62 protein-coding genes and 1 tRNA gene (2 of these 63 cut by a window edge) are annotated in these 53,798 nt (G+C 59.5%); 50 read left to right on the top strand and 13 right to left on the bottom strand.

Features of this window, described 5'->3' with window-relative positions; genetic code table 11:
• The 25 genes from RAK1035_RS15195 to nuoN form a co-directional block, all read left to right on the top strand.
• A protein-coding gene (locus RAK1035_RS15195; RefSeq protein WP_037297637.1) for a crotonase/enoyl-CoA hydratase family protein crosses the window boundary here: on the top strand, positions 1-227 show its 3' portion. It extends 556 nt beyond the left edge of the window; 227 of the gene's 783 nt are visible here — the last part of the coding sequence; the start codon falls outside the window, past its left edge; its stop codon occupies positions 225-227.
• Between the two features lie 220 nt (positions 228-447).
• Entirely contained in the window at positions 448-813 is a 366-nt protein-coding gene (locus RAK1035_RS15190; protein ID WP_037297635.1) for an NADH-quinone oxidoreductase subunit A, read from the top strand.
• The gene (locus RAK1035_RS15185; RefSeq protein ID WP_008281002.1) at positions 804-1,337 is read left to right on the top strand and encodes a NuoB/complex I 20 kDa subunit family protein; all 534 of its coding nucleotides are present in this window, start codon (positions 804-806) and stop codon (positions 1,335-1,337) included. Before RAK1035_RS15190 ends, RAK1035_RS15185 begins: the two co-directional genes overlap by 10 nt.
• Positions 1,334-1,936, top strand: a complete 603-nt coding sequence (locus RAK1035_RS15180; RefSeq protein WP_008281001.1) for an NADH-quinone oxidoreductase subunit C — start codon at positions 1,334-1,336, stop codon at positions 1,934-1,936. Before RAK1035_RS15185 ends, RAK1035_RS15180 begins: the two co-directional genes overlap by 4 nt.
• Positions 1,936-3,156, top strand: a complete 1,221-nt coding sequence (locus tag RAK1035_RS15175) for an NADH-quinone oxidoreductase subunit D (protein ID WP_008281000.1) — start codon at positions 1,936-1,938, stop codon at positions 3,154-3,156. The genes RAK1035_RS15180 and RAK1035_RS15175 overlap by 1 nt, the downstream gene beginning before the upstream one ends.
• On the top strand, positions 3,156-3,518 hold the full coding sequence (locus RAK1035_RS15170; protein WP_008280999.1) for a hypothetical protein: 363 nt from the start codon (positions 3,156-3,158) through the stop codon (positions 3,516-3,518). Before RAK1035_RS15175 ends, RAK1035_RS15170 begins: the two co-directional genes overlap by 1 nt.
• On the top strand, positions 3,515-3,748 hold the full coding sequence (locus RAK1035_RS15165; protein ID WP_008280998.1) for a hypothetical protein: 234 nt from the start codon (positions 3,515-3,517) through the stop codon (positions 3,746-3,748). The genes RAK1035_RS15170 and RAK1035_RS15165 overlap by 4 nt, the downstream gene beginning before the upstream one ends.
• On the top strand, positions 3,745-4,026 hold the full coding sequence (locus RAK1035_RS15160) for a hypothetical protein (protein WP_008280997.1): 282 nt from the start codon (positions 3,745-3,747) through the stop codon (positions 4,024-4,026). Before RAK1035_RS15165 ends, RAK1035_RS15160 begins: the two co-directional genes overlap by 4 nt.
• A 2-nt stretch (positions 4,027-4,028) precedes the next feature.
• A complete protein-coding gene (locus tag RAK1035_RS15155; protein WP_008280996.1) occupies positions 4,029-5,219 on the top strand; it encodes an NADH-quinone oxidoreductase subunit E in 1,191 nt (396 codons plus the stop codon).
• A 35-nt stretch (positions 5,220-5,254) separates the two neighbouring features.
• The gene (locus tag RAK1035_RS20705; protein ID WP_008280995.1) at positions 5,255-5,932 is read left to right on the top strand and encodes an NADH:ubiquinone oxidoreductase; all 678 of its coding nucleotides are present in this window, start codon (positions 5,255-5,257) and stop codon (positions 5,930-5,932) included.
• Positions 5,929-6,168, top strand: coding sequence for a DUF5337 domain-containing protein (locus RAK1035_RS15145; protein ID WP_008280994.1), 240 nt, complete (start codon positions 5,929-5,931; stop codon positions 6,166-6,168). The genes RAK1035_RS20705 and RAK1035_RS15145 overlap by 4 nt, the downstream gene beginning before the upstream one ends.
• 4 nt (positions 6,169-6,172) lie before the next feature.
• A complete protein-coding gene (nuoF, locus tag RAK1035_RS15140) occupies positions 6,173-7,468 on the top strand; it encodes an NADH-quinone oxidoreductase subunit NuoF (RefSeq protein WP_008280993.1) in 1,296 nt (431 codons plus the stop codon).
• Positions 7,465-7,818 (top strand): hypothetical protein, encoded by a 354-nt coding sequence (locus tag RAK1035_RS15135; RefSeq protein WP_008280992.1) that lies wholly within the window; start codon positions 7,465-7,467, stop codon positions 7,816-7,818. The genes nuoF and RAK1035_RS15135 overlap by 4 nt, the downstream gene beginning before the upstream one ends.
• 124 nt (positions 7,819-7,942) lie before the next feature.
• Positions 7,943-8,353, top strand: a complete 411-nt coding sequence (locus RAK1035_RS15130; RefSeq protein WP_037297631.1) for a DUF5333 domain-containing protein — start codon at positions 7,943-7,945, stop codon at positions 8,351-8,353.
• 6 nt (positions 8,354-8,359) lie between these two features.
• Positions 8,360-10,348, top strand: a complete 1,989-nt coding sequence (gene nuoG / locus RAK1035_RS15125) for an NADH-quinone oxidoreductase subunit NuoG (RefSeq protein ID WP_008280990.1) — start codon at positions 8,360-8,362, stop codon at positions 10,346-10,348.
• Between the two features lie 2 nt (positions 10,349-10,350).
• Positions 10,351-10,734, top strand: coding sequence for a hypothetical protein (locus RAK1035_RS15120; protein WP_008280989.1), 384 nt, complete (start codon positions 10,351-10,353; stop codon positions 10,732-10,734).
• A 7-nt stretch (positions 10,735-10,741) separates the two neighbouring features.
• Positions 10,742-11,779: an NADH-quinone oxidoreductase subunit NuoH gene (nuoH, locus tag RAK1035_RS15115; protein ID WP_008280988.1), complete on the top strand. Its 1,038-nt coding sequence runs from the start codon at positions 10,742-10,744 to the stop codon at positions 11,777-11,779.
• Positions 11,780-11,782: 3 nt separating this feature from the next.
• Positions 11,783-12,277 (top strand): NADH-quinone oxidoreductase subunit NuoI, encoded by a 495-nt coding sequence (nuoI, locus tag RAK1035_RS15110; RefSeq protein ID WP_008280987.1) that lies wholly within the window; start codon positions 11,783-11,785, stop codon positions 12,275-12,277.
• Positions 12,274-12,687: a carboxymuconolactone decarboxylase family protein gene (locus RAK1035_RS15105; protein ID WP_008280986.1), complete on the top strand. Its 414-nt coding sequence runs from the start codon at positions 12,274-12,276 to the stop codon at positions 12,685-12,687. Before nuoI ends, RAK1035_RS15105 begins: the two co-directional genes overlap by 4 nt.
• Positions 12,684-13,292 carry an NADH-quinone oxidoreductase subunit J gene (locus tag RAK1035_RS15100; protein WP_008280985.1) on the top strand — a complete coding sequence of 203 codons (609 nt, stop codon included), beginning with the start codon at positions 12,684-12,686 and terminating at the stop codon, positions 13,290-13,292. Before RAK1035_RS15105 ends, RAK1035_RS15100 begins: the two co-directional genes overlap by 4 nt.
• Complete coding sequence (locus RAK1035_RS20670; protein ID WP_008280984.1) at positions 13,292-13,426, top strand: hypothetical protein; 135 nt, start codon at positions 13,292-13,294, stop codon at positions 13,424-13,426. The genes RAK1035_RS15100 and RAK1035_RS20670 overlap by 1 nt, the downstream gene beginning before the upstream one ends.
• Before the next feature lie 4 nt (positions 13,427-13,430).
• Entirely contained in the window at positions 13,431-13,736 is a 306-nt protein-coding gene (nuoK, locus tag RAK1035_RS15095) for an NADH-quinone oxidoreductase subunit NuoK (protein WP_008280983.1), read from the top strand.
• A gap of 4 nt (positions 13,737-13,740) precedes the next feature.
• Positions 13,741-15,825, top strand: coding sequence for an NADH-quinone oxidoreductase subunit L (gene nuoL / locus RAK1035_RS15090; protein ID WP_008280982.1), 2,085 nt, complete (start codon positions 13,741-13,743; stop codon positions 15,823-15,825).
• The gene (locus RAK1035_RS15085) at positions 15,825-17,372 is read left to right on the top strand and encodes an NADH-quinone oxidoreductase subunit M (protein ID WP_037297629.1); all 1,548 of its coding nucleotides are present in this window, start codon (positions 15,825-15,827) and stop codon (positions 17,370-17,372) included. The genes nuoL and RAK1035_RS15085 overlap by 1 nt, the downstream gene beginning before the upstream one ends.
• A 17-nt stretch (positions 17,373-17,389) precedes the next feature.
• A complete protein-coding gene (gene nuoN, locus RAK1035_RS15080) occupies positions 17,390-18,823 on the top strand; it encodes an NADH-quinone oxidoreductase subunit NuoN (RefSeq protein WP_008280980.1) in 1,434 nt (477 codons plus the stop codon).
• A 56-nt stretch (positions 18,824-18,879) separates the two neighbouring features.
• On the opposite strand, the gene RAK1035_RS15075 is transcribed toward nuoN, so the two are convergent.
• Genes RAK1035_RS15075 through RAK1035_RS15065 form a run of 3 tightly spaced genes read right to left on the bottom strand, consistent with a single transcriptional unit; the run spans position 18,880 to position 21,478 of the window.
• Positions 18,880-19,392 (bottom strand): hypothetical protein, encoded by a 513-nt coding sequence (locus RAK1035_RS15075; RefSeq protein ID WP_008280979.1) that lies wholly within the window; start codon positions 19,390-19,392, stop codon positions 18,880-18,882.
• Positions 19,393-19,394: 2 nt separating this feature from the next.
• Positions 19,395-20,159, bottom strand: coding sequence for a DsbA family protein (locus RAK1035_RS15070; protein WP_008280978.1), 765 nt, complete (start codon positions 20,157-20,159; stop codon positions 19,395-19,397).
• Positions 20,156-21,478: a M48 family metalloprotease gene (locus RAK1035_RS15065; protein WP_008280977.1), complete on the bottom strand. Its 1,323-nt coding sequence runs from the start codon at positions 21,476-21,478 to the stop codon at positions 20,156-20,158. The genes RAK1035_RS15070 and RAK1035_RS15065 overlap by 4 nt, the downstream gene beginning before the upstream one ends.
• A gap of 62 nt (positions 21,479-21,540) precedes the next feature.
• Between RAK1035_RS15065 and RAK1035_RS15060 the strand changes: the two genes are divergently transcribed.
• From RAK1035_RS15060 to fabZ, 5 genes are all read left to right on the top strand, one after another.
• Positions 21,541-22,707: a pyridoxal phosphate-dependent aminotransferase gene (locus RAK1035_RS15060; RefSeq protein ID WP_008280976.1), complete on the top strand. Its 1,167-nt coding sequence runs from the start codon at positions 21,541-21,543 to the stop codon at positions 22,705-22,707.
• Between the two features lie 115 nt (positions 22,708-22,822).
• Positions 22,823-22,948, top strand: a complete 126-nt coding sequence (locus RAK1035_RS20665; RefSeq protein WP_257788536.1) for a hypothetical protein — start codon at positions 22,823-22,825, stop codon at positions 22,946-22,948.
• Positions 22,949-23,042: 94 nt separating this feature from the next.
• Entirely contained in the window at positions 23,043-25,379 is a 2,337-nt protein-coding gene (bamA, locus tag RAK1035_RS15055; protein WP_008280974.1) for an outer membrane protein assembly factor BamA, read from the top strand.
• A 2-nt stretch (positions 25,380-25,381) separates the two neighbouring features.
• Positions 25,382-25,987 carry an OmpH family outer membrane protein gene (locus RAK1035_RS15050; RefSeq protein WP_008280973.1) on the top strand — a complete coding sequence of 202 codons (606 nt, stop codon included), beginning with the start codon at positions 25,382-25,384 and terminating at the stop codon, positions 25,985-25,987.
• A gap of 74 nt (positions 25,988-26,061) precedes the next feature.
• Positions 26,062-26,526, top strand: coding sequence for a 3-hydroxyacyl-ACP dehydratase FabZ (fabZ, locus tag RAK1035_RS15045; protein ID WP_008280972.1), 465 nt, complete (start codon positions 26,062-26,064; stop codon positions 26,524-26,526).
• Positions 26,527-26,535: 9 nt separating this feature from the next.
• Here fabZ and RAK1035_RS15040 read toward each other — a convergent pair whose 3' ends face one another.
• Positions 26,536-27,009, bottom strand: coding sequence for a DUF2059 domain-containing protein (locus RAK1035_RS15040; RefSeq protein WP_008280971.1), 474 nt, complete (start codon positions 27,007-27,009; stop codon positions 26,536-26,538).
• Positions 27,010-27,167: 158 nt separating this feature from the next.
• Here RAK1035_RS15040 and RAK1035_RS15035 point away from each other — a divergent pair, with 158 nt between their 5' ends.
• A complete protein-coding gene (locus RAK1035_RS15035; RefSeq protein ID WP_008280969.1) occupies positions 27,168-28,253 on the top strand; it encodes an ABC transporter ATP-binding protein in 1,086 nt (361 codons plus the stop codon).
• A gap of 10 nt (positions 28,254-28,263) precedes the next feature.
• On the opposite strand, the gene RAK1035_RS15030 is transcribed toward RAK1035_RS15035, so the two are convergent.
• Both RAK1035_RS15030 and secG read right to left on the bottom strand, forming a co-directional pair.
• The gene (locus RAK1035_RS15030; protein ID WP_008280968.1) at positions 28,264-29,907 is read right to left on the bottom strand and encodes a CTP synthase; all 1,644 of its coding nucleotides are present in this window, start codon (positions 29,905-29,907) and stop codon (positions 28,264-28,266) included.
• Positions 29,908-30,076: 169 nt separating this feature from the next.
• Entirely contained in the window at positions 30,077-30,439 is a 363-nt protein-coding gene (gene secG / locus RAK1035_RS15025) for a preprotein translocase subunit SecG (protein ID WP_008280967.1), read from the bottom strand.
• Positions 30,440-30,642: 203 nt separating this feature from the next.
• Here secG and RAK1035_RS15020 point away from each other — a divergent pair, with 203 nt between their 5' ends.
• Positions 30,643-31,938 (top strand): adenylosuccinate synthase, encoded by a 1,296-nt coding sequence (locus tag RAK1035_RS15020; RefSeq protein WP_008280966.1) that lies wholly within the window; start codon positions 30,643-30,645, stop codon positions 31,936-31,938.
• Between the two features lie 9 nt (positions 31,939-31,947).
• Positions 31,948-32,172, top strand: a complete 225-nt coding sequence (locus RAK1035_RS15015) for a DUF2842 domain-containing protein (RefSeq protein WP_008280965.1) — start codon at positions 31,948-31,950, stop codon at positions 32,170-32,172.
• A gap of 72 nt (positions 32,173-32,244) precedes the next feature.
• Here RAK1035_RS15015 and RAK1035_RS15010 read toward each other — a convergent pair whose 3' ends face one another.
• Positions 32,245-34,653 (bottom strand): GcvT family protein, encoded by a 2,409-nt coding sequence (locus tag RAK1035_RS15010; protein WP_008280964.1) that lies wholly within the window; start codon positions 34,651-34,653, stop codon positions 32,245-32,247.
• Between the two features lie 253 nt (positions 34,654-34,906).
• Between RAK1035_RS15010 and RAK1035_RS15005 the strand changes: the two genes are divergently transcribed.
• The gene (locus tag RAK1035_RS15005; RefSeq protein WP_008280963.1) at positions 34,907-35,275 is read left to right on the top strand and encodes a hypothetical protein; all 369 of its coding nucleotides are present in this window, start codon (positions 34,907-34,909) and stop codon (positions 35,273-35,275) included.
• A 184-nt stretch (positions 35,276-35,459) separates the two neighbouring features.
• The gene (locus tag RAK1035_RS15000; protein WP_008280962.1) at positions 35,460-37,886 is read left to right on the top strand and encodes a GcvT family protein; all 2,427 of its coding nucleotides are present in this window, start codon (positions 35,460-35,462) and stop codon (positions 37,884-37,886) included.
• A 4-nt stretch (positions 37,887-37,890) separates the two neighbouring features.
• Here RAK1035_RS15000 and RAK1035_RS14995 read toward each other — a convergent pair whose 3' ends face one another.
• Positions 37,891-38,154, bottom strand: coding sequence for a hypothetical protein (locus tag RAK1035_RS14995; protein WP_008280961.1), 264 nt, complete (start codon positions 38,152-38,154; stop codon positions 37,891-37,893).
• 10 nt (positions 38,155-38,164) lie between these two features.
• The gene (locus RAK1035_RS14990; protein ID WP_008280960.1) at positions 38,165-38,818 is read right to left on the bottom strand and encodes an alpha/beta hydrolase; all 654 of its coding nucleotides are present in this window, start codon (positions 38,816-38,818) and stop codon (positions 38,165-38,167) included.
• Positions 38,819-38,976: 158 nt separating this feature from the next.
• On the opposite strand from RAK1035_RS14990, the gene RAK1035_RS14985 reads away from it, so the two are divergent.
• The 11 genes from RAK1035_RS14985 (at position 38,977) to RAK1035_RS14935 (ending at position 47,535) form a co-directional block, all read left to right on the top strand.
• Entirely contained in the window at positions 38,977-39,438 is a 462-nt protein-coding gene (locus RAK1035_RS14985; protein WP_008280959.1) for an Rrf2 family transcriptional regulator, read from the top strand.
• Positions 39,439-39,503: 65 nt separating this feature from the next.
• Positions 39,504-40,547 (top strand): cysteine desulfurase family protein, encoded by a 1,044-nt coding sequence (locus RAK1035_RS14980; RefSeq protein ID WP_008280958.1) that lies wholly within the window; start codon positions 39,504-39,506, stop codon positions 40,545-40,547.
• A gap of 17 nt (positions 40,548-40,564) precedes the next feature.
• Positions 40,565-42,088: a Fe-S cluster assembly protein SufB gene (gene sufB, locus RAK1035_RS14975; RefSeq protein WP_008280957.1), complete on the top strand. Its 1,524-nt coding sequence runs from the start codon at positions 40,565-40,567 to the stop codon at positions 42,086-42,088.
• Between the two features lie 23 nt (positions 42,089-42,111).
• Positions 42,112-42,426, top strand: a complete 315-nt coding sequence (locus tag RAK1035_RS14970; protein ID WP_037297626.1) for a heavy metal-binding domain-containing protein — start codon at positions 42,112-42,114, stop codon at positions 42,424-42,426.
• Between the two features lies 1 nt (position 42,427).
• A complete protein-coding gene (locus tag RAK1035_RS14965) occupies positions 42,428-43,033 on the top strand; it encodes a hypothetical protein (protein ID WP_008280955.1) in 606 nt (201 codons plus the stop codon).
• Positions 43,034-43,065: 32 nt separating this feature from the next.
• Entirely contained in the window at positions 43,066-43,821 is a 756-nt protein-coding gene (gene sufC, locus RAK1035_RS14960; RefSeq protein ID WP_008280954.1) for a Fe-S cluster assembly ATPase SufC, read from the top strand.
• Entirely contained in the window at positions 43,821-45,110 is a 1,290-nt protein-coding gene (gene sufD, locus RAK1035_RS14955; RefSeq protein ID WP_008280953.1) for a Fe-S cluster assembly protein SufD, read from the top strand. Before sufC ends, sufD begins: the two co-directional genes overlap by 1 nt.
• Positions 45,110-45,595, top strand: coding sequence for a hypothetical protein (locus tag RAK1035_RS14950; protein ID WP_008280952.1), 486 nt, complete (start codon positions 45,110-45,112; stop codon positions 45,593-45,595). Before sufD ends, RAK1035_RS14950 begins: the two co-directional genes overlap by 1 nt.
• The gene (locus tag RAK1035_RS14945) at positions 45,592-46,188 is read left to right on the top strand and encodes a Yip1 family protein (protein ID WP_232279195.1); all 597 of its coding nucleotides are present in this window, start codon (positions 45,592-45,594) and stop codon (positions 46,186-46,188) included. The genes RAK1035_RS14950 and RAK1035_RS14945 overlap by 4 nt, the downstream gene beginning before the upstream one ends.
• 1 nt (position 46,189) lies before the next feature.
• Positions 46,190-47,410, top strand: coding sequence for a cysteine desulfurase (locus tag RAK1035_RS14940; RefSeq protein ID WP_008280950.1), 1,221 nt, complete (start codon positions 46,190-46,192; stop codon positions 47,408-47,410).
• Between the two features lie 48 nt (positions 47,411-47,458).
• A tRNA-Arg gene (locus tag RAK1035_RS14935) sits at positions 47,459-47,535 on the top strand.
• Here the strand turns inward: RAK1035_RS14935 and hpt are convergent.
• Positions 47,536-48,084: a hypoxanthine phosphoribosyltransferase gene (gene hpt, locus RAK1035_RS14930; protein WP_008280949.1), complete on the bottom strand. Its 549-nt coding sequence runs from the start codon at positions 48,082-48,084 to the stop codon at positions 47,536-47,538.
• Between the two features lie 71 nt (positions 48,085-48,155).
• Here hpt and RAK1035_RS14925 point away from each other — a divergent pair, with 71 nt between their 5' ends.
• Entirely contained in the window at positions 48,156-48,608 is a 453-nt protein-coding gene (locus RAK1035_RS14925) for a type II toxin-antitoxin system RatA family toxin (RefSeq protein WP_083803319.1), read from the top strand.
• 15 nt (positions 48,609-48,623) lie between these two features.
• Here the strand turns inward: RAK1035_RS14925 and RAK1035_RS14920 are convergent, their stop codons facing one another.
• The 3 genes from RAK1035_RS14920 to RAK1035_RS14910 are packed head-to-tail and all read right to left on the bottom strand — an operon-like array spanning position 48,624 to position 50,721.
• Positions 48,624-49,094 (bottom strand): CinA family protein, encoded by a 471-nt coding sequence (locus RAK1035_RS14920; protein ID WP_008280947.1) that lies wholly within the window; start codon positions 49,092-49,094, stop codon positions 48,624-48,626.
• The gene (locus RAK1035_RS14915) at positions 49,091-49,588 is read right to left on the bottom strand and encodes a phosphatidylglycerophosphatase A family protein (RefSeq protein ID WP_008280946.1); all 498 of its coding nucleotides are present in this window, start codon (positions 49,586-49,588) and stop codon (positions 49,091-49,093) included. The genes RAK1035_RS14920 and RAK1035_RS14915 overlap by 4 nt, the downstream gene beginning before the upstream one ends.
• Positions 49,579-50,721 carry a bifunctional 2-C-methyl-D-erythritol 4-phosphate cytidylyltransferase/2-C-methyl-D-erythritol 2,4-cyclodiphosphate synthase gene (locus RAK1035_RS14910; protein ID WP_008280945.1) on the bottom strand — a complete coding sequence of 381 codons (1,143 nt, stop codon included), beginning with the start codon at positions 50,719-50,721 and terminating at the stop codon, positions 49,579-49,581. The genes RAK1035_RS14915 and RAK1035_RS14910 overlap by 10 nt, the downstream gene beginning before the upstream one ends.
• Positions 50,722-50,882: 161 nt before the next feature.
• On the opposite strand from RAK1035_RS14910, the gene dusB reads away from it, so the two are divergent.
• The 3 genes in view from dusB to RAK1035_RS14895 are tightly spaced (at most 2 nt apart) and all read left to right on the top strand, a layout consistent with a single transcriptional unit that may run on beyond the window.
• Positions 50,883-51,884 (top strand): tRNA dihydrouridine synthase DusB, encoded by a 1,002-nt coding sequence (gene dusB, locus RAK1035_RS14905; RefSeq protein ID WP_008280944.1) that lies wholly within the window; start codon positions 50,883-50,885, stop codon positions 51,882-51,884.
• A complete protein-coding gene (locus RAK1035_RS14900; RefSeq protein ID WP_008280943.1) occupies positions 51,881-52,954 on the top strand; it encodes a two-component system sensor histidine kinase NtrB in 1,074 nt (357 codons plus the stop codon). Before dusB ends, RAK1035_RS14900 begins: the two co-directional genes overlap by 4 nt.
• A gap of 2 nt (positions 52,955-52,956) precedes the next feature.
• Positions 52,957-53,798 carry the 5' portion of a response regulator gene (locus RAK1035_RS14895; protein WP_008280942.1) on the top strand. 520 nt of this gene lie beyond the right edge of the window, so only the first 842 of its 1,362 coding nucleotides appear in the window; it begins with the start codon at positions 52,957-52,959; the stop codon falls past the right edge of the window.

Here is a 53,798-nt window from a genome sequence, read left to right as displayed (position 1 = left end):
AAGCGGACCTAGAGGCCGCTGTTGAGGCGGAAGTGGCGCCCTATCTTGACTGCGCGCCGGGTGCTGTTGGGCAGGCCAAGGCGTTGGTGCGCGCGCTTGGTCCGCGCATAGACGAGGATACGATTGCCATGACGATCAGCGCGCTGACGGACTGCTGGGAAGGGGCGGAGGCACGCGAAGGCATCGGGGCTTTTTTCGAGCGACGCAAACCGCACTGGCAGGGCTGAGTCGCGCGGATTTGCCGCGTTCCGGCATGTGAAAACGCTGTTCTGCGGGGTTTTCTGGGCTTATTCGGCATACCGTCGCATGCAAAACGCGAAATTCCGGCGTTTGGGGGGGGCAAACCTGCGCGCGCTCGGTTGACCCCTGACCGGGGCGGGTTTAAACCCGGCGTAGTCATGCAGCCATCTTGATGCGCCGATCCATGCGCATGAAAGGAGCCACCTCGTGGAAGAGATGCTGAGGGAATACCTTCCCATCCTCGTTTTCCTGGCCGTTGCCATTGGATTGGGCCTTGTTCTGATCCTCGCCGCCGTTGTTCTGGCCGTGCGCAACCCCGATCCCGAAAAGGTCAGCGCGTATGAATGCGGCTTTAACGCCTTTGACGATGCGCGGATGAAGTTCGACGTGCGATTCTACCTCGTGTCGATCCTGTTCATCATTTTTGACCTCGAAATTGCGCTGCTGTTTCCATGGGCTGTCGCGTTTCAGGATCTGAGCATGACGGCGTTCTGGTCGATGATGGTATTTCTGGCCGTGCTGACAGCCGGGTTTGCCTATGAATGGCGCAAAGGAGCGATGGAATGGCAGTGATGACGGGTGCCCATACCGCAGGGCCGGATCGCGAGGTTGCAACGCAAGCGCTTAATGCCGAGTTGCAGGACAAAGGTTTTCTGCTGACCTCGACCGAGGATATCATCAATTGGGCGCGCACAGGGTCGTTGCACTGGATGACCTTTGGTCTGGCCTGCTGCGCGGTCGAGATGATGCACACTGCCATGCCGCGCTATGATGTGGAGCGCTTTGGCTTTGCGCCGCGCGCCAGCCCACGTCAATCGGATGTAATGATCGTGGCGGGAACGCTGACCAACAAGATGGCCCCGGCGCTGCGCAAGGTCTATGACCAGATGCCCGAGCCGCGGTATGTGATCTCGATGGGTTCCTGTGCCAATGGCGGCGGCTATTACCACTACAGCTATAGCGTTGTGCGCGGCTGCGACCGCATCGTGCCGGTTGATATCTATGTGCCGGGTTGCCCGCCGACCGCCGAGGCGCTGGTTTACGGTATCCTGCAATTGCAACGCAAGATTCGCCGCACGGGGACAATTGTCAGATGAGCGCAACACTCAAGGAACTTGGCGGCTATATCGAGCATAAGCGCGGCGATTGTGTGCTGGGCTGGGATGTCGCCTTTGGCGAATTGACGGTGGATGTGGCGCTGAACCATATTGATGGGTTGGCGGAGTTTCTGAAAACCGACCAGAACTGTGCCTTTTCCACGCTGGTGGATATTACGGCGGTGGATTACCCCGACCGGGCCAAGCGGTTCGATGTCGTCTATCATTTCCTCAGCATGTATCAGAACCACCGCATCCGTTTGCGCGTGGCTGTGCGTGATGAAGATATGGTGCCCTCGATCACCGAGGCCTATCCGGCGGCCAATTGGTTCGAGCGCGAAGTGTTTGATATGTTTGGGATCCTCTTTTCTGGCCACCCGGATTTGCGGCGTATCCTGACCGATTACGGGTTTCGCGGGCATCCGCTGCGCAAGGATTTCCCGACTACGGGCTATACCGAAGTGCGCTATGACGAGGTGCAAAAGCGCGTGGTTTATGAGCCTGTGAGCCTGGTGCAGGAATACCGGCAGTTCGATTTCATGAGCCCGTGGGAGGGTGCCGAATACATCCTGCCCGGTGATGAGAAGGGGGCGAAGTGATGGACGGCAGCAAAGGTTTCGATGACGCCCTGACCGGCGAGCAGAAGATCCGCAATTTCAACATCAACTTTGGCCCGCAACACCCTGCAGCACATGGCGTTTTGCGTCTGGTGCTGGAGCTGGACGGCGAGTTGGTGGAGCGCTGTGATCCGCATATCGGCCTGCTGCATCGCGGCACCGAAAAGCTGATGGAGAGCCGCACCTATCTGCAAAACCTGCCTTATTTTGACCGGCTGGATTATGTGGCGCCGATGAATCAGGAACATGCCTGGTGTCTGGCCATCGAAAAGCTGACAGGGGTCGAGGTGCCGCGCCGGGCAAGCCTTATTCGGGTGCTGTATTGCGAGATTGGGCGCGTTCTTAATCACCTGTTGAACGTCACCACGCAGGCGATGGATGTGGGCGCGCTGACGCCGCCGCTCTGGGGCTTTGAAGAGCGCGAAAAGCTGATGGTGTTCTATGAGCGGGCCTGCGGCGCGCGTTTGCACGCGGCCTATTTTCGCCCCGGTGGCGTGCATCAGGATCTGCCGCCGGCGTTGATCGACGATATCGAGACCTGGGCCAATGAATTCCCCCGCGTGCTGGATGATATCGACGGGCTTTTGACCGAAAACCGCATCTTCAAGCAGCGCAATGCTGATATTGGCATTATCAGCCAGCAAGAGGCGCTTGATTGGGGCTTTAGCGGTGTGATGGTGCGCGGGTCTGGCATGGCGTGGGATTTGCGCCGCGCGCAGCCCTATGAGTGCTATGACGAGTTCGATTTCCTCATTCCGGTGGGCAAGAATGGCGACTGCTATGATCGCTATCTGTGCCGGATGGAAGAAATGCGCCAATCCCTGCGGATCATCCATCAGGCGATTGCCAAATTGCGCGCGCCCGAGGGGCAGGGCGATATTCTGGCGCGGGGCAAGATCACCCCGCCTGCGCGCGCTGAGATGAAGCGCTCGATGGAAGCGCTTATTCACCACTTCAAGCTCTATACCGAAGGCTTCCGTGTGCCTGAGGGCGAGGTTTATGCCGCTGTCGAGGCCCCCAAGGGTGAGTTTGGCGTGTATCTGGTCGCGGATGGCACCAACCGCCCCTACCGCGCCAAGCTGCGCGCGCCGGGCTTCTTGCATTTGCAGGCGATGGATCATGTCGCCAAAGGGCATCAACTGGCCGATGTGGCGGCGATCATCGGGACGATGGACGTCGTCTTTGGGGAGATCGACCGGTAATGAGCTGGGCGAGCCTTGCCATAGCGCTTTCGGGCGCGGGAGTGCTGGTGACGGGGGCGTTGGCAGCCCTGTTCCTGCGCGACCCGGTGGCAGGCATGGTGGCAACAAGCCATCGCGCCGAGCAACTGCCGCAGGTGATGGCCAATCGCTATGTGGCAATGCTGGTGCTGGCGGTCGGGGCGACTGTGTACGGGGATTTAAAGGTGATCGCGCTTCTTTTCGCGGCGTTCGCCTATATGGCGTTTCATGATTCCTGGATCTACGCCCGTGCGGGGCAGGCGGTGAGCAAACACATCGGCGCGGGAATCGCAGCTTTGATCGTGTTCGGTGTAACGGTTTTGGCGATTGGGCAGGGATCATGAGCGGTTTTGATACGCTGACGGTTTGCGCGCCGGTCGCTGATTTCGCGGGTGCGCGTGGCGCGCGTGCCGGTCAGCTATCGCCCTCTCAGCCCAGCAAGAGGGTACCAGAGGCCGGGTTGGTCGACACGGGGCTGCATCTGGTCATCGGCAGGATTTTCCAAGAGGGGGAGGTGGTGACGAACACCAACGATACCTTCGTCTCGATTTCACAAGAGGTGTGTGCCCTATGATCATGGTGCGTCTTGCGGCACTGGCCGCGTTTGGAGTTCTGGCCGGATGTGCCCTGCCGCCAGAGGGTGTGGGCGCAGAGGGTATTGCCCGTTATGATGCGGCCGCAAAATCCTTGGGCTGCCGCCTTGTGACCGAGCCAGACTATCTGGCTGCTGAAATCCAGACCGGGTTGGAGCGGCAGCAACTGCTTGACATCACCGCCTATAAACTGTCCTCGGGCGGAGCCGTTCGGCTGCCTGATGGGGGCGTGAAACTGACTACAGGAGCCTGTGCCTGAGAATGCTACGTCGTCTCTATCATCAACAGCCCGAGAGTTTTGCCTTTAGCCCCGCCAATCAGGCCTGGGCCGAGGGGCAGATCAGCAAATATCCCGAGGGTCGTCAGGCCAGCGCGATCATCCCGCTTTTGTGGCGCGCGCAGGAGCAGGAGGGCTGGCTGAGCCGTCCGGCAATCGAGCATGTGGCTGACATGCTGGCGATGGATTACATCCGCGCCCTTGAGGTGGCGACGTTCTATTTCATGTTCCAGTTGCAGCCCGTGGGCAGCGTGGCACATTTCCAGATTTGCGGCACCACCACCTGTATGATCTGCGGTGCCGAGGATCTGATTGCCGTATGCAAAGACAAAATAGCGCCCAAGGCGTTTGATCTGTCGGCGGATGGCAAGTTTTCCTGGGAAGAGGTGGAATGCCTTGGGGCCTGTGCCAATGCGCCCATGGCCCAGATCGGCAAGGATTATTACGAGGATCTGACCGCCGCCCGCTTTGCCGAGATTATCGACGAATTGGCGGCAGGCAAGGTGCCTGTGCCGGGGCCGCAGAATGGCCGCTATGCCGCCGAGCCGAAATCGGGGCTGACCAGCCTCAAGGATTTTGACAGTGGCCGCGCACAGTATAATGCCAGCGTGCAAGCGGCGGTTGATATTGGCGATACGGTCAAGCGGATTGATGGGACTGAGGTGCCGCTGTTGACACCCTGGCGTGACAAGGGCGCGATGCACAAGCCCGCGCCATCAGCCGTCAAGCAGAACGCAGAGCCTGTTGCCATTGTGACCAAGGTTTCCCCTGCCACGCCTGCGGATGCCACCGGAGCCACGAAGGCCGAGGCACAGGCCACACCGACGGCGAAGCCAGCGGTTGAACCGGCGGCCAAGCCCGTGAAGGCCGGGGCCGAGCCCACGCCGGGCAAAAAGCCCAAAGTGCTGAGCGCACCGCGCAAGAGTGGCGCGGATGATCTGAAGATGATCAAAGGTGTCGGCCCCAAGCTGGAGCAGCTTTTGCACAGCATGGGTTTTTACCACTTTGACCAGATCGCAAAATGGACGGAGGAAGAGATCAGTTGGGTCGATCAGAACCTTGAGGGTTTCAAGGGGCGGGTCAGCCGGGACAACTGGGTTGAGCAGGCAAGATTGTTGGCTGACGGCAAGGAGACGGAGTTCTCTGCCCGGGCCAAGAAAGGTGGCGTCTACTGAATACGCCTGGCTGAACACAACAGGGGGTAACTGTCATGTCTGATACGTCGAAACTGAGCACTTGCCAGATCATAAGCTGGGGCCTCGCGCTCTTGTCTGGGGTTCTGGTGATCTGGTCCACATCCGGTGCGGTTGGGTTCTTTGCTGCGCTTTTGTTGGGGCTGGCCTTTGCGGTGTTCTTTGGTCTGGTCATCACCGGTCTGGTCTGCACCGGCTATAACGCTGGGGATCGCGGGATCGAGGTGCGGGATGTCGAGGCGACGTTGCGGGATATGACGGGGATTACCGGCTACAAGGCGCCGGATGTCGAGGAGGAGGCCCCAGCACCTGCCGCCTCTCCGGTGGCCTCACCGGCGCAATCGGCGTCTGTGAGTGTGGCGGCGGCACCGGTTGAGGTGGAAGCAGAGGCAGATGCAGAGGGCACGAAGCCTGCGGCGCTTGCGGCCCCGCGTGATGGTGCGGCGGATGATCTCAAGCAGATCAAGGGCGTAGGGCCCAAACTTGAAGTGCTGTGTCACGAACTGGGCTTTTATCACTTTGACCAGATCGCGGGCTGGTCTGCAGCAGAGGTTGCGTGGGTCGATCAGAACCTTAAAGGGTTCAAGGGCCGGGTTAGCCGGGACAATTGGGTCGAACAGGCCAAGATCCTCGCCGCAGGAGGCGAGACAGAGTTTTCCAATCGCGTCGCACATGGCGGCGTTTACGAGGAATGATGCAAGCGATGCGCGGGCAAGACAGAGACAGGCAAATGGCACGCAAGGGCCGCACCGTGGGTGTGGTGATTGCGGCGACCATGCTGATCTGGATGGCGGCGCAATGGCTGGGCGCGCAGATGGGATGGCCGATCCGGTTCGTCTTTCTGTTCGATCTGGCCGCCATCGCCGCCTTTATCTGGGCGTTGGTGGTGACTTATCAAATCTGGCGCTTGCGCCGGGATAATCAGGGGTAGCGGAATGCTCAAGGACCAGGACCGTATCTTTACCAATCTCTACGGGATGCACGATCGCAGCCTCAAGGGGGCCTTGGCGCGTGGGCATTGGGATGGCACGGCCAAGATATTGCAGAACGGGCGTGACTGGATCGTGAACCAGATGAAGGCCAGCGGGTTGCGCGGGCGCGGCGGCGCGGGCTTTCCCACGGGCCTTAAATGGTCGTTCATGCCCAAGGAAAGCGACGGGCGGCCATCCTATCTGGTGGTGAATGCGGATGAATCCGAGCCGGGCACCTGCAAAGACCGCGAGATCATGCGCCATGATCCCCATACGCTGATCGAAGGCTGTCTGATCGCGTCCTTCGCGATGAATGCGCATGCCTGCTATATCTATATTCGCGGCGAATATATCCGCGAGAAAGAGGCGCTCCAGACCGCGATTGATGAGGCCTATGCCGCCGGTCTGGTGGGCAAGAACGCCTGCAAATCCGGCTGGGATTTCGACATCTACCTGCATCATGGCGCGGGTGCCTATATCTGTGGCGAGGAAACGGCCCTGCTCGAAAGCCTTGAGGGCAAGAAGGGGATGCCCCGGATGAAGCCGCCGTTCCCGGCGGGGGCTGGTCTTTATGGTTGCCCGACGACGGTGAACAATGTGGAATCGATTGCGGTGGTGCCCACCATCCTGCGGCGCGGGCCAGAGTGGTTTTCAGGCTTTGGCCGACCCAACAATTCGGGCACCAAGCTTTTTGCGATTTCGGGACATGTGAATAACCCCTGCGTGGTTGAAGAGGCCATGTCGATCACGTTCGAGGAATTGATCGAGAAACATTGCGGCGGCATTCGCGGCGGTTGGGACAACCTCAAGGCGGTTATTCCCGGCGGGTCGTCTGTGCCCTGCATTCGCGGCGAATTCATGCGCGAGGCGATCATGGATTTTGATTACCTGCGCGAGCAGCGGTCGGGCCTTGGCACCGCAGCGGTGATCGTGATGGATAAATCAACCGACATGATCAAGGCGATCTGGCGGCTCTCGAAATTCTACAAGCATGAAAGCTGTGGACAGTGCACGCCCTGCCGGGAGGGCACCGGCTGGATGATGCGGGTGATGGATCGTCTGGTTCGGGGCGAGGCGGAGGTCGAGGAAATCGACATGCTGCTTGACGTGACCAAGCAGGTTGAGGGCCACACAATCTGCGCGCTAGGCGATGCGGCGGCGTGGCCCATTCAGGGCCTTATCCGCAACTTCCGCGACGAGATCGAGGACCGGATCAAGGCCAAACGCACCGGTCGCGTCAGCGCAGTGGCGGCGGAATGAGCGTGCTGCAGAAATACCGCCGGGGCGGGCTGTTTGTGATCGCGTTGGCTATGCTTGTCGGCTGTGCCCAGCGCGAAGAGCGTGTGCTGTTCAACGGCAACTATTACCCCGGCAAGGCGCGGGCCGAAAAGGAAGACCGACGCAATTTCACCGCCTTTGTGCGGCGGGCCGGTCGCGGGGTCGAAGGCGCACAGCAAGCGGCGCTTTATGAGGCGACGCGCTATTGTCTGGATAATTTCGGCACGTCCGAGATTGAATGGGTTGGCGTTCCTGCGGGTGCAGAAGGGCCTGTCTATGCGCGTTCCGGGGATACGGTATCGGTGAGGGGACGCTGTATCATATGGTCATAAACCGTTTCATATCAGGGGTTTGCCACGCTTGCTATTGCATAGCAGGCGGCATCGGACCCATCTGCGATGCAGATGGGCGTGCCGTGATGGCCTGCGCCTGCACTGATATGAAAGGAATGATCTGATGCGTATGATCCTGTCTTTTGTCCTGAGCCTTGGTCTGGGTGTTTCGAGCGGCGTGGCCGCTGTGCGTGCCGAATCGCTGGCGCAAGAGGCCGATATCAATCAGGGCCTGTTTTACATGGCGGTCGCCGATGAAATCCGCAAACGCTGTGGTGATATCTCGCCACGGGTTATGACCGCGATTTCTTATATGCGCGCGCTCAAAGCCGAGGCGCAGTCGCGCGGTTACACCGAGGCCGAGATTGACGCCTATATCTCGGACAAAGCCGAGAAGAGAAAGATACGCGGGCGCAGTGACGACTATATCCGGTCGATGGGGGCGATGCCCAATGACGGCCCGAGTCTGTGCGACCTTGGCCGAGCAGAAATCGCGAAACAGAGCCCGATCGGCAAGTTTCTGAAAGCAAAGTGAGATACCATGGCTGACCTACGCAAGATCATCATCGACGATCAAGAGATCGAGGTCGAGGGCGCAATGACCCTCATTCAGGCTTGTGAACAGGCCGGGGTCGAAGTGCCGCGTTTTTGCTATCACGAGCGTCTGTCGATTGCTGGGAATTGCCGGATGTGTCTGGTCGAGGTCGTGGGTGGGCCGCCGAAACCGGCCGCAAGCTGTGCCATGCAGGTCAAGGATCTGCGGCCCGGCCCGGATGGCACGCCGCCGGTGGTCAAGACCAACAGCCCCATGGTCAAGAAGGCCCGCGAGGGGGTGATGGAGTTTCTGCTGATCAACCACCCGCTGGATTGCCCGATCTGCGATCAGGGCGGCGAGTGCGACTTGCAGGATCAGGCCATGGCCTATGGCGTTGATTTCAGCCGCTACCGCGAGCCCAAGCGGGCGAGCGAGGATCTTGATCTTGGCCCGCTGGTCGAGACCCATATGACGCGCTGCATCTCTTGCACGCGCTGTGTGCGCTTCACCTCTGAGGTGGCCGGCATTATGCAGATGGGCCAGACCGGACGCGGTGAAGATGCCGAGATCACCAGCTATCTGGGTCAAACGCTCGATAGCAATTTGCAGGGCAATATCATCGACCTTTGTCCGGTGGGGGCGCTTGTAAGCAAGCCTTATGCCTTTACCGCGCGCCCGTGGGAATTGACCAAGACCGAGACCATCGACGTGATGGACGCGCTTGGCAGCAATATCCGCGTTGATTGCAAGGGGCGCGAGGTGATGCGCATCCTGCCGCGCAATCATGACGGCGTGAACGAGGAATGGATTTCCGACAAGACACGGTTTGTCTGGGACGGGTTGCGGCGTCAGCGCCTGGACCGGCCCTATATCCGGGAGAATGGCAAGCTGCGGGTGGCCACATGGGCTGAGGCCTTGGCCAAGGTGGCAGGCGCCATCAAGGGGGCCAAGAAACTGGCCGGTCTGGTCGGCGATCTTGTGCCGGTCGAGGCCGCCTTTGCGCTCAAGGCGTTGATCGAGGGGCAGGGTGGCCATGTGGAATGCCGCACTGACAGTGCCCGTCTGCCTGCAGGCAATCGCAGCGGCTATGTTGGGAATGTCCGTATCGAGGATCTTGATACGGCCAAGAATGTGGTGCTGATTGGCACCGATCCTCGGGTTGAAGCGCCGGTGCTGAATGCGCGTCTGCGCAAGGCGTGGATCAAGGGGGCCAATATCACGCTGGTTGGCCCCAAGGTTGATCTTACCTATGACTACACCCATGCGGGCACGGATCGTGCCGCGCTTGGCGGGCTGAGCGTGCCTGAGGATACGATTGTCATCGTCGGCATGGGCGCACTGCGCGAGGCCGATGGCGCGGCGGTGCTGGCTGCGGCTATGGCGCTGTCTGGCCGGATGCTGGTGCTGCATACTGCGGCCGGGCGTGTGGGTGCGATGGATGTGGGCGCTGTGACCGAGGGTGGGCTAGAGGCCGCAATCGACGGGGCCGATGTGATCTATAACCTTGGGGCGGATGAGGTTGATATCGCGGCGGGGCCGTTCGTGATCTATCAGGGCAGCCATGGTGATCGCGGCGCGCATCGCGCCGATGTGATCCTGCCTGGCGCTGCCTATACCGAGGAGCAGGGGCTGTTCGTCAATACCGAAGGCCGCCCGCAATTGGCGTTGCGCGCCGGTTTTGCCCCCGGTGACGCCAAGGAAAACTGGGCCATTCTTCGGGCGCTGAGTGGCGAATTGGGCGCGGTTCTGCCCTATGACAGCATCGCGCAGTTGCGTCAGGCGCTGGTCAAGGCGGTGCCGCATCTCAAGAAGGTGGATCAGGTGCCCGCGAATGACTGGCAACCGCTGGAAACAGCCGCGCTTGGCAAGGCTGATTTCCGGTTGGCGATTGCGGATTTCTATCTGACCAACCCGATTGCCCGCGCGAGCGAGCTGATGGCGGAATTGAGTGCCAATGCCAAGGCGCGTGGCACGCAACCGATGGCGGCAGAGTGAGGATGGTCATGGCCCTCATATCGCCTGTGGCGCTTGGGCTGGCGGGCTGCGCAGAGAGTGCATCCCCTGTGCCCTTTGCGCCTGACTATCAGGGGATCGAGACGCGGCTCTTGGATGGGGATCTGGTGAATTTCCACGTGTCCATGCGTGGCGCGCGCGATCCACTGGACGTGGAACGCTATGCCGAATGCGCCGCTGCGCAATATGCGCTGATCCGGGGCTACGGCTTTGCGCGCCACCTGCGCACAAGCGTCTCGGAAGAGGCTGGCATCTGGCAGGGCGATGCGGTTTATACGATCTCGGCGGCGCTGCCCCGAGGACTACTGACAATCGACGCCGAAGTCGTCGCCGCCAATTGTGCGGAAAACGGAATACCGATGGTGTGAGGACCTGATGGCTGAATTCTTTACAACCCCGCTGGGAACCTTCGTGATCATCCTGGCACAATGCCTTGCGGTGGTGGGCTTTGTCATGGTCTCGCTCTTGTTCCTTGTCTATGGCGACCGCAAGATCTGGGCCGCCGTGCAGATGCGCCGGGGTCCGAACGTCGTGGGCACCTGGGGCCTGTTGCAGACGGTGGCGGATGCGCTGAAATACGTGGTCAAAGAGGTCGTGGTTCCGGCGGGGGCCGACAAGGCCGTGTTCATGCTGGCCCCGATGACGAGTTTCGTTCTGGCGGTGCTGGCTTGGGCCGTTATTCCGATGAACGAAGGCTGGGTGCTGTCGGATATCAACGTGGCGGTGCTCTTTGTTTTCGCGGTGTCCTCGCTTGAGGTTTATGGCGTGATCATGGGGGGCTGGGCGTCAAACTCCAAATACCCATTCCTCGGCTCTTTGCGCTCTGCTGCGCAGATGATTTCCTATGAGGTGTCGCTGGGCTTGATCATCATTGGTGTGATCATTTCGACCGGATCGCTCAACTTCAGTGCCATCGTGGGCGCACAGGATACGGCCTATGGGTTCTTTGGCTGGTATTGGCTGCCGCATTTGCCGATGGTGTTCCTGTTCTTTATCAGCGCATTGGCCGAGACCAACCGCCCGCCGTTCGACCTGCCTGAGGCGGAATCCGAGCTGGTGGCTGGCTATCAGGTGGAATATTCCTCGACGCCGTTCCTTTTGTTCATGGCGGGGGAATATATCGCGATTTTCCTGATGTGCGCATTGATGAGCCTGCTGTTTTTCGGCGGCTGGCTGTCGCCCATTCCGGGCCTGCCGGATGGCGTGCTGTGGATGATTGGCAAGATGGCGTTTTTCTTCTTCCTCTTCGCCATGGTCAAGGCGATCACGCCGCGCTACCGCTACGATCAGCTTATGCGGATCGGTTGGAAAGTGTTCCTGCCCATGTCCTTGGGCTGGGTGGTGATCGTGGCGTTTCTTGCGAAATTCGAAGTGCTGGGCGGTTTTTGGGCCCGCTGGGCGATTGGAGGCTGATCCATGACCAAGATAGATTACGGCCGTGCGGCGGGGTATTTCCTGCTCTCCGACTTCTTCAAAGGGTTCAAACTGGGGCTGAAATACTTTTTCGCGCCCAAGGCCACGCTCAACTATCCGCATGAAAAGGGGCCTCTGTCGCCGCGCTTTCGCGGAGAGCATGCGTTGCGCCGTTATCCCAATGGGGAAGAGCGCTGTATCGCGTGCAAGCTGTGCGAGGCCATTTGCCCCGCACAGGCCATCACCATTGATGCAGAGCCGCGCGACGACGGCAGCCGCCGGACCACGCGCTATGACATCGACATGACGAAATGCATCTATTGCGGTTTCTGCCAAGAGGCCTGCCCGGTTGATGCTATCGTCGAAGGGCCGAATTTCGAGTTTGCCACCGAGACCCGCGAAGAGTTGTTCTATGACAAGGCGCGGCTCTTGGCGAACGGCGACCGTTGGGAGGCCGAGATTGCCCGCAACCTAGAGATGGATGCACCCTACCGATGAGCGATCCCAGCAACCCCTTCGAGATGATGATGCGTCAGGCTCAGGAAATGGCCAAGGCGCTCAATCCGGCGCTTGAATCCTTTTCGCCCAAAGGGTTCGAAACGCTGTGGCCAACCATGCCCAAGGATTTCATGGAAATGAGCTTTGGCAAGGGGTTGAACAAGGAGGGGCTGGATGCCAAGACGCGCCTGCTCTTGACCCTTGCCGGGCTGACGATGCTGGGGGCGCAGAGTGACACGCAAATCCGCATGACCGTGCGCCATGCGCTGGAGGCCGGGGCAACCCGTGACGAGATTGCCGAGACCATTGCGCAGATGGCGATGTTCGCCGGCATCCCCTCGATGACGCGCGCCATGGATTTCGCCCGCGAGGTCATGGACCAGGGCGATAAAGAAGGAAAAGACAAATGACGTTTGCGGCCATGGCCTTTTATCTCTTTGCGGTGTCGCTGCTGACCGGCGGGTTGATGACCGTGATCAGCCGCAACCCGGTGCATTCGGTGCTCTGGCTGATCCTGTCGTTCATCAGCGCTGCGGGGCTTTTCGTGCTTTTGGGGGCAGAGTTCGTGGCGATGCTGCTCATTATCGTCTACGTGGGCGCGGTCGCGGTGCTGTTCTTGTTCGTGGTGATGATGCTTGACGTCGATTTCGCCGAGTTGAAGGCGGAAATGGCGAAATACATGCCCTTGGCACTGCTGATCGGGGTGATCCTGCTCATGCAATTCGGGCTGGCGTTCGGCAATTGGGAAATGGCGGATGGGGCCGAGGCGGCGCGCCGCGCGGTGACACCCGAAGGGGTTGAGAACACCGCCGCTTTGGGCCTCTTGCTCTATGATACCTATTTCATCCTGTTCCAGCTTTCGGGTCTGATCCTGTTGGTGGCGATGATCGGGGCGATTGTGCTTACGCTGCGGCATCGCACGGATGTCAAACGGCAGGATGTGCTGGCGCAGATGTACCGTGATCCGGCCAAAGCCATGGAACTGCGGGATGTGAAACCGGGGCAGGGGCTGTAATGGCGGATCTGCTGCATCATGCGGTGTCAGCCCTCGGGCTGGCGGGGTTGGCCGCGATCTGGAGTGTAAAGATGGTGCTGGGATTTTTCATCCTGCGCATCATGAAAAGAAGAAGATTGAGGGTCAGAGGGTGAAACGATGATCGGACTTGAACATTATCTGACGGTGGCGGCAGCGCTGTTCGTCATCGGTATCTTTGGCCTTTTCCTGAACCGCAAGAATGTCATCATCCTGTTGATGTCTATCGAACTTATGCTGCTTTCGGTGAATATCAACCTTGTGGCGTTTTCGTCGCATCTGGGCGATATGGTGGGGCAGGTGTTCACGCTTTTCGTGTTGACCGTTGCCGCCGCAGAGGCCGCGATTGGCCTTGCGATCCTCGTTTGTTTCTTCCGCAATCGCGGCACGATTGCTGTCGAAGACGCCAATGTGATGAAAGGCTGAAGCCATGGAAACCATTCTCCTCTTCGCGCCTCTCGTGGGCGCGCTCCTTGCGGGTTTTGGCTGGCGCATCCTGGGTGACAAGGGCGCACAATGGCTGACGACGGGCCTGCTGTTTCTGTCCTGTATCCTGAGCTGGATCGTGTTTCTGGGGCATGACGGGGTCATGCATCAGGTGCATCTGCTTGATTGGGTGCAATCGGGCACGCTGGATACGGCTTGGGCCATTCGGATGGACCGGCTGACCGCGATCATGTTGATCGTGATCACCACCGTCTCGGCGCTCGTGCATCTGTATTCCATGGGCTACATGGCGCATGACGAGAATTTCCGCGAAAACGAGAGCTATCGGCCCCGTTTTTTTGCGTATCTGTCGTTCTTTACATTCGCGATGCTGATGCTGGTCACGTCGGACAACCTGCTTCAGATGTTCTTTGGCTGGGAGGGTGTGGGCGTTGCCTCTTACCTGCTCATCGGCTTTTACTTTCGCAAGCCGAGCGCCAATGCCGCGGCGATCAAGGCGTTTGTGGTCAACCGGGTAGGTGATTTCGGCTTTGCCCTTGGGATCATGGCGATTTACTTCCTGACGGACTCGATCAAGTTCGATGATATCTTTGCCGCAGCGCCCATGCTGGCAGAGACGCAATTGACGTTCCTGTGGACAGAGTGGAATGCGGCCAATCTGATTGCCGTTTTGCTGTTCATCGGCGCGATGGGTAAATCTGCGCAGCTGTTCCTGCACACCTGGTTGCCGGACGCGATGGAAGGCCCGACTCCGGTGTCGGCCCTTATTCACGCGGCGACGATGGTGACGGCGGGGGTGTTCCTTGTGTGCCGCATGTCGCCGCTGATGGAATACGCGCCGGAAGCTATGACCTTTGTCGTCTTCCTTGGGGCCACCACCGCGTTTTTCGCGGCAACCGTGGGTCTGGTGCAGAATGACATCAAGCGCGTGATCGCATATTCGACCTGCTCTCAGCTTGGCTATATGTTTGTGGCGGCTGGTCTGGGCGTCTATTCGGTGGCGATGTTCCACCTTTTCACGCATGCGTTCTTCAAGGCGATGCTGTTCCTTGGGGCGGGGTCCGTGATCCACGGGATGCATCACGAACAGGACATGCGCAACTATGGCGGTCTGCGCAAGAAGTTGCCCTATACGTTCTGGGCGATGATGATCGGCACGCTGGCCATTACCGGTGTGGGTATTCCCCTGACACATATCGGCTTTGCCGGGTTCCTCAGCAAGGATGCGGTGATCGAGAGCGCGTGGGCGGGCACGGACGGCGGCTATGCGTTCTGGATGCTGGTGATCGCGGCGCTGTTCACGTCATTCTATAGCTGGCGTCTGATGTTCCTGACGTTCTTTGGCGAGGCGCGGGGCGACAAGCACACACATGAGCACGCCCATGAAAGCCCGATGGTCATGCTGGTGCCCCTGGGGGTGCTGGCGCTTGGCGCGGTCTTTGCCGGGATGATCTGGTTCAACAGTTTCTTTGGCAGCCATGAGAGTGTGAACAAGTTCTTTGGCATCCCGGCGCATCATGCTGAGGCGTCTGAGGGGCATGGCACAGAGGGTGCTGCGGATCACGCGGAGGAAACGGCAGAGGCGCATGCCCCGGCCATAGGTCAGGGTGAGGCACCACAGGGGGCCATCTTCATGCATCCCGACAATACCGTGATGGATGACGCGCACCATGCCCCGAAATGGGTCAAGGTCAGCCCCTTTGTTGCGATGCTGACCGGGTTCCTGATGGCAGTCTGGTTCTATATCTGGGATCCGGCGATGCCACGCCGTGTCGCCGAGACAAATCGCCCGCTCTACCTCTTTCTGCTCAACAAGTGGTATTTCGACGAGATCTTTGATTTTCTCTTCGTGCGGCCCTCTAAGGCGCTTGGCCATCTGTTGTGGAAGCGCGGCGATGGCGATGTGATCGACGGGTCGATCAATGGCGTGGCAATGGGGATCATCCCATGGTTCACCCGCCTCGCCGGTCGGGCGCAATCCGGCTACATCTTTACCTATGCCTTTGCCATGGTGATCGGGATCGCGGTTCTGGTGACGTGGATGACGATCTTCGGGGGAGCCAACTGATGGACAACCTGCTTTCCATTGTGACCTTCATCCCGGCGGTCGCGGCGGCCATTCTTGCGGTGTTCCTGCGTGGTTCGGATGAGGCGGCACAGCGCAATGCCAAATGGGTGGCGTTGATTGCCACCACGCTGACATTTGTCGTGTCGCTGTTTATCCTGTTTGATTTCGACGCCTCCAATACCGGGTTTCAGTTCGTTGAAGAGCGCGAGTGGCTTTTGGGCCTGAAATACAAGATGGGCGTGGACGGGATCAGTGTTCTGTTCGTGATGCTGACAACCTTCATGATGCCTCTGACTATCGCGGCGTCCTGGGGTGTGACCACGCGCGTCAAAGAATACATGATCGCCTTCTTGCTTTTGGAAACGCTCATGCTGGGCGTGTTCATGGCGCTGGATCTGGTGCTCTTTTACCTCTTCTTTGAGGCGGGGCTGATCCCGATGTTCCTGATCATCGGGATCTGGGGCGGCAAGGAACGGATTTACGCCTCGTTCAAGTTCTTCCTCTACACCTTCCTTGGCTCTGTGCTGATGTTGGTGGCGATGGTGGCGATGTTCTCGGATGCGGGCACCACGGATATCGCGGCCTTGCTCAAGCATGAATTCGAGAGCGAGACATTCTCGATCCTCGGGGTTCAGGTGATCGGCGGGATGCAGACGCTGATGTTCCTGGCGTTCTTTGCCAGCTTTGCGGTCAAGATGCCGATGTGGCCGGTGCATACCTGGTTGCCGGATGCCCACGTGCAGGCGCCGACAGCCGGGTCGGTTGTGCTGGCGGCCATCCTCTTGAAGATGGGCGGCTATGGGTTCTTGCGCTTTAGCCTACCGATGTTCCCGATCGGGTCGGAGGTTCTGACGCCACTGGTGCTGTGGATGAGTGCCATTGCCATTGTCTATACCTCGCTGGTGGCGCTGGCGCAGTCCGACATGAAAAAGCTGATCGCCTATTCGTCAGTGGCGCATATGGGTTACGTGACTATGGGGATTTTCGCGGCCAATCAGCAGGGCGTGGATGGGGCGATTTTCCAGATGCTGAGCCACGGCTTTATCTCGGGCGCGCTCTTTCTTTGCGTCGGCGTGATTTATGACCGGATGCACACGCGCGAGATTGACGCCTATGGCGGTCTGGTGAACCGGATGCCCGCGTATGCGCTGATCTTCATGTTCTTCACCATGGCGAATGTGGGCCTTCCGGGCACCTCTGGCTTTGTGGGTGAATTCTTGACGCTTGTGGGTGTGTTTCAGGTCAATACTTGGGTTGCGGCGGTGGCCACATCGGGTGTGATCCTGTCGGCGGCCTATGCGCTCTGGCTGTATCGCCGGGTGGTGATGGGCGACCTGATCAAGGAGAGCCTGCGCACGATCACCGATATGACCAAACGCGAGCGGGCAATTTTTGCGCCGCTGGTGGTGATGACGTTGTTGCTTGGGGTCTATCCCCGGCTTGTGACCGATATCACCGGCCCCTCGGTTGAGGCGCTGATTTCCAACGTTGAGACGGCACAGGCGATGGCGCAGACCACGACGCAACTTGCCGAAACCTCGCATTGAACCGGAGGCCCTGAGACATGCAGGCTGATCTAACCATAATCCTGCCCGAGATCGTGCTCTCGGTCTATGCGATCTTGGCGCTGTTGGGCGTGGCCTATACCGGGCAAGACCGCATGGCGGGCATGTTGGTCTGGGTGACGGCGGGGCTGTTTGCCTTGTTGGCGATCTGGATCGGTGCGTCGGGCGAGGGCACTCGTACGGCCTTTGGCGGAATGTTCAACGACGATGGCTTTGCGCGCTTTGCCAAGGTTACGATCCTGTTGTCGGCAGCGGCGGTGCTGGTGCTGGGGCAGGATTACATGCAGCGGCGCGGTATCCTGCGGTTTGAGTATCCGCTCTTGGTGGCGCTTGCTGTGGTTGGCATGATGGTCATGGTCAGCGCGGGCGATCTTATGGCGCTTTATATGGGCCTCGAATTGCAATCCCTGTCGCTTTATGTCGTGGCGTCGCTGCGTCGGGACAGCGCCAAATCAACCGAAGCGGGCCTTAAGTATTTCGTTTTGGGCGCGTTGTCGTCGGGTCTCTTGCTCTATGGCGCGTCGCTGACCTATGGCTATGCGGGCACGACGCTGTTTTCCGGGATCATTGCGGCGGCTGAAGGTCAGGCGCCCGTGGGCCTTTTGATCGGTCTGGTGTTCGTTATTTCGGGTCTTGCGTTCAAGATTTCGGCGGTTCCGTTCCATATGTGGACCCCGGATGTCTATGAGGGCGCGCCGACACCTATTACCGCATTCTTCGCCACCGCCCCCAAGATGGCGGCAATGGGGCTATTTGCCCGTGTGGTCCATGATGCATTCGGAGGTGTGGTCGCGGATTGGCAGCAGGTGCTGGCGCTTCTGGCACTGCTGTCGATGTTCCTTGGGGCCTTTGCGGCGATTGGCCAGACCGATATCAAGCGTCTGATGGCCTATTCGTCGATTGCACATATGGGCTATGCGCTGATGGGTCTGGCGGCAGGCACGGTCTTTGGCGTGCAGGCGATGCTGATCTATATGGCGATCTATGTCACGATGAACGTCGGCACCTTTGCATTTATCCTTTCGATGGAGCGGGATGGCCAACCGGTGACGGATATTCGCAGCCTTGCGATGTATTCGCGTGCAGAGCCGGGCCGGGCACTTGCCATGCTGATCCTTTTGTTCAGCCTTGCCGGTGTGCCACCGCTTTTGGGCTTTTTCGGCAAGCTCTACGTGCTGCGCGCCGCCTATGAGGGCGGGTTGGCGTGGTTGGCGATTGCCGGCGTTATCGCCTCGGTGATTGGTGCCTTTTACTATCTGCGGATCGTGTTCTACATGTATTTTGGCGAAGAGGGCGCGGGGCTGCAAACCGGCCGTTCGGCGGTGCAATGGCTGTTCCTGATGGGATCAGCGGCGGTGATGCTGCTTGGTATCGTCAATATGTTCGGGATTGAGGCCATGGCACAGGCCGCGGCAGCGACGCTGGTCAACTAAGCTGTATCTGCCTTGCAAGAGACCAAAGGCGCGCCCCGGTGGCGCGCCTTTCCTGTTTATGGGGTGAGGTATTTTTCTAGCACGATAGCGGGCATGGCCCCGCGCAGCAGCATATCCGGCAGGACATAAGAGGGTGCCATATCAAGACCGAGTTCGGTGGCAAAGGCCATGTCGTTGGCCATATCGAACGTGTTGATGCGCAGGCCAAGCCGGTCTGAAAGCGCTCGCAACTCGGCCTCGGCGCTGGCGCAATCGGCGCAATCCGCCTGCGTAAAGAACGCAAGTGCGGCGGTGGCACCCTTGGGGCCGAAACCGGGCAGATCAGGTGCAAAGAGGCGCGGCGCAGCGCGTTTGAGCAGGTTCAGATCGCGCGCGGACTCGTCGCCATAAAGATCGGCGGCCGTCAGCGGAATAGGCTCTCGTAAAGGGGCAAGCAGCGAGTGTGTTTCGATCAAGACGTCACGGATCGCTGCGCCCAAGAGGGGGCGTGACTGATCCGGAAGGTCCTGCGCCCATGCAGGTCCAGCGGCCCCAAGAACAAGGGCCGCCCAAAGGGAACGTCGCAGCATGGTTATTGCGCGCGAATCTCGTCGGCAATGCGCTGCATGGCGTCCTGTGGCAGATACCCACGCAGCATCTGATCGCCCATCACGAAAGAGGGCGTGCCGCTGATCTGCATCCGTTGGCCAAGGGCGTGATTGGCGGCGATCACTTGGGTCACCGCGTCACTGTTCATTTCGGCGATGATCGCCGGAGCATCAAGACCGAGTGAATCGGCCAGACGGGTAAAGCCCGTTTCGCTCATGCTGCCCGAATATGCCATCAGGGCGTCATGCACAGATGCATAGGCCTCATCGCCTGCGACCTGACGCGTGGCAATGGCAAAGCGCGAGGCCATAACCGATTCTTCACCCAGGATCGGGAATTCCTTGATGATAAAGCGGATGTTGCCATCGGCGGCCAACAGACCCTTCACGTCTTCATGGGCGCGGCGGCAATAGCTGCAGCGATAGTCCATGAATTCCACAAGGGTCAGATCGCCGTCCAGATTGCCGCCGACCCAAGAGTTGGGATCATTGAACAGCGCCTCGGCATTGACCTTGACCAGATCGCTATCGGCCTCGGCCTGACCTTTGGCCTCGCGCTGTTCCAGCACGGCAACTGCTTCCATGATCACTTCGGGGTTTGCCAGCAGGTATTCGCGAATTTCAGCGCGCAAAAGCGTGCGGTCTGCGTCGCTCAGGCTCTCAAGGTCGAGAGCTGCGGCAGGCTGTGCGAAGGCAAAGCAGAGGCCAAGGCTGGCGGCGGATAGGATCATACGTGGCATCAGGATCATTTTCTCCGTTTTTCTTCGGCTTCTGCAGCGAACAGTACATCCTGTGCTCTTTGCCATGCGGCGGAACCACGGGGCAAGAGGTTGGAGGCGCGTTCGGCGTGTATCTTAGCATCTTTGAGCCGCCCCGCGATGGCATATCGTTCAGCGGTCAGCACTGAGGCCATGCCATTGTTGCCCAGCTTGGCGTTGGCCTGCGCCAGATCACGCAGGATGCGGATATCACGGCCATCGCGGCTTCGTGCGGTTTCGAGAAATTGCACGGCTTTTTGCGTCTGATTGTCGGCCAAGAGGGCGCGCCCATAAGAGCCAAGGATAAGCGCATTGTTGGGGGCAAGGTTGGCCGCGCGGGCATAGGCGGCAACGGCGGGCTTGATCTGGCGGCTTTCCATGAGGATCTGACCGCGCAATTCGTGCAAATAGGGATCGTTGGGCCGCAGAGCCACAGCCCCGTCAATCGCGGCCAGCGCGCGGCGCAAATCTGCCTGCCGGTGATAGGCGATGGCCTGGCGCATCAGCTTTATGTCAGGATAGCCAAATTCCCCGGCGCGGGTCAGGGTCCATTTGGGAGAGCGTTGAAATGCGGAAAGTTTGCTTTTGGCCCGGGCGAACCAATAGGTTGCCTCGGGATCGGGGGCGACGGTGCGGCCCTGTGCTTCGGCCAATTGGGTGATCCGGCGGAACCGGTCGCGCGACAAGGGGTGGGTGCGGGCATAGGCATCCTGTCGGTTCACCGAGAGCGCCTCTTGGCCGTTAAAAAGCTCCATCACCTGGACCGCCCCGCGCAGGTCAATTCCTGCGGCCATGAGAAAGCGCATGCCGCTGGCGTCAGCGGCATTTTCTTCGGCGCGGGTGTGGGAAAAGAAGCTGCGTAGTGCCGCACCTTGAAGCCCGGCAGCGGCCCCTACCGCAAACTCTCCACTGCCCGCCGCGGCCCCAGCGACCGCCGCAAGGGCCGTTCCGAGCGCTGCTGCTGTGCGGGCGTTGCGGGCATTGATCGGGCGGCGCATCAGGTGGCCATTGGCGATATGCGCGGCCTCATGCGCGATCACAGATTGCAGCATGGCCGGTGTATCCATCCGAAGGATCAAGCCGGAATGGATAAAGATGCTGTCGGCATCAATGACAAACGCATTCATGCTCGAATCGTCAATCACGAGGATATCCACCCGCGCGGGGCTAAGCCCCGCCGCCTGGAGCACTGGCGCGGCCAGCGCGCGCAAAGCCTGTTCGATGTCTGGGTCGCGCAAGAGCGTGACGGCACGCGCCGGCAGCGCCAGCGACAGGAGAAGCGAGAGAAGGGCAAGACGGAGAAGCAGCATTGACCTTGGCGGCCTTTTCCAGTGAGACGGGTCACATGTGGGGTCAGTCTAGGAGAAAACCAATGCGGAACTCAACCCGGAGCCAAATTGATCCCTTCATCGTGATGGATGTGATGGAGGCCGCCCGCCGCGCCGAAGCTGCGGGACGTGACATTGTCCACATGGAAGTGGGGCAACCCGGCACATCCGCGCCAGAGGGTGCGCGCGCGGCGTTGGCCCGAACCATGGCGACAGAGCCCATGGGCTATACCGTGGCGCTTGGCCTGCCAGCGCTTCGGGCGCGGATCGCGCAGCTTTATGGCGATTGGTATAATCTCGATTTGAACCCGGAACGTGTGGTGATTACGCCCGGTTCGTCCGGGGCCTTCATTCTGGCCTTTACAGCGCTTTTTGACGCGGGCGACCGTGTGGGGATCGGCGCGCCGGGCTATCCCAGCTATCGCCAGATCCTGCGCGCGCTTGATCTTGTGCCGGTGGATATCGAGACGGCGGCGGAAAACCGCCTGCAGCCGGTGCCGGGCGATTTGCAGGGACAGGATTTGCAGGGGCTCTTGGTTGCCAGCCCGGCGAATCCTTCGGGTACGATGCTGGACCGCGCGGCGCTTGGCGGGTTGATTGCGGCGGCAGAGGGGCAGGGCGCAGCATTTATAAGTGACGAGATTTATCACGGCATCGAGTATGAGCGTCGTGCGGTCTCAGCGCTGGAAATCACTGACGATTGTTATGTGATCAATTCTTTCTCAAAGTATTTTTCGATGACGGGCTGGCGGATTGGCTGGATGGTGGTGCCCGAAGATCATGTGCGCGTCATCGAACGGCTGGCGCAGAACCTCTTTATCTGTCCGCCCCATGTCAGTCAGGTGGCGGCCCTTGCGGCGATGGACTGTTCCGAGGAGTTGGAGGCCAATATGGCCGTTTACCGGCGCAACCGGGCGCTAATGCTGGAGGGGCTGCCCAAGGCAGGGTTTGACCGTATCGCGCCGCCCGATGGCGCGTTTTACGTCTATGCCGATGTCAGCCATCTGACCCAAGACAGCCGTGCCTTTGCTGCCGAAATTCTGGAACACGCAGGGGTTGCGGTCACGCCGGGGCTTGATTTTGATCCCTTGCGCGGGGCGGGAACGCTGCGGTTTTCCTATGCCCGTGCCACGGCGGATATCGAGGAAGGTTTGACGCGGCTTCGACAGTTCATGGTCAGCCGGGGCATGGCAAGGGCGCAAGATATCTAAGGGCGGACCTTTTAAGGGCCGCTTGTCAGAAATTTGCCACATTCTGGGCATGTTGTTGCCGAACGGCTGTGTCACTTTCGTGCCGACTCTGAAACTTTCGATACCGGGGCATGACATGCAACAGATCAGAAATGGCTATCGCGGGGCACGCGTGCTTTTGCATGTGAACGCGGATTTCCTGCTCTATGTGGCGACCCTTGGGGCGGCACTCTTGGCGGCGGCCTATATCGGCACCCTATGAGCTGTGAGGTTGCGCGGCCCGCACTCGCATTTTGACAAGGCCAGACAGACGGGTTACTGACATCCTCAATGGGATGTCTGACTGGGTTTGAGCAATGAATAATCGCGACGTGGATCGGCCAAAGGGCCGCAACCTTTTTCTTGCGGCGCGGATAGGCGCAGGTGGCATCTTCGCGCTCTTCTTTGTTGTTTTTCTGCTTGGAACGGGCCAGCGGGCCGATGCGCAATCCTATCGCTTTTCTTCTGTGGCGATTGAAGGAAACCAACGGATCGAAACCGGAACGATTCTGTCCTATGCGGGCATTGCGCGCAACGAGACCGTCTCGGCGGGGCAGCTGAACGACGCGTACCAAAAAATCCTTGGATCGGGTCTTTTTGAAGATGTGGAGCTGGTGCCGCAGGGCAGCAATCTTTTGATCCGCGTGGTCGAGTTTCCGACGATCAACCAGATCGCGTTTGAGGGTAACGACAAGATCAAGGATGAAGACCTTGCCGGGTTCATCCAGAGCAAATCGCGTCAGGTGTTCAGCCCGACACAGGCCGAGCGGGACGCTGGCGTTATCTCTGAGGCCTATAGCCAGAACGGCCGCATCGCTGCGCGGGTGACACCCAAAGTGATCCGCCGGAGCGACAATCGCGTCGATCTGGTGTTTGAAATCTTTGAAGGACGCAAGATCGAGGTTCAGCGCATCGGTTTTGTTGGCAACAAGGCCTTTTCCGACACGCGCCTGCGTCGTGTGGTTGAAAGCAAGCAGACAGGCCTTCTGCGCGCCCTGATCGAACGGGATACATTCGTCGAGGACCGCGTTAATTTTGATCGGCAGGTTCTGAGCGATTTCTACAATTCGCGCGGGTTTGTCGATTTTCGCGTCACCGGCACCAATGCCGAGCTTGCGCGCGAGCGGGATGCCTATTTCGTTACCTTCAACATTCAAGAAGGCCAACAGTTCCGGTTTGGGGAAATCACCACCGTTAGCGAAATTAACGGTGTCGAGGCCGAAATCTATGGCGACACACTCAAGATCAAACCCGGAGTGGTCTATTCACCGACGCTGGTCGAAAGCTCCATCGCCCGGATGGAGCGTTTGGCGCTCAAGAATGGTGTCGATTTCATGCGCGTCGAGCCACGGATCACGCGCAACGACCGGGATTTGACGCTGGATGTTGAATTCGTGATCCAACGCGGTCCGCGCGTATTTGTCGAGCGGATCGACATTGAAGGCAACACCACCACGCTTGACCGCGTGATCCGGCGCCAATTTGATCAGGCCGAGGGTGATCCCTTTAACCCGCGCTCGATCCAACAGGCTGCGGACCGTATCCGGGCTTTGGGCTATTTCGAGGACGTCGACGTGAACGCCCGCGAGGGATCACGCCCCGATCAGGTTGTGATCGAAACAGATGTCGAGGAAACCACAACCGGCACCGTTTCGGTCGGGGCGAGTTTCTCGACCAACTCGGGTCTTGGCGTTTCGCTTGGCTTTTCCGAGCGCAATTTCATCGGGCGCGGTCAGCAACTGACGGCTCAGATTCTCGCGACGGCTGACAACATCAACTACAACTTGGGCTTTGTTGAACCGGCCTTTCTTGGGCGGGACGTGGCGCTTGGTCTCGATTTCTCTTTCCGGGAAACCGAAAGCGACAACAGTCTTTTTGATACGGCAATCGGAACGTTCCGGCCCAGTCTGACGTTTCCGACTGGCGAGAACACGCGCCTGAATGTCTATTACAATACCAGCTACGAGGATATGACCGACTATCAGGGCACGTCCGGCATTCTTCAGAACGAGATCGCGCAAGGCGGGCTATGGACCAGTTCCGTGGGCTATAATTTCAGCTTTGACACGCGGGCCGGTGGGCTAAACCCCAATGCCGGTGTGCTTTTGTCCTTTGGTCAGGAATTCGCTGGACTTGGTGGGGATAACGATTTCATCAAAACCACGGCGCGGCTTGTGGGACAGACCACGGTCTTGAACGAGGATGTGACGCTTCGCGCAATCCTTGAAGGGGGCGCGCTCAACTTCTCTGGAAGCAGGGATAGCCGGTTCCTCAATCGTTTTGGATCTCAGGTCATTCGCGGGTTTGAGCCGAACGGCATGGGACCGATCGAAGGTAACGAGCTTTTGGGCGGTGATTTTTTCGCAGCCCTCAAGTTTGAAGCAGAGTTCCCACTTGGTCTGCCGGATGAATATGGCATCACGGGCGGTGCTTTTTACGATATCGGCTCAATCTGGGGTATTGGAAACCGGGGATCGGTTGCGCCGGGCAATACACTGTCGTCGACAGGGTTCAAGGCGCGCCACGTGATTGGTGTTTCCTTGTTCTGGTCGTCGCCATTTGGTCCGATCCGGATGAACTTTTCCAAGGCCCTCGAAAAGGAACCGGGCGATATCGAGCAGACCTTTGATCTGACCGTTCGCACGGAATTCTGATCATGCGTGCGGCGCTTGCCCGGTTGGGCCTGTGCCTTGGGGTCACTCTTGGCGCGGCCTTTCCTCTCTATGCGCAGCAGATCGGCGTCATCCAGAGCGATGTTTTGGTGATCGACCCCGAACGCATGCTGCTCGAGTCCGAATATGGCAAGCGTTTGCAACAAGACATTCAGGCCGAGCGGGACCGGCTGATCGCCTATAATGAAACGATCGCGCAGGAGCTGGAAGCGGAAGAGCAGAGGCTGACCGCGTTGCGCGCGACCACGGCACCCAATGCGTTCCGGGACATGGCCGATGCATTTGACCAGAGGGTCGAAGAGCTGCGTCTTGAGAGCGAGCGGCGCTCTCGGGAATTGGAACGGCGGCGCGAATTGATCCCGATTCAGTTCATGCGTGTCGTGCAGCCGGTGCTGTCGGACCTGCTGACCGAGGCCAATGCAATGGTGATGATTGATGCGCGCGCGGTGTTGTTGCACAGCGGCGCAGCAGATGTCACGGACTTGGCAGTGCTGCGGATCAATGAACAGATCGGTGTTGGGCCGCTGGTGCCAGATGCGACGGTGCCCAGCGATCAGACGCCAAGCCAACCCGCACCCACGAACGATTAGGTAACGCAAGTCATCTTGCCCATAGTCCTGCGGATTGCTACGCACGCGGGGCACGGCACGTGAAAGGACAACCCATGACCGAGTCCCTCAAATCCGCAGATATTCATCTGATTCAGCGGATCATCCCGCATCGTTATCCGTTTTTGCTGGTGGATAAGGTGGTCGACATTGACGGTTATCAATCGGCGCGTGGGATCAAGAACGTGACCATGAACGAGCCGCATTTCCAAGGGCATTTTCCCGGCAAGCCGATCATGCCCGGCGTCACCATCATCGAGGCCATGGCGCAGACGGCTGCCGTAATGGTGGGCACCGCGCTTGAGATGCAGGATCGCAATATGCTGGTCTATTTCATGGCCATCGACAGCGCCAAGTTTCGACGCATGGTGGTGCCGGGCGATGTGCTTGAAATGAAGCTGCACACGACGCGGGGCAAGCCGGGGGGCAAGGTCTGGAAATTCTCGGGGATTGCAGAGGTTGAGGGTGAACTCGCCGCAGAGGCCGAGTTCACTGCTATGATGGACCTGCCCAAAGCCTGAAGCGCAGAGTTATTGAGGCGTGGTGATCGCTTCGATCTTGGGCATGATATCTGGCATTGCGTCTTGAAGCGTGGCTGAAATCATCGGCTGCTGAATTTGTGCCAATTGCGGCATCTTGCGCATGACTGCGCCGCCGTGCTCGGAGGTGTAGAAATCACGCAGGGCGGTCAACTCCTCTAATGTCATGAGGTCGGCCATGACCTCATCTTGCTTGCGCATCACATCGGTCAGGGGCTGTGTCAGGTGATCGAGAAAAAGTTTGTCGATCTCGGCAAGCTGCTCTTCTGACAGTCGCTGACCGTTGGCCGCTATTTGCTGGATCATAGGCTGCCAGAGGCGGCGAATAAATTCCTCGATGTCCGCGTCGGTCACGGTGGCGTCGATATAGTCCTTGGCAATAGCGACACGGGCGGCGCGCTCATCCTGTGCATGCGCAGGTATGGCAAGGCAAAGCGCAACCAAAGCGCCGGTCAAAATCCGCATGGGGAGCAACTCCTGAGGGTGAAAGATCGTTGTAACCAAACAGCTCTGTGCCGGGCTGTCAACGGACGGCCGCCATATGGCTTGCACAGGTGGCGAGGGGTTGATATTTCCAGCGGACAAAACCCGATAGAATTGATCGGATAGACCAAGAGGCCCCGGTGCAGACCCCAATTCCCCGGCTGGAAATCAAGAACCTGATGCGCCGCTACGACGGTCGGCATGTGGTCAATAACGTCTCCTTGCGGGTGATGCCGGGGCATGTGACCTGCCTGCTGGGGCCGTCTGGATGTGGCAAATCGACGACGCTGCGGATGATCGCAGGGGTCGAGATGCAGGATTCGGGCGAGATATGGGTGGATGGCTCGCTGGTCTGTGACACGGTCTATCGCGTGCCCCCCGAGCGGCGTCATATCGGTCTGATGTTTCAGGATTTCGCGCTGTTCCCCCATCTGAGCGTGGCGCGGAATGTCGGCTTTGGCCTGAGCGGGGATAAGGCCGCCAAGCAACGTCGCATCGAGGAATTGCTCGATCGGGTTGGGCTTTCGCGATATCTTAACGCCTATCCCCATGAACTTTCCGGGGGCGAGCAGCAGCGCGTTGCCCTTGCGCGAGCATTGGCACCCCGTCCCGGTATCATGCTGATGGACGAGCCTTTTTCCGGTCTTGATAACCGCCTGCGCGACGGTATCCGCGACGAGACGCTGGAAATTCTGCGCGAACAGGATACGGCGGTGCTATTGGTGACGCATGAGCCCGAAGAGGCGATGCGCATGGCTGATGAGATTGCGCTGATGCGCGATGGGCGGATCGTGCAGCAGGGTGCGCCCTATAACGTCTACAACGCCCCCGTGGATCGCAGCGCCATGGCGTTTTTCTCAGAGGTCAATGTGATCCGGGGGCGGGTGCGCGGCTCGCTGGTTGATACCCCGTTTGGTCAGTTTCTCTCGCCGGGGGCCTATGAGGGCAGCGAAGTCGAGATTGTGATCCGGCCACAGCACATCAAGATCGACTTTGACCGGCACGGGCGCGGCCCCAATCCAACCCCACAGGATGGCACGCCCGCGCGCGGTGTGGTCGAGCGCGCGCGCTTCATGGGGTCCGAGAGCCTGGTCGAGTTTCGTATGGATCACGACGGGTCACTACTCAAGGCCACCGTGCCCAACGTGTTCCTGCCCAGACCGGGCAAGGCGCTCTGGCTGATGATCCGGCGCGACCGCTGTTTCCTTTTTCCCGTTAAGGGCTGAGGCGCGCGTCTTAGACCAGACGCGAGGTTGCAAGCGCCGCGCGCACGAAATCCGCAAAGAGCGGATGCGGCGCGAAAGGCTTGGATTTCAGTTCGGGGTGATATTGCACGCCGATGAACCACGGGTGATCTGACGATTCCACAATCTCGGGCAGGCGGCCATCGGGCGACATCCCCGAAAACGTCAGGCCGCAGCCTTCGAGCTTCTCGCGATACTTGGTGTCCACCTCATAGCGGTGGCGGTGACGCTCATCAATCGCGGTGGTGCCATAGATCGCCGCAACCCGCGTGCCGTCCTTGAGCACGGCATCATAGGCCCCAAGACGCATGGTGCCGCCCTTGTCATCGCTGACCTTGCGCTGAACCTTCTCGTTGCCCTGCACCCATTCCTTGAGGTGGTAGACGACCGGCTCGAACCGGCGCTTGCCAGCCTCATGATCGAACTCTTCTGATCCGGCGTCCTTCATGCCGGCCACATTGCGCGCGGCCTCAATCACCGCCATCTGCATGCCAAGGCAAATGCCGAGATAGGGGATCTTGCGGGTGCGGGCGAATTCTGCTGCCTTGATCTTGCCCTCGGTGCCACGTTCGCCAAAGCCGCCGGGCACAAGAATGGCGTGAAACCCCTCAAGGTGGGCGGCGGGGTCTTCCCGCTCGAAAATCTCGGCATCGACCCATTCCACGTTGACCTTGACCCGGTTGGCCATGCCACCATGGATCAGCGCCTCTTTGATCGACTTATAGGCATCCTCAAGCTGCACATATTTGCCGACAATGGCGATATTGACCGCCCCGTCGGTGTTTTGGATGCGGTCCACCACATCAAGCCAGACTGTCAGGTCGGGTTTGGGGGCGGGGCTGATTTGAAACACATCGAGCACGGCCTGATCCAGCCCTTCGCGGTGATATGCCAGCGGGGCCTCATAAATGGATTTGAGATCATAGGCCGCGACGACATGTTCTTTGCGGACATTGCAAAACAGCGCAATCTTTTCGCGTTCCTTGTCCGGGATCGGCTGTTCCGAGCGACAGACAAGGATATCAGGCGCGATGCCGATGCTCTGCAATTCCTTGACGCTGTGTTGCGTCGGTTTGGTCTTTAACTCGCCACTGGCGGCAAGATAGGGCAGGAGGGTTAGATGCATGAAAATGCACTGTCCGCGCGGGCGGTCATGGCTGAACTGGCGGATCGCCTCGAAGAAGGGCAACCCCTCGATATCGCCGACAGTACCGCCGATTTCGCAGAGCATGAAATCAACCTCATCCTCACCAATGCTCAGGAAGTCTTTGATTTCATTGGTGACATGCGGCACCACCTGAATGGTTTTGCCGAGGTAATCGCCGCGGCGTTCCTTTTCCAGCACATTGGAATAGATGCGCCCGGAACTGACCGAGTCAGAAATCCGTGCTGGCACGCCGGTGAACCGTTCGTAATGGCCAAGATCAAGATCGGTTTCGGCACCATCATCGGTCACGAAGACTTCGCCATGCTCAAAAGGCGACATCGTGCCGGGATCGACATTGAGATAGGGATCAAGTTTGCGGAGCCGTACTGAGAACCCGCGCGCTTGCAACAGCGCCCCAAGTGCGGCCGAAGCAAGCCCTTTGCCGAGCGAAGACACAACGCCGCCGGTGATGAAAATATATCGTGCCATGCGCTGAGGCCCCCGTGATCTCGTGTTTTTTATGGTCGGTCAAAAAACCCAGAGATGGCCCAAAAGACCACCCTGCCACGGGATTTAACCTCTACAGGATTCGCTAGGATTACGCAAGCCAACCGCTAGATGATGTTGCGTAATCCCGTCGTGCCCTCAAAGAATTGTGTCAGTCCGCTGTCGGTGTCAAAGGTGCCGTATCGCCTGCAGGCGGTGGCATCAATGCGTCAACATCGGGAAGCGCGGGCGTGGTCGTCTCTGCCGCGGGCGGCTGATCGGTCAGACGGTCCAGAACCGAGACCCCAGCGGCATTTTGCGCCGCGATGATGGTCAGCGTGATCGAGGTCACGATGAATGCCGCCGCGAGAATCCATGTCATCTTGCCCAGGGCCGTGGCCGCCGCGCGGCCTGTCATGGCCCCGCCACCACCGCCACCCATGCCAAGCCCGCCGCCCTCGGAGCGTTGCAGCAGCACCACGCCGATAAGGGCGAGCGCAAGAAGAAGATGGACGGTCAGAACGACATTTTCCATGGATCAGGGGGCCTGTGCTTATGTCTCGATCTGCCGCTATCTATGCAATTCCGCGCCCGCCCGCAACCCGGCAATCGGCTCTGGCGTGCCAAATCGGGGAATGTAACGGCGTCTCGGGGGGCTGTGGTGAATTAGATGTTTCACCCGGCGCATCCCCCCGTTATACCGGCGCGCGGTTTGGACCAAATGCCGAGGGGTAAATCATGGCAAATGTCGTCGTCGTCGGGGCCCAGTGGGGGGACGAGGGAAAAGGCAAGATCGTCGATTGGCTGAGTGAACGCGCCGATGTGATCGCGCGCTTTCAGGGTGGCCATAATGCGGGCCATACTCTTGTGATCGACGGCAAGGTCTACAAGCTCAACGCGCTGCCCTCTGGCGTGGTGCGGGGTGGCAAGCTGAGCGTCATTGGCAATGGTGTGGTGCTGGACCCTTGGCATCTGGTCAAAGAGATCGCGTCGATCCGCGAGCAGGGCGTGACGATCACACCCGAGACGCTGATGATTGCCGAAAACACCCCGCTCATTCTGCCGATTCACGGTGAATTGGACCGCGCCCGCGAAGAAGCGGCCAGCAAAGGCACCAAGATCGGCACCACAGGGCGCGGCATCGGGCCTGCCTATGAGGACAAGGTGGGGCGTCGTTCGGTCCGGGTGGCGGATCTGGCGGATGAGGCCACTTTGATCGCGCGCGTGGACCGCGCGCTTCAGCATCACGATCCGTTGCGGCGCGGTCTTGGCATCGCCCCGGTTGATCGTGAGGCCCTGATTGCTCAGCTGAAAGACATCGCGGCGCAGATCCTGCCCTATGCCGCTCCGGTGTGGAAGGTGCTGAATGAACAGCGCCGCGCGGGCAAGCGGATTCTGTTTGAAGGCGCGCAGGGCGCCCTTCTGGATATTGATTTTGGCACCTACCCGTTTGTGACCTCTTCCAATGTGATCGCCGGTCAGGCGGCCACCGGCGTGGGCCTTGGGCCGGGGGCGATTGACTATGTGTTGGGCATCGTCAAGGCCTATACCACGCGCGTGGGCGAAGGGCCGTTTCCGACCGAATTGCACGATGCGGATGGTCAACGCCTTGGCGAGCGCGGGCATGAGTTTGGTACGGTGACGGGGCGCAAGCGGCGCTGCGGCTGGTTTGATGCTTGTCTCGTGCGGCAAACCTGCGTGACCTCTGGCGTCACTGGCATCGCACTCACGAAACTTGATGTGCTTGATGGGTTCGAGACGCTGAAAATCTGCGTGGGCTATGATCTGGACGGCACGCGGTTGGATTATCTGCCGACCGCTGCCGATCAACAGGCGCGGTGCACGCCGATCTATGAAGAGCTGCCGGGTTGGTCGCAATCGACCGAGGGCGCGCGCAGTTGGGCCGATCTGCCCGCCGAGGCCATCAAATATGTGCGCCGCGTCGAAGAGTTGATCGACTGTCCCGTCGCCCTACTATCTACCTCACCCGAGCGCGAGGATACGATCCTCGTGACAGACCCTTTCGCAGATTGAGGAGGACCGATGCCGCTCAGTTACAAGGCCCGGAAACGCTGGTCATTGGTGGTGTTGCTGGTGGGCTTGCCTGCCTATGTGGTGGCGGCAGTGACCCTTGTGAACTGGATGGATCGGCCCTCGATCTGGGTGGAATTGCTGATTTACGTGGGGTTGGGATTCCTTTGGATCGTGCCGCTCAAGCGCGTGTTCCTTGGGGTGGGGCAACCTGACCCGGACGCGTCAAAAGATTAACTTAGCCGTTCATATCCCTGAAAATACGTAAAAAACCGGCGCTTGCCCCTGAGCATGCGCCGGTTTTCTATTTCAGCCGCGCATCCGCGCCCCGTCCACGTCAAAGAGTGCTTCGGTGAGCATCTTTGCCGCCCGCTTGTGGCCCAAGATTTCGATCTCGGCCTGCAGCCCCGCCTCGGCCAGATCTGCGGGAATGAGGGCGAGCGCGATGGATTTGCCCGCATGGTGCGAATAGCCGCCCGAGGTACAAAAGCCACGCACCTCGCCGTCGATCCAGACCGGTTCGTATCCGTTGACATCGGCGTCCAGCGCTTCGACCTCAAACGCCACCAGTTTACGCGCCGCACCTGTCGCACGCTCCGCCTCGGCCGCCGCGCGACCAAAGAAATCGGTGTTCTTGGTAAAGCTGATGAACCGGTCCATCCCGGTCTCGCCGGGCGTGTAGTCTGGCGAGAACTCGTTGAGCCAAGAGCCAAAGAACCGATCCAGCCGCAGTGACATCATCGCCCGCATCCCAAAGGGCTGCATCCCGTGCTTTTGCCCCGACGACCAAAGCACATCCCAGAGCGCGCGTTGTGCCATCGGATCACAGAAAATCTCATAACCCAAGTCGCCGGTATAGCTGACACGCTGCACAAGGCAGTCAACCATCCCCACGGTGGCGCGGCGCACATCCATAAAGCGCATCTCGCCCAGCGGGTCACGGGTGCAGGCCATGAGCACCTCGCGCGCTTTTGGCCCGGCGATTTGGAACCCGTTAAGCCGGTCGGAAATATTCTCAACACGCACGCCTGTCGCCTCGTTCTGCGCGAACCAGCGCATATGGACAGCTTGCGCGCCATAAGAGGCGGTGAGTTGAAAGGTCGTGTCATTGAGACAAGAGACCGTGAAATCGCCCCAGAGCCGCCCCTTGGGCGAGAGCATCGGCGTGAGCGAGAGCCGCCCCGGCTTGGGAATGCGCCCGGCCATGATCCGGTCGAGCCAATCGCGGGCATTTGGCCCAGTGACAAGGTATTTGCCGAAATTATGCACCTCATTGATGCCCACGGCCTCGCGGACGGCTTTGACCTCGCGCGCGGTTGCATCCCATGCGTTGGAGCGGCGGAACGAGGGCGTCTCATAGCGCGGCTCGTCGGCTTTGGCAAAGTAGTTGACCACCTCCAAACCATATTGTGCGCCCCAGACTGCGCCCATACCGTCGAAGACCTCGTACATCGGTGTTTGGCGGAAAGGGCGTGCGGCGGGCAGTTCTTCGTTCGGGTAGCTGACGCTGAACCGTTTCTGATAGTTTTCAATGACTTTGGGCCGGGTGTAGCCCGGCGTGATCCAGTCGCCAAAGCGCGCCACATCCATCGCCGTCACGTCGCGTTCGCATTCGCCGTGGATCATCCATTGCGCCAGCATGAGGCCGACGCCACCGCCCTGAGAAAAGCCCGCCATCACGCCGCAGGCCGACCAATAGCCGCGCAGTCCGGGGATGGGGCCGACCAGCGGGTTGCCATCGGGGGCAAAGGTAAAGGGGCCATGAATGACCGATTTGACGCCCGCGTCTTCGAGAACGGGAAAACGACGATAGGCGAATTCGATGCTGGCTTCGATCTTGTCGAGGTTGTCGGGCAAGAGCTCGTGGCCGAAATCCCATGGCGTTCCGTCAACTGCCCATGGCCTGCAAGGCTGTTCATAAAAGCCGATACACAGCCCGCGACCCTCTTGGCGCAGATAGCTTTCGCCGGCGGGGTCCATGACATGCGGATGTTCGGTTTCGCGGTTGTAGATGTCGGGAATTTCGTCGGTGACGATGTACTGATGTTCCATCGGATGCAGCGGCAGGTAGACGCCCGCCATTGCCCCCACCTCGCGCGCCCAGAGGCCGCCCGCGTTGACCACATGCTCGGTGTGGATGGTGCCCTTGTCGGTTACAACATCCCAAGTGCCATCGGCGCGCTGTTTGGTTTCACGCACCATGCAATGCGTCTCGATGCTGGCCCCGCCCATGCGCGCAGCCTTTGCATAGGCATGGGTGGTTCCAGACGGGTCAAGATGCCCGTCCAGCGGATCGTAGAGACCGCCGATGATCCCCTCGATATTGGTCACCGGCGCGATCTTGGCGATTTCTTCGGGTGTTACGATATGGGTGTCGAGGCCCATGTAGCGGTGTTTGGCCCGCTCGGCCAAAAGCATGTCAAAGCGGTCCCGGTTGTCGGCAAGCGTCACACCGCCAACATGATGCAGCCCGCAGGACATGCCGGTGATCTCTTCAAGCTCCTTGTAAAGGCGGATGGTATAGCCCTGAAGGGCCGCCATATTGGTATCACCGTTCAGCGTATGAAACCCGCCCGCGGCGTGCCAGGTAGAGCCGGAGGTTAATTCCGAACGCTCCAACAGCATGACATCTGACCAGCCCAGCTTGGTCAGGTGATAGAGCACGGAACAGCCGACGACACCGCCGCCAATCACGACCACACGGGTGCTGGTCTTCATTTTATAACTCCCTGAGATTTTGCCAGAGCCTGCCAGTGGCGCTGGAAAGATCATGTCTGTTAGCGACAGATTATGCCGTATTTGCCTAGGGCTTTGCGCGGTATGGCACAGAATCCACCAGAGATTGCTTTAACAAATCTTGTGAAAATACAATCATAGGGAGAATCATTGAAAAGATTATCCCTTTAAAGTATTAGTTAATTGCTCGCGTTATTGTGCGGGTAACATCAATTTAACCTAGGAGGCCTTTGAAATGGCACAAGATTTTTATGAATTTGATCAAAGCGCAGTTGATGCCGCCCTTGACGTCGCGCGCCGCAGGCATGAGGGCCATACCGCAGCCAAGAATCTGACCGCACAGTCCGCTCTTCCGGCGGGTGGTGGGCATGTTGCGGTCGCGGCTCAGTGCATCTCTGTCAGCGTGTCAAACCATCAAGTCTGTATCAACCTTCCACTCGGGCTTGGCAAACATTGCCTGCCTCTGCCCGTATCCATCCCCGATGGCACTGCTGCCGAAGCGTGTTTGGACATTTGCACCAAGTTCGGCATCCCGACCGGCGTCAAAGTGTCGGTCAAGGTTGCCGGAAGCACGGTGATCAGCGAGACCTTTGGCATTTGCTGAGGTAACGCAGCTCTGACTCTTCTGACCGATTTATTTGGTGTGCGGCCTGTCCCTGTGGGGGCAGGCCAATCTTTTGCTCATTGGCGCTGACTTGCATCACAGCGACAGAATATGTCGGGGATCGGCAATCGAATTGCGGTCCACCGCTTCAGGATATGGGCAGAAAATTCCAAAGGGACCCCCCATGAAAACCCATGCACAGGCTGTCGTGATCGGCGGCGGCGTTATCGGATGCTCGATTCTCTACCACCTGACCAAGCTCGGGTGGACCGATGTTGTCCTTTTGGAGCGCAATGAATTGACCAGCGGAAGCACATGGCATGCCGCTGCGAATATCCACGGGCTGCACGACAGTGCCAATATCAGCCGGCTGCAACATTACACGATGAACCTCTATAACGAGTTGGAGGCAGAGACCGGACAAAGCTGTGGCGTGTTCCAGCCCGGCAGTCTCTATCTGGCACAAACCGAGAATCGCGAGCATCAGTTGCGCCTGCAAGCTGCCAAGGCCAAGCTTTACGGCATGAATTTTCATGAAATTGGCCGGGACGAGGCAGAACGCCTGCATCCGCTGGTGAATTTCGACGGTATCCGCTGCATCATGTATGAGCCCGATGGCGGCAATGTTGATCCGTCTGGCGTGACCAATGCCTATGCGGTGGGCGCACGGCAGCGCGGTGCGGAAATCCACCGCTTCACCCCGGTTACGGCGACAGTGCAGCAGGCGGATGGGTCTTGGATCGTCGAGACGCCCAAGGGCAATATCCATACGCCTTGGGTGATCAACGCGGCAGGGCTTTGGGGGCGTGAGGTGGCCAAGCTGGCGGGCATCGAATTGCCGCTGCAACCCACCGAACACCAGTATTTCGTCACCGAAATGATCGCTGAGATTGCGGGCCTGGATCGGCGTTTGCCGTCGGTGGCGGATCGCGACGGGGAATATTACCTGCGCCAAGAGGGCAAGGGGCTGCTGATCGGCGCCTATGAGCGCGATATGCGGTTCTGGGCCGAGGACGGCACGCCACTCGATTTTGCGCATGACCTATTTCCCGACGATCTGGAGCGGATTGAAGAAAACATGCTGCGCGCGATAGACCGGGTGCCTGTTGTGGGCACGGCGGGGATCAAGCGGGTGATCAACGGCCCGATGATCTGGTCACCCGACAGCAACGTGATTCTGGGGCCTGTGCCCGAGCTTAAGGGGTATTTCTGTTGTAATGGCATCATCCCCGGCTTTAGCCAGTCGGCGGGCATGGGCTGGATGGTCGCCGAATGGCTGATCAACGGCGAAATGAAATATGACATGTTTGCGTGGGACGTTGCGCGGTTTGGTCTCTGGGCCAATAATCGCGAATTCGTAAAGGCCAAGGTTCGCGATCAATACGCGCATCGCTTTTCGATCCATTTTCCGAATGAAGAGCGCAGCGCGGGGCGGCCTTTGCGGACACGGCCCGTCTATCAGATGCAAAAAGACATGGGTGCGGTGTTTGGCCTGAACTATGGCTGGGAGCATCCGCTGTGGTTCTCGGACGCGCCCGGCACGACTGACACCAACGGGTTTACCCGCCAGAATTGGTGGGGGCCGGTGGGTGAGGAATGCAAGATGCTGCGCGCGCGGGCCGGTATCATCGACATCTCGAATTTTGCCAAGTACCGGGTCAAGGGGCCGGGGGCGGAGGAGTGGCTGAACGCGGTCTTTGCCAACCGGATGCCTAAGGCGGTGGGGCGGTCGTGCCTGACGCCGCTGATTGGCGTGCGAGGCGGCATCGCGGGCGATGCCACCGTAACGCGGCTGGCCGAAGACGAGTTCTGGGTGATCTCCTCGGGCATGGCCGAGCGTTATCACAAGCGGTTCTTTGATGCCGTGCCGTTGCCGGAAGGGACCACATTCGAGAGCCTGACCGACACAGTCTGTGGGTTCAACGTGGCCGGGCCTAAATCGCGCGAGATGCTGCAACGGCTGACCAATGCCTCATTGGCGACAGAGGATTTCCCCTTTATGCGCTCGGCGCGGATTGAACTGGCTGGGGTCGATTGCGTTGCGATCCGTGTCAGTTTCACCGGCGATCTTGGCTGGGAATTGCACTGTCCCGCCGAGGATCAGGCGCAGCTTTACGCCGCCTTGTTGGCAGCGGGCCGCGAGATCGGGGCCGGGCCTGTGGGCAGCCGGGCGCTGATGAGCCTGCGCATCGAGAAGGGGTATGGATCGTGGAGCCGCGAATATAGCCCCGAATATTGGCCGCAAGAGGCGGGGCTTGCCGCGCTGTGCAAGATGGACAAGGATTTTCTCAATAAGCCCGCGCTTGAGGCGGTGATCGGCCAAGAACCCCGTGAGCGGCTGGTGATCTTGCATCTGGAGGAGGCGGATGTAAGCGCATCCAATGCCGATGCCACGGGTGGCGAGCCTATTTTCAAGGACGGTTTGGGCGTGGGGCGCGTGTCTTCGGGGGCTTATGGCTATTCCGTCGGCATGAGTTTGGCGCTTGGCTATGTCAAGGGCGGGGCGATGCCGGGCGATGCGGTGGAAGTGATGGTGCTGGGTCGCCCGCACCGCGCGCATATTCTGCACGCGGCACCGTTCGACCCAGAGGGCGCACGCCTGCGCTCCTGAGGCTTCAGGCGTCGCCGCTGTCGTTTTTAGCGCCAGCGGCGGCCTCTTTTGCGGCCTTCATGCGTTTGAGCTTTTCCACGAGATAGGCCCGCGCCTTGATATTGGCGCGGCGCACACGCACAGCGGTCAAGAACGCCTCTTCGGCGGTTTGTGAGGTGGCCCCGAGGATCTTTTGCACATCGGTGATAATCATCTCATCGCCGGTCGCCTCGACCGCCTTGATCACGTCGCGGGCCAATTCGTCGGCCAAATCCTCGGTCACGCCCATGGGGTGCTCCTTAGCGTGTATTTTCGGTCAGGCGCCGTTTGACATAGGTGCTGACCGATCCGATCATCGTGTCCATATGCGGCTCTTTGAAGAAGTGATCCGCACCCTCGACCTCTTGATGGGTGATGGTGATGCCGTGCTGTTCATGCAGCTTGTTCACCAAAGACTTGGTATCCGCAGGCGGGGCCACCCGATCATGACTGCCGTTGATGATCAGGCCAGAGGCGGGGCAGGGTGCCAGAAAGCTGAAATCATACATATTGGCGGGGGGCGACACAGAGATGAAGCCGGTGATTTCGGGCCGCCGCATCAGAAGCTGCATGCCGATCCAAGCGCCAAAGGAAAAGCCTGCGACCCAGCAATGTTTGGAATTGTTGTTCATGGATTGCAGGTAATCAAGCGCCGAGGCTGCATCGGACAATTCACCGATGCCTTGATCGTATTCGCCTTGGCTGCGACCCACCCCGCGGAAGTTAAAGCGCAGCACGGTAAAGCCCATGTTGTAAAAGGCGTAGTGCAGGTTATACACGACCTTGTTGTTCATGGTCCCGCCGAATTGCGGATGCGGATGCAACACGATCGCGATGGGCGCGTCTTTTTCCTTTTGCGGGTGGTAGCGGCCTTCGAGCCGGCCTTCGGGGCCGGGAAAGATAACCTCGGGCATGGGTTCCCTGTGTCCTCTTCATGGGTGAGTGCGATAATCTTGACGACTTCGCTCGGGCACCTTAGAAATGTTCTAAATTGTGATCCGGGCCAGGATGGCTCAGAGCGAGATAAGCCTTGTGTCGCGCAAGGTCAATCTGTTCGCGTGGGGGGACGCCAATGAAACTGAGCACAAAAGGGCGCTATGCGATGGTTGCACTGGTCGATATCGCCTTGCAGCCGGCGGGATCGGTGGTGACTCTTGGCGATATTTCGAGGCGGCAGGATATTTCGCTGCCGTATCTGGAGCAGCTTTTCGTCAAATTGCGGCGGGCAGATCTGGTGAAATCGGTGCGCGGGCCCGGTGGGGGCTATCGTCTGATGCGCCCGGCGTCGGAAATCCGGGTCACGGATATTCTGGCGGCAGTGGATGAGACGATTGATGCGCTGCACAAGGGCGCGGGTGCCTCGGGTGCCGCGAGCGGATCGCGGGCGCAGTCTATGACCAACCGTTTGTGGGAGGGGCTGAGTGCGCATGTCTATGTGTTCTTGCACCAAACGCGGCTGAGCGATGTGGCGGGCAATTCGTTGGCACCCTGTCCGGCGGTGCCGCATCTTTTTGCCGTGGTGGATGACGAGTGATCAGGCTTGTGTAAGGGCTGCGCTGTCGCAGACCCTGCGTATTTCACTTGGAAGAACGGACAATCATGCAGAGAGTCTATCTCGATTATAACGCAACCGCCCCGCTGCGCGTTGAAGCGCGCGAGGCCATGCTGGACGCGATGGATCTGATCGGTAACCCCTCGAGCGTGCATGCCGAGGGGCGCGCCGCCAAAGGGCTGATCGAGCGCGCGCGGGCGCAAGTGGCGACGGCGCTTGGCGCGGATGGGGCTGATGTGATTTTCACCTCTGGGGCGACCGAAGCGGCGGCGCTCGCCTGTATTGGGCGACACCTCCATGGTGCTGCGGTCGAGCATGACGCGCTGACGTCTTGGATAACGCCCGATTTGCCGGCTGATACCGACGGGCGGGTTGCGGTTGCGGATCCGGCGCAGGCTGTCTTGCAACTGGCCAATTCCGAAACCGGCGTGGTGCAAGCGCTGCCCAATGGGCTGGCCGTTAGCGATATGACCCAGGCCTTTGGCAAGCTGCCGCTGGCCTTTAACTGGTCCGGTGTCGAGATGGCGTTGATTTCGGCGCATAAACTTGGCGGACCGAAAGGGGTAGGGGCGCTGGTGATCAAGCGCGGCACCGATCTTGCGGCGCAGATCCGAGGGGGTGGGCAGGAAATGGGCCGCCGTGCGGGCACCGAGAATGTGGTTGGAATCGCCGGATTCGGGGCTGCGGCAGAGGCGGCCGGGCATGATTTGGCCGAGGGTATCTGGGGCCCCATCGAAAAACTTAGAAACATTCTAGAAAATACCATTGCAGAGTTTTCAAATGAGACTATTTTTGTCGGGAAAGCTGCGCCGCGATTGCCGAACACCAGTTGTTTCATCACGCCCGGATGGAAGGGCGAAACACAGGTGATGGCGATGGACCTTGCCGGGTTTGCGATCTCTGCCGGGAGTGCGTGCTCCAGTGGCAAGGTCAAATCCAGTCGGGTGCTGCGCGCGATGGGGTTTGACGAGGCCATGGCGGGAAGCGCTATCCGCGTATCGCTGGGGCCGCAGACGACCGAGGACGACATTTTACGCTTTGCCGAGAGTTGGCTGAAGCGCTTGCAAAAACATCGTGGCCGTTTGGCCTGAGACGTAAGGAGAGGGGAATGGCTGCTGTGGACAAGGTTCAGGTCAAAGACGGGGTAGACCAGGAAACCGTCGATGCGGTCCGTCAAGTCGGCGAGGCGTATAAATACGGCTGGAATACCGATATCGAGATGGATTACGCGCCGCTTGGCCTGAATGAGGACATCGTGCGGCTGATCTCTTCCAAGAATGAAGAGCCGGAATGGATGACCGAGTGGCGGCTTGAAGCCTATCGCCGCTGGCTGACCAAGACAGAGCCCGAATGGGCGATGGTCGATTACCCCAAGATCGATTTTCAGGCGCAGTATTACTATGCGCGCCCCAAGTCGATGGAGGTCAAGCCCAAGTCATTGGACGAGGTCGATCCCAAGCTGCTGGCAACCTATGAAAAGCTTGGTATTCCGCTCAAGGAGCAGTTGATCCTTGCCGGGGTTGAGGGGGCAGAGGATGCGCCCGCCGAAGGCCGCAAAGTGGCGGTCGACGCGGTGTTTGATTCGGTGTCCGTGGGCACCACCTTTCAAAAGGAACTGCGCCAGGCCGGGGTGATCTTTTGCTCCATCTCCGAGGCGATCCGCGAGCATCCTGAACTGGTCAAGAAATACCTCGGCTCTGTCGTGCCGGTCAGTGACAATTTCTATGCCACGCTGAATTCGGCAGTCTTTTCAGACGGGTCTTTTGTCTATGTGCCGCCCGGCGTGCGCTGCCCGATGGAATTGAGCACCTATTTCCGGATCAATGCCGAGAATACGGGGCAGTTCGAGCGGACGTTGATCATCGCCGACAAGGGATCGTATGTCAGCTATCTTGAAGGCTGCACCGCGCCCAAGCGTGACACCAGCCAGTTGCACGCCGCTGTGGTCGAGATCATCATCGAGGAAGACGCCGAGGTGAAATATTCCACGGTGCAGAATTGGTATCCGGGCGATGAGAACGGGAAGGGTGGCATCTACAACTTTGTCACCAAGCGCGCCGACTGCCGGGGCGACCGGGCCAAGGTGATGTGGACGCAGGTGGAAACCGGCTCTGCCGTCACTTGGAAATACCCGTCCTGCATCCTGCGCGGCGATGACAGCCAAGGCGAATTCTATTCCATCGCTATCGCCAACAACTATCAGCAGGCCGATACCGGCACCAAGATGATCCATCTGGGCAAGAATACCCGGTCACGCATCGTGTCCAAGGGCATCAGCGCGGGCCATGCACAGAACACCTATCGTGGGTTGGTCAGCATGCACCCCAAAGCCAAGAACAGCCGCAATTACACGCAATGCGACAGCTTGCTCATTGGTGACAAATGCGGCGCGCATACCGTGCCCTATATAGAGGTCAAGAACAACTCGAGCCGGGTCGAGCATGAGGCCACCACCTCCAAGGTGGATGACGATCAGATGTTCTATTGCCGCGCCCGTGGCATGGACGAGGAAGAGGCGGTGGCGCTTGTCGTCAACGGATTCTGCCGCGACGTGTTGCAGGCGCTGCCGATGGAGTTTGCCATGGAAGCGCAGCAGTTGGTGGCGATTTCGTTGGAAGGGTCGGTGGGCTAACGTCCACCCTCGGGGAAAGTGCGATGATTGTAACCACAACTCCGAGTGTAGAAGGCCGCAAGATAGTGGATTATCGCGGCATCGTCGTGGGTGAGGCAATCATGGGGGCCAATATCGTGCGCGATTTCTTTGCGCAGATCACCGATGTGGTGGGCGGTCGGTCTGACTCTTACGAAAGCAAGCTGCGCGAAGCGCGTGAAGTCGCGTTAAGCGAGTTGGAAGAGCGCGCAGCAGAGCTTGGGGCCGATGCCGTGGTTGGGGTCGATCTCGATTACGAGGTGGTGGGCGATTCGATGCTTATGGTCTCGGCCAGCGGCACAGCGGTCGTACTGGACTGATATGGTTGGGTCAGACACCATAGACAGGCCGGTTCTTACCCTGCCCGATGCAGAAGCGGCGCATCTGCGCGAGGTGTATGCGCGGGCGGGGGTGATCCTTGAATATGGGTCTGGCGGTTCGACCGTGGTGGCCGCCGAGATGCAGGGCAAGCGGGTCTTTTCGGTCGAAAGCGATCAGGCCTGGGCCGAAATGATGCGTGGTTGGTTTGCACAAAATCCACCCGTGGCAGGCACAGAGGTGGACGTGATCTGGTCTGATGTCGGACCGACCAAGGATTGGGGCTTCCCGCGCGATGCGAGTGGTTGGAAGACCTATGCGCAATATCCGCTCAAGATCTGGGATATGGCAGGTTTCGCGCAACCCGATGTGGTGTTGGTGGACGGGCGGTTTCGTACCGGCTGTGCCCTGGCGGCGGCGCTGCGCACTCAGCGACCTGTCACGGTTCTGTTCGACGATTACGCCCCGCGCAAGCATTACCACCGGATCGAGGATTTCATCGGCGCGCCCCGGCGGATGATCGGGCGGATGGCAGAATTCGAGGTGACCCCGCAGGGTGTGAACCCTGCGCACCTCTTGACGATCATAGAGATGATGACGCGGCCCTGATGCCGCCAAGATATATAGAAGGATCATGGAAAATGTTGGAAATCAATAACCTGCACGTCGATCTTGAAGAAGAAGACAAGACCATTCTCAAAGGGGTCAACCTGAGTGTTGAGGCCGGCACAGTGCATGCGATCATGGGGCCCAACGGCTCTGGCAAGTCGACGTTGTCCTATGTCCTTTCGGGGCGCGACGGCTATAAGGTGACGGATGGCAGTGCCACTCTGGCCGGTGTTGATCTGCTCGACATGGACCCAGAAGAGCGCGCGGCGGCGGGGCTGTTTCTGGCGTTTCAATACCCGGTCGAAATTCCGGGCGTGGGTAACATGACCTTTCTGCGCACCGCCGTAAACGCGCAGCGCAAGGCGCGCGGCGAAGAGGAAATGAGCGCGGCAGAGTTCCTTAAGGTCGTCCGGGAAAAAGCGAAGACGCTCCAGATTGACGCCGATATGCTGAAGCGTCCGGTCAATGTGGGTTTCTCCGGGGGTGAGAAAAAGCGCAACGAAATCCTCCAGATGGCGATGCTGGAGCCCAAGATGTGCATTCTCGACGAGACCGATTCGGGCTTGGACGTGGACGCAATGAAACTGGTGTCGGACGGGGTGAATGCGCTGCGCGATGCGGGCCGTGCCTTTCTGGTGATCACGCATTACCAGCGGTTGCTTGACCATATCAAACCGGATGTCGTGCACATCATGTATGATGGGCGCATCATCAAGACCGGCGGGCCCGAACTTGCTCTCGAAGTCGAGCAGAACGGCTATGCCGATATTCTGGCGGAGGTCGCGTGATGGCGCAGCCGCAAGCTAAGCAAACAGCGCTTGAGGCGCGGCTGGAGGCCATGACATTGCCCAAAGGCGGGCTTTGGGCGACGGGCGCGCGTGAGGCGGCGCTGACGCGATTGCAGGCTATGGGCCTGCCGGATCGGCGCGATGAATACTGGAAATTCACTCGCCCCGACAGCCTGGCGCAAGCCGAGGCACCGCATGCGGCGCTGTTTCTCAATGACGATGAGCCGGATAGCTTTGCAGCGGTTGATCGGCTCAAGCTGGTTTTCGTCGATGGCGTGTTCGATGCCGAGGCGAGTGATGATCTGACACTGGAAGGGGTGCGTATCGACCGGCTGAGCATGGCCGCGAAGAGCGATATCCATTGGGTGCGCGATCTCTACGGCGTGCTCGAAGAACGTGGGCAAACGCCTGTGGTGCGTCCGCTCGCCGCTCTGAACACCGCCTATGCCTCGGACGGGGTTCTGATCCATGTGACGGGCCGCCCGAGCAAGCCCATCAATCTGGTTTATGTGCATAAATCAGAGGTTTCTGATGCGATCCTGCATCATGTGATCAAGCTTGATCCCGAGGCCGAAGTTACCATTCTCGAGAATGGCCCCGCCGCCGCGCGGTTCAACAAGGTGATGGAAGTTGACGTCGGCGACGGCGCACGGTTTCACCATATCCGCACGCAGGGGCGTGATCACGAACGGCGCGCCGCGACCCATGTCTTTGCCCGGTTGGGAGCGGAGAGCCTCTTTAAATCCTTCACCCTGACGGCCAATGGGGTGATGACACGCAATGAATGTGTGATTGAGCTGTTGGGCGATGATGCGGTGGCGCATGTGGCAGGGGCCGCCATGGGCGATGGAGATTTCCATCAGGATGACACGGTCTTCGTGACCCATGATGCGCAGCGCTGTGAGAGTCGACAGGTGTTCAAAAAAGTGCTGCGCAACGGGGCGACGGGCGTGTTTCAAGGTAAGATCCTGGTGAAACCCGGCGCACAAAAGACGGATGGCTATCAGATCAGCCAAGCGCTCTTGTTGGATGAGGACAGCCAGTTCCTGGCCAAGCCGGAACTGGAAATCTATGCCGATGACGTGGCCTGTTCGCATGGCTCGACCTCGGGGGCGATTGACGAGGATGCGCTCTATTATCTGCGGGCGCGGGGCATTCCGCGGCCGATCGCAACCGATCTGCTGACGCTCTCGTTTCTGGCCGAAGCCGTTGAGGAAATCGAGGATGAGGGCCTGCGCGAGGATATCAACAGCCAGCTTGCTGCCTGGCTGGAGCGCAGGCGCCGCTGATGCCGGTCACGACCGATCTTGTGGCCACCTATCGCGGTCCGCGCCGGGTGGTGCGGCGCTTGTTGGCCATGGGCCCGCGTGAAGACCGCGCGCTGGTGATGCTGATTGCGGCCTGTGTGGTGGTGTTTGTGGCGCAATGGCCACGCCTTGCGCGAGAGGCGCATTTGACGGGCCAAGAGCTTAATCCGCTGCTGGGGGCCTCGCTCTTGGCTTGGATTTTTATTGCGCCGTTGATCCTCTATGCACTGGCACTTATGAGCCATGGCATTGCACGGGTGTTGCGTGGCAAAGGAACCGCCTTTGGCGCGCGGATTGCCCTCTTCTGGGCGTTTCTGGCCGCTAGTCCGTTGATCTTGTTACATGGTCTTGTCGCTGGATTCGTCGGGCCTGGGCTTGAATTGCAGGGGGTGGGCCTTTTGTGGTTGCTGGTTTTCCTGTGGTTCTGGGTGTCGGGGTTGATCGAGGCAGAATGGGGCGGGGCATGACGCAGGCAGAGTTCAAAGCGCTGTTGCTGGAAACCTTGTTTCGCCCGCGAGAGGCGGCACGGGCGCTGATCGGGTTTGGCCTGCCGCAGCAGATACTGTGGATGGCACTGGTGCTGATGTCGGTGCTCAATGCTATCGTGTATTCTGTGTCATTGCGCCTTGCGCCGCCGATGGACCCGACCGCGCCAACGCTGATGCCGCCGGCGTTTCATTCGCCGCTGCTTTTCACCCTGTTCTTGTTGGGGGCGCTTGTCATCACGGTCTATGCGCTCTTTTGGGTCGGCGGCATGCTGGGGGGCAAGGCGGCAGTGCAGGATGTTCTGGTGCTGATTTGCTGGTTGCAGGTCCTGCGCCTTATCCTGCAAGCGGCGGTTGCCGTGCTTGTTCTGGCCTTGCCAACGGTGGCAGCCCTGTTGATCTTTGTGTCGTCGGTCTGGGGGATTTATATCCTGACAGGATTCGTAGATACGGCGCACCGCTATGACAACATGCTGAAATCATTTGGAATTATCATCCTGTCCATTGCCGCAATGGCGGTCGGACTAAGCATTCTGCTAAACCTTGTCGGCGTGGCCGCAATGGGAGGGGCATAAGATGTTCGATGTCGAGAAAATTCGTGCCGATTTCCCAATCCTTGCACGAGAAGTGAACGGTAAACCCTTGGTTTATTTGGATAATGGGGCATCCGCACAAAAGCCGCAGGTGGTGATCGACGCAGTCACTCGGGCGTATTCGATGGAATATGCCAATGTGCATCGCGGGCTGCATTACCTAAGCAACCTCGCCACCGAGAAATACGAGGCGGTGCGCGGGATCGTTGCGCGGTTTCTGGGGGTGGCCGATGAGGATCAGATCATCTTCAACTCTGGCACCACCGAGGGCATCAATATGGTCGCCTATGGCTGGGCGATGCCACGCATGGAAGCCGGTGACGAGATTATCCTGAGCATCATGGAGCATCACGCCAACATCGTGCCGTGGCACTTTCTGCGCGAGCGTCAGGGCGTCGCGCTGAAATGGGTGGATGTGGATTCGCGCGGTTCTCTCGACCCGCAAAAGGTGATTGATGCGATCACGCCCAAGACGAAACTGATTGCAATAACACATCTTTCCAATGTGTTGGGGACCAAGGTTGATGTGAAGGCGATCTGCGATGCTGCCCGGGCGCGCGGTGTACCGGTGCTGGTTGATGGCTCTCAAGCGGCGGTGCATATGCCGCTCAACCTTGATGAGATGGGGTGTGATTTTTACGCGATCACTGGGCACAAGCTCTATGGGCCGTCGGGATCAGGGGCGATTTTCGTCCGAAAAGAGCGGATGGCCGAAATGCGCCCGTTCATGGGCGGCGGCGATATGATCCGCGAGGTGACGCGCGACGGGGTGACCTATAATGATCCGCCAATGAAGTTTGAGGCGGGCACGCCGGGCATCGTCCAAACGATTGGCCTAGGGGTCGCCTTGGAGTATATGATGGGCATTGGCATGGGGGCGATCAGCGCCCATGAGGATGATCTGAGCCACTATGCGCAAGAACGTTTGGCGGGGCTCAACTGGATCAATGTGCAAGGCACGGCACCGGATAAGGCGGCGATTTTCTCTTTTACCATGCAAGGTGCTGCGCATGCCCACGACATCTCGACCATTCTCGACAAAAAGGGCGTGGCGGTGCGGGCCGGGCAGCATTGCACCGGGCCGCTGATGGAGCATCTGGGGGTAAGTGCCACCTGCCGCGCGTCTTTTGCCATGTATAACACGCGCGAAGAAGTGGATGTGTTGGTCGAAGCTCTTGAGCTGGCGCATGAGCTTTTCGGCTGATTTTACGATTGCGGGGCCGGTCTGGCCCCGCTATACCACCGCAAAAGTGGACCCATAGCTCAGCTGGATAGAGCGCTGCCCTCCGAAGGCAGAGGCCAGAGGTTCGAATCCTCTTGGGTCCGCCATTAACGCTCCTCAGTGACAAATCTCACCTTGCCGATATAGGGCAGGTTACGATTGCGTTGGGCATAGTCGATGCCATAGCCCACGACAAACTCATCGGGGATCTCGAACCCGATCCAGTCGGCCCGAATATCCGCCTCGCGGCGGGAGGGTTTGTCGAGAAGGGCGATGGTTCGGAGCTTATGCGGCCTTCGGCTCTGGAGGAGGTGCAGCACGTGAAAAAGTGTATGACCTGTATCCACGATATCTTCGACAACAAGCACGTCGCGCCCTTCAATATCGCCACGCAAGTCCTTGAGAATACGCACTTCTCGACTGCTTTCCATGGCGTTTCCATAAGAAGAGGTCTCAACAAAATCAACCTCGACCGGCAGGTCAAGCTCGCGCACGAGATCGGCGATAAAGATGAAAGAGCCGCGCAAGAGGCCCACCACCACCAATTTTTGGGTGCCTGCAAATTCGGCCTTGATCTCATGCGAAAGCGCCTCGATTCGCGCGGCTATGCTCTTGGCCGAGATCATTTTATCGATAACATAGGCGTGCTGCGGCATGTGACCCCCTTGAACATCCCTGGACAGTCTAGGAAAAAGCGACGCACTGTCACGCGGAAACCGGGGGGCGCATGCCAACACATTCAGAAACACGTGTTCTACGCTACACGGCTGAGCAGATGTATACGCTTGTCGCTGATGTGGCCAGCTACCCGCAATTCCTGCCGTGGACGGCGGCCGCGCGGGTGCGATCCGTGCGCCCGCAAGACGATGGGTCTGAAATCATGGAGGCGGATCTTGTGATTAGTTTCAAGGTGTTCCGTGAACGCTTTGGCAGTCGCGTTGTGCTCTGGCCCGAGATGCGGCGGATTGAGACCGAATATCTGGAGGGGCCATTTCACCACATGCGCTCGAACTGGGCGTTTCACGATGTCGAAGGCGGGTGCGAGGTCAGCTTTGATGTGGATTTTGCCTTCAAAAACAGGTTGTTGCAATCGGCAGCGGATCTGTTTTTCTACGAGGCGATGAAGCGGATCGTGCGGGCCTTTGAGCAGCGGGCACAAGAGCTGTATGGCGCTGCATGAATTATGGGCGACAAGTTACTCATTTAAAGCGATAAAAAGCATTTTCAAAGCGTGGTCGCGCGCGTTTTCACGAACACCGCTGCGGCCCAGAGGGCCAAACTCAACCGTTTCCGTTTTGGTCGGGTGGCCCGCCATCGCGAGGCCAAAGCAAACGCGACCTTCGGGTTTGTGCTCGGACCCGCCGGGGCCTGCGATACCGGTGATGGATACGGCGAGATGGGCGGTGCTATGGCTGAGGGCCCCTTGCGCCATTTCCTGTGCCACCTGCTCTGAGACTGCGCCATAGGTGGCGAGCGTGTGCTCTGACACGTCTAGCATCTCGATTTTCGAGGTATTTGAATAGGTTACAAAGCCACGTTCAACCACAGCAGAGGAGCCGGGAACATCGGTCAAGGCGGCGGCCACCATGCCGCCTGTGCAGCTTTCTGCGGTGGCGATCATGAGGCCGCGCGTGCTGGCGAGTGTTAGAATTTCGTTTGTGATCATAGGTCTAGAACCCCGTGATAGAATCCTGCGGCCAGCAGCACACAGAGGGCTGCGGCAAGGCCTGCGAGGATATCATCAAGCATGACGCCAAGTGCGTCATTGCGGCGGTCAGCCCAGCCGATGGGGCCGAGTTTGGTTATGTCGAAGAACCGAAAGGCGACGAATGAAAAAACAAAACCTGGCCAAAGGCTTAGGAGGTCAGCCCCGGCATGAGACGCCCCAATCGACACTGGCAAAAAGGCAAGCCATTGGCCGGCCACCTCGTCGATCACGATCTCTGACGGGTCGTGGTTATCTTTTCCTTTTGTTTCCAGATGGGTAGCCCACCATCCTAAAGCGAAGGCGAGTACAATTCCCACGAGGAGGAGGGCGGGACCACCGGCCAGATGTAGCACCCATGCCACAGGCAGAGCCGCAAGAGACCCCCAAGTGCCTGGAGCTGGGCGCAGGTGGCCCACGTAAAAAAACGTGCAAATCAGATGGGTTAGGCGCATGTCTTGACCAATGTCACAACGGCCTGCGCGGCAATGCCTTCCTCTCGTCCGGTAAAGCCAAGGCGTTCGGAGGTGGTGGCTTTGACGGAAATCCGGTCCGGCGCAATGCCGGTGATCTTGGACAAAGCGGCCTGCATGGCGGGGGCATGGGGCGTTATCTTGGGCCGTTCACAGATAAGAGTGACATCTATGTTATTGATTTTAAATCCTAACTCGGATGCCAATGCAACAGCATGACGCAAAAAATTGTGGCTGTCGGCCCCTTTCCATTGGGGATCGCTGGGGGGGAAGTGGCGGCCAATGTCGCCCTGCGCCAAACCACCATATATCGCGTCTGCGAGAGCGTGGAGCCCTACATCCGCATCGGAATGGCCTTGCAGACCGCGATCATGGGGGACGGCCACACCGCAGAGCATGCAATGGTCGCCGGGGCCGAAGCGATGCACATCAAAACCTGAGCCGACACGTATATCCATCTGATTTCCAAGTATTTTCTCGGCACGCGCAAAGTCGTGCGGGTGGGTGATCTTGAGATTATCCTCATCGCCGTCGAGGATGGCAACCTTTATGCCTGCGGCGCGGGCCACGGCAACATCATCGGCGGCGTCGCCTTCATGCGCCTGATGAGCGGCAAGGATAGTTTTGAAATCAAAGGCTTGCGGCGTTTGGGCGCGGTAGAGGCCGGTGCGGTCGCGGGTGCCGGTTACCTCGCCTTCGGCCCCAATCCAGAGCGCATCTGTGACGGGCAATGCCGGGGCCAGTGCGGGCAAGTCGGTGTTGGCGATTTTGTAAGCTATGTAAGCTATGTAAGCTGATTTTGTACAACAGCGCGCGACATCGTGGATAAGCACGTGATCGGGCGGGTCGCTTGCCAGCGCTTCGAGCCCATTTCGGACCGAAGAAGACCGGGTTGCACCGCCGGTTGTGACCGTGATCCGGGGATGAGGGGCGAGCTGGCCGAGGTCGTCGGGATGGAGCACGACCAAGATGCGGTCGATTCCATCGGCACCCAGAAAGGCGTCGAGCGTCCAGTCGATCACGCGGCGGCCCAGAAGGGGCTGCCATTGCTTGGGGCAGTCCCCGCCTGCGCGGGTGCCACGACCGGCGGCGACGATGAGGGCGGCGGTTGTCATGCCTCTTGATTAGGGCGGGTTTTATCCAAGCGCAATGGCTGAGCATCTGCCTATTTATTAGGCGTTACGTCGCGCTGCGACTGTTATTTGGGCCTGTGATCATTGTTTGACACAGGGTTCACGGGTAGAACCGAGGTTGTGCACAAGGATTAGGCAGGGACATGCTCAGGATCGCGGACAAGGCTTTGGCGACACCGGTTCTTTTGGCGCCAATGGCGGGAATCACGGACCTGCCGTTTCGCAACGTGGTGGCGAGCTTTGGCGCGGGGCTTGTGGTAAGTGAAATGGTCGCCAGCCAAGAGATGGTGCAGGCCAAACCCTCGGCACGCGGTAAAGCGGAATTGGGCCTCGGGGCCGAAAGCACGGCGGTGCAACTGGCGGGCTGCGATGCGCAGTGGATGGCAGAGGCGGCGCGGGTGGTTGCGGATCACGGCGCGCGGATCATCGACATCAACATGGGGTGCCCGGCCAAGAAGGTGGTGAGTGGCAGCGGATCTGGCGCATCGGGCTCGGCCTTGATGCGGGATCCGGATCATGCGCTGCGGCTGATCGAGGCGGTTGTTGGCGCTGTTGATGTGCCGGTGACGTTGAAAATGCGCCTAGGTTGGGATCACGATTGCCTGAACGCGCCGGAATTGGCGCGGCGGGCAGAGTCGGCGGGCGTGGCGATGGTTACGGTGCATGGGCGCACGCGCTGTCAGTTTTACACAGGAGCCGCCGATTGGGCGGCAATTTCGGACATTGTTGCGGCTGTTAACATTCCAGTCATCGTCAACGGCGATATTGTCGACAGTGCCACGGCTCGCAAGGCGGTGGCACAGTCGGGGGCGGCGGGTGTGATGATTGGCCGGGGCGCGCGTGGGCGGCCTTGGGTCTTGGCAGAGGTGGCGGCGGCGATGGGGCAGGGCGCGGCCCCCTTGGTGCCGCAGGGGGCGGCCTTGGCCGATCTTGTGGCGGGGCATTACGAGGCGATGCTCGGCTTTTACGGGGGTGACCTGGGCCTGCGCGTCGCGCGCAAGCATCTGGGTTGGTATATGGATGCGGCGGGCACGGGTGATCGCCTGCGGCGGGCGGTGCTGACGGCGCGCACGCCTGCTGTGGTGCTGGAGCACTTGCCCGAAGCGATGGAGGCGCGGGCAATGGACGCGCGGGCAGCAGCATGAGCGGGGAGGATGCGATCTGGACCTCGCTGCCGGTGCCGGCGATCCTGCTTGATCCGCAGGACCGCATCGCGGGGATCAACCCGGCGGCGGAAGGGTTCATGATGTCGTCGTCACGGGCGCTGATGGGACAGCCGGTGTGGGACAAGCTGGCGGTCAACGCACCGCTGGAAGAGGCGTTCGAGCGGGCGCGGGCGAATGATGCCCCGCTTTTTGTCAATGATGTCGATGTGGGCACGGGCGAGCGCGCGCCGATGCAGTGCAATTTGCAGGTGGCACCGCTGACGGGCTGTCCGGGGCATATGATCATGCTGATCAGTCCGCGCGAGTTGGCTGGGCGCATGGTGCAGAACAGCAATGTGAAATCGGCGGCGAAATCGGCGATCGGCATGGCGGAAATGCTGGCGCATGAAATCAAGAACCCGCTGGCGGGCATTACCGGCGCGGCGCAGCTTTTGTCGATGACTTTGGGGCCAGAGGATCTGGAACTGACCGATCTCATCGTGAGCGAGAGCCGCCGGATCGTGAGCCTGTTGGAGCGGGTCGAGCAGTTTGGCAATATCAGTGCGCCGGATATGCGACCGGTCAATGTGCATGATGTGCTCGACCGTGCGCGGCGCTCTGCCATGCTGGGCTTTGCCGCGCATATGGCGCTGATCGAGGATTACGATCCATCGCTGCCTCTGGCGCTTGGCGATAGTGATCAACTGCTGCAGGTGGTGCTGAACCTTTTGAAGAACGCGGCAGAGGCGGCGCGGGGCAGACCCGGCACAATCCGTCTGCATACCTATTATGAACAGTCGCTCAGGGTGCGGCGGGGCGAAGGGCAGGGCAAGGCGCTCCCCCTTCAGATCGAGATCATCGACGATGGCCCCGGTCTGCCGCCAGAGATTGCCGATCAGGTGTTCGATCCCTTTGTTTCGGGGCGCGAGAATGGGACGGGGTTGGGCTTGGCCTTGGCGGCCAAGATCATTTCGGACCATGACGGCTGGATTTCGGTCAATTCCGTGCCGGGACGCACGGTGTTTCGGATTTCGTTGCAACGGGCAGCGGACGCAACCAAGGAGGCTTGAGGATGGATGGCACGGTACTGGTCGCCGATGACGACCGCACGATCCGCACGGTTCTGACGCAGGCGCTGACACGGGCGGGGTGCCGGGTGCATGCCACCTCGAGCCTGACCACGCTGATGCGGTGGGTCGGTGAGGGCAAGGGCGATGTTGTCATCTCGGATGTGATGATGCCCGATGGCAACGGCCTTGAGATGCTGCCCAAGATCGCGCAGGACCGGCCCGGTTTGCCGGTGATCGTGATTTCGGCGCAGAACACGATCATGACAGCGATCAAGGCGGCAGAGGCGGAGGCCTATGATTATCTGCCCAAGCCCTTTGACCTGCCGGACCTGATGAAGCGCACAGCGCGGGCGCTTGAAAGCCGGGCACGGCGGCCCATCCGCGAGGTCGAGGTGGAGCGGCCCGAGGAATTGCCGCTGATCGGGCGGACCACTGCGATGCAGGCGCTTTACCGGGTGGTGGCGCGGATCATGAATACCGATCTGCCGGTGATGATCTGTGGCGAGTCGGGCACGGGGAAATCGCTTATTGCCAAGGCGATCCATGATTTCTCAGACCGTCGCACGTTGCCTTTTGTCACGGTCACGCCAGGGGATTTGCGCGAGCTGGATGGGCCATCGCGGATCATGGCGCGGGTCAAGGGGGGCACGATCGTTCTCGACGAGGTGACGGATCTGCCGCTTGAGGCGCAGGGCCGGGTGGTGCGGATGATGGATGCGCCGGGCGATCATGTGCCGCGGTTCATGGCCACAAGCCGGGTGCCGCCGGGGCAGGCGCTGGAAGAGGGGACCTTGCGCGAGGATCTTTATTATAGGCTGAGCGGGGCGGTGATCGACGTGCCAAG

The sequence above is a fragment of the Roseovarius sp. AK1035 genome, from assembly GCF_003288315.1.
Classification (GTDB): domain Bacteria; phylum Pseudomonadota; class Alphaproteobacteria; order Rhodobacterales; family Rhodobacteraceae; genus Roseovarius; species Roseovarius mucosus_A.
Note: the sequence above shows the minus strand (reverse complement) of the source record. Positions and strands in the feature narration are given on the sequence as shown.

Excerpts from the sequence above, each read along its gene's own strand:
- RAK1035_RS15185 (WP_008281002.1), top strand. The coding sequence starts at position 804 with ATGGCAGTGATGACGGGTGCCCATACCGCAGGGCCGGATCGCGAGGTT.
- RAK1035_RS15180 (WP_008281001.1), top strand. The coding sequence starts at position 1,334 with ATGAGCGCAACACTCAAGGAACTTGGCGGCTATATCGAGCATAAGCGC.
- RAK1035_RS15175 (WP_008281000.1), top strand. The coding sequence starts at position 1,936 with ATGGACGGCAGCAAAGGTTTCGATGACGCCCTGACCGGCGAGCAGAAG.
- RAK1035_RS15170 (WP_008280999.1), top strand. The coding sequence starts at position 3,156 with ATGAGCTGGGCGAGCCTTGCCATAGCGCTTTCGGGCGCGGGAGTGCTG.
- RAK1035_RS15165 (WP_008280998.1), top strand. The coding sequence starts at position 3,515 with ATGAGCGGTTTTGATACGCTGACGGTTTGCGCGCCGGTCGCTGATTTC.
- RAK1035_RS15160 (WP_008280997.1), top strand. The coding sequence starts at position 3,745 with ATGATCATGGTGCGTCTTGCGGCACTGGCCGCGTTTGGAGTTCTGGCC.
- RAK1035_RS15155 (WP_008280996.1), top strand. The coding sequence starts at position 4,029 with ATGCTACGTCGTCTCTATCATCAACAGCCCGAGAGTTTTGCCTTTAGC.
- RAK1035_RS20705 (WP_008280995.1), top strand. The coding sequence starts at position 5,255 with ATGTCTGATACGTCGAAACTGAGCACTTGCCAGATCATAAGCTGGGGC.
- RAK1035_RS15145 (WP_008280994.1), top strand. The coding sequence starts at position 5,929 with ATGATGCAAGCGATGCGCGGGCAAGACAGAGACAGGCAAATGGCACGC.
- nuoF (WP_008280993.1), top strand. The coding sequence starts at position 6,173 with ATGCTCAAGGACCAGGACCGTATCTTTACCAATCTCTACGGGATGCAC.
- RAK1035_RS15135 (WP_008280992.1), top strand. The coding sequence starts at position 7,465 with ATGAGCGTGCTGCAGAAATACCGCCGGGGCGGGCTGTTTGTGATCGCG.
- RAK1035_RS15130 (WP_037297631.1), top strand. The coding sequence starts at position 7,943 with ATGCGTATGATCCTGTCTTTTGTCCTGAGCCTTGGTCTGGGTGTTTCG.
- nuoG (WP_008280990.1), top strand. The coding sequence starts at position 8,360 with ATGGCTGACCTACGCAAGATCATCATCGACGATCAAGAGATCGAGGTC.
- RAK1035_RS15120 (WP_008280989.1), top strand. The coding sequence starts at position 10,351 with ATGGTCATGGCCCTCATATCGCCTGTGGCGCTTGGGCTGGCGGGCTGC.
- nuoH (WP_008280988.1), top strand. The coding sequence starts at position 10,742 with ATGGCTGAATTCTTTACAACCCCGCTGGGAACCTTCGTGATCATCCTG.
- nuoI (WP_008280987.1), top strand. The coding sequence starts at position 11,783 with ATGACCAAGATAGATTACGGCCGTGCGGCGGGGTATTTCCTGCTCTCC.
- RAK1035_RS15105 (WP_008280986.1), top strand. The coding sequence starts at position 12,274 with ATGAGCGATCCCAGCAACCCCTTCGAGATGATGATGCGTCAGGCTCAG.
- RAK1035_RS15100 (WP_008280985.1), top strand. The coding sequence starts at position 12,684 with ATGACGTTTGCGGCCATGGCCTTTTATCTCTTTGCGGTGTCGCTGCTG.
- RAK1035_RS20670 (WP_008280984.1), top strand. The coding sequence starts at position 13,292 with ATGGCGGATCTGCTGCATCATGCGGTGTCAGCCCTCGGGCTGGCGGGG.
- nuoK (WP_008280983.1), top strand. The coding sequence starts at position 13,431 with ATGATCGGACTTGAACATTATCTGACGGTGGCGGCAGCGCTGTTCGTC.
- nuoL (WP_008280982.1), top strand. The coding sequence starts at position 13,741 with ATGGAAACCATTCTCCTCTTCGCGCCTCTCGTGGGCGCGCTCCTTGCG.
- RAK1035_RS15085 (WP_037297629.1), top strand. The coding sequence starts at position 15,825 with ATGGACAACCTGCTTTCCATTGTGACCTTCATCCCGGCGGTCGCGGCG.
- nuoN (WP_008280980.1), top strand. The coding sequence starts at position 17,390 with ATGCAGGCTGATCTAACCATAATCCTGCCCGAGATCGTGCTCTCGGTC.
- RAK1035_RS15075 (WP_008280979.1), bottom strand. The coding sequence starts at position 19,392 with ATGCTGCGACGTTCCCTTTGGGCGGCCCTTGTTCTTGGGGCCGCTGGA.
- RAK1035_RS15070 (WP_008280978.1), bottom strand. The coding sequence starts at position 20,159 with ATGATCCTGATGCCACGTATGATCCTATCCGCCGCCAGCCTTGGCCTC.
- RAK1035_RS15065 (WP_008280977.1), bottom strand. The coding sequence starts at position 21,478 with ATGCTGCTTCTCCGTCTTGCCCTTCTCTCGCTTCTCCTGTCGCTGGCG.
- RAK1035_RS15060 (WP_008280976.1), top strand. The coding sequence starts at position 21,541 with ATGCGGAACTCAACCCGGAGCCAAATTGATCCCTTCATCGTGATGGAT.
- RAK1035_RS20665 (WP_257788536.1), top strand. The coding sequence starts at position 22,823 with ATGCAACAGATCAGAAATGGCTATCGCGGGGCACGCGTGCTTTTGCAT.
- bamA (WP_008280974.1), top strand. The coding sequence starts at position 23,043 with ATGAATAATCGCGACGTGGATCGGCCAAAGGGCCGCAACCTTTTTCTT.
- RAK1035_RS15050 (WP_008280973.1), top strand. The coding sequence starts at position 25,382 with ATGCGTGCGGCGCTTGCCCGGTTGGGCCTGTGCCTTGGGGTCACTCTT.
- fabZ (WP_008280972.1), top strand. The coding sequence starts at position 26,062 with ATGACCGAGTCCCTCAAATCCGCAGATATTCATCTGATTCAGCGGATC.
- RAK1035_RS15040 (WP_008280971.1), bottom strand. The coding sequence starts at position 27,009 with ATGCGGATTTTGACCGGCGCTTTGGTTGCGCTTTGCCTTGCCATACCT.
- RAK1035_RS15030 (WP_008280968.1), bottom strand. The coding sequence starts at position 29,907 with ATGGCACGATATATTTTCATCACCGGCGGCGTTGTGTCTTCGCTCGGC.
- secG (WP_008280967.1), bottom strand. The coding sequence starts at position 30,439 with ATGGAAAATGTCGTTCTGACCGTCCATCTTCTTCTTGCGCTCGCCCTT.
- RAK1035_RS15020 (WP_008280966.1), top strand. The coding sequence starts at position 30,643 with ATGGCAAATGTCGTCGTCGTCGGGGCCCAGTGGGGGGACGAGGGAAAA.
- RAK1035_RS15015 (WP_008280965.1), top strand. The coding sequence starts at position 31,948 with ATGCCGCTCAGTTACAAGGCCCGGAAACGCTGGTCATTGGTGGTGTTG.
- RAK1035_RS15010 (WP_008280964.1), bottom strand. The coding sequence starts at position 34,653 with ATGAAGACCAGCACCCGTGTGGTCGTGATTGGCGGCGGTGTCGTCGGC.
- RAK1035_RS15005 (WP_008280963.1), top strand. The coding sequence starts at position 34,907 with ATGGCACAAGATTTTTATGAATTTGATCAAAGCGCAGTTGATGCCGCC.
- RAK1035_RS15000 (WP_008280962.1), top strand. The coding sequence starts at position 35,460 with ATGAAAACCCATGCACAGGCTGTCGTGATCGGCGGCGGCGTTATCGGA.
- RAK1035_RS14995 (WP_008280961.1), bottom strand. The coding sequence starts at position 38,154 with ATGGGCGTGACCGAGGATTTGGCCGACGAATTGGCCCGCGACGTGATC.
- RAK1035_RS14990 (WP_008280960.1), bottom strand. The coding sequence starts at position 38,818 with ATGCCCGAGGTTATCTTTCCCGGCCCCGAAGGCCGGCTCGAAGGCCGC.
- RAK1035_RS14985 (WP_008280959.1), top strand. The coding sequence starts at position 38,977 with ATGAAACTGAGCACAAAAGGGCGCTATGCGATGGTTGCACTGGTCGAT.
- RAK1035_RS14980 (WP_008280958.1), top strand. The coding sequence starts at position 39,504 with ATGCAGAGAGTCTATCTCGATTATAACGCAACCGCCCCGCTGCGCGTT.
- sufB (WP_008280957.1), top strand. The coding sequence starts at position 40,565 with ATGGCTGCTGTGGACAAGGTTCAGGTCAAAGACGGGGTAGACCAGGAA.
- RAK1035_RS14970 (WP_037297626.1), top strand. The coding sequence starts at position 42,112 with ATGATTGTAACCACAACTCCGAGTGTAGAAGGCCGCAAGATAGTGGAT.
- RAK1035_RS14965 (WP_008280955.1), top strand. The coding sequence starts at position 42,428 with ATGGTTGGGTCAGACACCATAGACAGGCCGGTTCTTACCCTGCCCGAT.
- sufC (WP_008280954.1), top strand. The coding sequence starts at position 43,066 with ATGTTGGAAATCAATAACCTGCACGTCGATCTTGAAGAAGAAGACAAG.
- sufD (WP_008280953.1), top strand. The coding sequence starts at position 43,821 with ATGGCGCAGCCGCAAGCTAAGCAAACAGCGCTTGAGGCGCGGCTGGAG.
- RAK1035_RS14950 (WP_008280952.1), top strand. The coding sequence starts at position 45,110 with ATGCCGGTCACGACCGATCTTGTGGCCACCTATCGCGGTCCGCGCCGG.
- RAK1035_RS14945 (WP_232279195.1), top strand. The coding sequence starts at position 45,592 with ATGACGCAGGCAGAGTTCAAAGCGCTGTTGCTGGAAACCTTGTTTCGC.
- RAK1035_RS14940 (WP_008280950.1), top strand. The coding sequence starts at position 46,190 with ATGTTCGATGTCGAGAAAATTCGTGCCGATTTCCCAATCCTTGCACGA.
- hpt (WP_008280949.1), bottom strand. The coding sequence starts at position 48,084 with ATGCCGCAGCACGCCTATGTTATCGATAAAATGATCTCGGCCAAGAGC.
- RAK1035_RS14925 (WP_083803319.1), top strand. The coding sequence starts at position 48,156 with ATGCCAACACATTCAGAAACACGTGTTCTACGCTACACGGCTGAGCAG.
- RAK1035_RS14920 (WP_008280947.1), bottom strand. The coding sequence starts at position 49,094 with ATGATCACAAACGAAATTCTAACACTCGCCAGCACGCGCGGCCTCATG.
- RAK1035_RS14915 (WP_008280946.1), bottom strand. The coding sequence starts at position 49,588 with ATGCGCCTAACCCATCTGATTTGCACGTTTTTTTACGTGGGCCACCTG.
- RAK1035_RS14910 (WP_008280945.1), bottom strand. The coding sequence starts at position 50,721 with ATGACAACCGCCGCCCTCATCGTCGCCGCCGGTCGTGGCACCCGCGCA.
- dusB (WP_008280944.1), top strand. The coding sequence starts at position 50,883 with ATGCTCAGGATCGCGGACAAGGCTTTGGCGACACCGGTTCTTTTGGCG.
- RAK1035_RS14900 (WP_008280943.1), top strand. The coding sequence starts at position 51,881 with ATGAGCGGGGAGGATGCGATCTGGACCTCGCTGCCGGTGCCGGCGATC.